This window comes from Nocardia sp. NPDC057440 (assembly GCF_042802915.1).
Lineage (GTDB): Bacteria > Actinomycetota > Actinomycetes > Mycobacteriales > Mycobacteriaceae > Nocardia.
In genome coordinates this window covers 1-57259 of record NZ_JBHVDF010000002.1, presented here as the reverse complement: position 1 = coordinate 57259, position 57259 = coordinate 1, and the positions used below count along the sequence as shown (strand labels likewise).

Genomic DNA, 57259 nt, shown 5'->3' with positions numbered 1-57259 from the left:
CCGCCGTCTACATCGCGTATCCCGCGAACATGGCCAGCTATGAAGATGCCGTCACCACCGGTGTCGCGAATACCGAACAGGTGATGCAGGAGATCACGAGGGCCTGCCCCGACACCAAGTTCTCGATCGTCGGATACAGCGAGGGCGCCGACGTCGTCCGTCGCGTCGCGATGCAGATCGGACACCAGGAGGCCGACAAGGACGGTGGCTACGGAATCGTCGATCCGGCCGACGTGGTCGGTGTCGTCATCCTCGCCGACGCGGGCCGCTCGGCGGGCGACGGACCGTTCCCCGGCGCGAAGGACCCGTTCGGCAATCCCGACGGCTTCGACCAGCAATATCAGAACGGCACGAAGCCGGCGCCGGGCAGCGGTGCGCTGCCGGGCACCAGCGGTGACTTCGGTGCACTGAACGGCAGAATCGCCTCGTTCTGCTCCGAAGGCGACCTCACCTGTGCGGCGCCGGAGAACATTTCCCTGCTGCAGCTGGTGGTCAATGTGGGCAGGCAGTTGAATGTCGACGCACTCGAGCGAGAAGGGCTGACGCCCGCGACAGGACAGGATGTCGCTGTCGTCCTCGGCCAGATCGCGCTTGCGGCGTTGGCCGACATTCAGTCGCAGCCGAACTGGATGCAGAGCGACGAGACGTTTCTCCAGGTACTGCTGAAGGTGTCGGATCCGGCGTACAAGCCGGGTGCGCCGAAGGCTCCGGCGAAGGCGGAATCGATCTCGACCAACGAGATGTCGCCGCTGGCCTACCTGCCGCAGAAGGTACTGAACGAGATCATCGGTCTCCTCGTGACCAACCAGAACACGATCCCCGTGGTCATGAGCGACCCGTACCAGCTCACGCTGGGGCCGAACCACACCGGTCACCACTTCGACTACTGGCGTGACGGCAACGCTGCCGACGGCAAGCCGCTGACATCCGCCGAGTATGCGGCCGCCTGGCTCACGAACCTGGCCAAGCAGGCACAGGCGGGTCAGCCGGTCGACACGACCGCCAAGCCGCAAGCGGCGGACGTCGACGCCGTATACAAGGCCGTGGCAGTCACCTCGGCGGCGCCGACGACCGAACCGACCAAGACCCCGTCCCCGTCCACGTCCACGTCGACGTCAGCATCAGCCACGACCACGACTGCTGCGCCCGCGAAGACCGACGTCAGCGGCACCACGACGACTACAGCGCCGACGACTACAGCACCGACAACTACCGTGCCGACAACTACAGCACCGACAACTACAGCACCGACAACTACAGCGCCGCCGTCCGAGACCACGAGCACGACAACCCCACCGGCTCAGACTTCGGTCGCCGCGCCCGTCGGGACCACGAAGCCGACCGTGATACCCGCCGAGACCACGCGGCCGACCACAACAACAGAATCCGCGGCGGCGACCACCACCACCACCACCGTCCCTCCGGCCGCTGGCTAGCGGCTGGCCGAATCCTGGACCCTGCCCGACTCACTACGCGTCGGGCAGGGTCTTTTTTCGATCGTGCGCCGAGCGCCGCGGCCCGAGGTGACTGCGCCGCGAAATCCGGATCAGGTCTGGTCTGCGCGACCGGTGCGTTCTTCTGGACCGATTCGATGCCGTTCTTGGCGGCGGCTTTGTTTTCGTAGGCCTGGCTGGCGGCGATGGTTTCGCTGTTCGCGGCGTTGAGTCGCCAGCGGAACTTCTCGGCCTTGTCCTTGTACAGCTCGAACTTTGCGGCCATCGCGGTTACCTCGTCTCTCGAAACGGGGATAACACCTGGTCGATGCAGAATACCGCCGCCGTCGACTACTGCGGGCGAAGTACGACGATGCCCGGGGTCGACCGCACATAGTCGGCGAAGGAGGAGTCGACGACTTTATTGTCAGCGGCGAGAGAGGACGCGTTGCGGAAAATCGGGCCGTCGGGCGTCATCACGAAGATGCCGACATGGGTGACGTCCAGGCCGGGCAGGTCGGCGTAGGCGCCGATGTAGTCGCCGGTGCGGAGTCGGCCGACGACTTTCTCGTCCACGGCGGCGCTGGGAAGATAGGTGATCGCGCGATCCACCACCGGCAGTCCGGGGAGATAGGTCGCCCCGTCGGCTTTCGCGTTGAGGTGTTTGGTGAGGGTCAGCGCGGCACCGCTCAGGGTCGCGGTGATGTCGGTAGCGGCAATTCTCGGCGTGTGCGCCCAATCGCTGAAGAAGTGTTTGCGCTGCAGGTAGTCGACTCTGCCGTCGGTGTAGCGCGTATCGATCAGATTCGTCACGAACTGACTCTGGTCCGTTGACCTGCTCAGTGCTTCGACATAGTCGAGATAGGTGAAGCAATCCACGCGCCGGAAGTCGATGACGAGCTGCTCGGGTTTGCTCGCCGAGCCGATGAGCATATCCGCGCCGTACGGCGTGCCGAGGAATTGGCGAGACAGCACCTCGATCTGCTCGCCCCTGCTGCGCCCGTCCGCGCGCAACGCCAGCAATTGGCCGATCTTCCCGGCGGTGGCGTCATCGATCTCGGCAGTACTCGGTGCGCCGAGCGCGGTCGGCAGCATCGGCGCGACGCCGCAGACCATGGCCAGGATGACGAGCAGTGCGCGGACGATGGTGCGCAAGACGCCTCCAGAGGTGATCAGATGCACAGAACAGACACTCACGGTAGTCCGCCGTTCCGGCGGCGTAGCCGGTTGCTCACAACCAGGCGCGCGGGCCGAGCTGGTTTGCTCGGTCCGCGCACTGTGATCGTCGCGCGCTATAGGGTTTTCAGGTCGATCGCGGCGGCCATCGCCGCATAGCCTGCGGCATTGGGATGCTTGTGGTCGCCCGAGTCGAAGGCGGGGGCGAGGCGTTCGGGGTCGGCCGGGTCCGCCAGTGCGGCGTTGAAGTCGACGACGGCGTCGTATTCGCCGCTGGTGCGGATCCATTCGTTGAGCAGGCGGATCTTCGCGGCCGATGTGTCGGTGTAGTACTCGGCGCCCCGCATCGGCAGCAGGGTCGCGCCGATCGCCGAGATCCCGGCCTGGTGCGCCTTCGCGATCAGCTCGCGGTAGCCCCTGATCAGTTCGTCGACCGACACCGCCGGATTGGGCTTGTAGGTCGGCAAGTCGATCTCGGAGAAGCCGACGTCGTTGAGACCGGCCAGAATGACCACCGAGGACACGCCGGGCTTGGCGATCACATCACGCTCGAATCGCTTCAGCGCGCTGTCGCCGTACCAGGATGAGTCGTTGCGGACCAGGTTGCCGCCGATGCCGGAGTTGAGGACAGCGCGGGGCGCACCGGCCTGGGTCAGGCGGTCGGCGAGGAGATCCGGGTAGCGGCGGTTGGTGTCGTTGCCCGCGCCGTAACCGTCGGTGATGGAGTCGCCGAAGGCTACGACCGTGCCTACCGGTTTCGTACCGCCGGTGACCTGGAGGTCGGACAGGTAGTACCAGGAGTGAGTGGTCTCGGTGAAGGCCGCGCCGCCGGTGTCGCCGGCGTGGTCGCCGCCCGCGCGGTAACTGGTTGCGTAGCCCTGGGCATGGAAGGTCGCGGGTCCCGTGCGCGCCGGGAGGTACAGCGTCACGGTCGCCGATTCGAAGGGTGCGAGGCGCAGTTCGGCCGCGTCGCTGTTGGCCGCGTCACCGGGCGCGATCGTCACCGATGCCGAACCGCCGAACCGCAGCGGCCGAATCGTCTCCGGCGCCACCGCGGCGGCCTGGCTCGTCCGGGCGATCGTGGCCGCGTTGATCTGCAACGTGTCCGCGCTGTAGCGATTGGACAGCGTGATCCGCGCTTCGGTGCCGCCGCTGGTCACTCTGACCACCTGCCGCACTGTCTGGTCGGCGAAACCGTCGGTGGACCAGTTCGGTTCGAAACCGTCGCTGGGCGACTGCATCGGCACCGCCCACGCGGCGCTCCAGTCAGGTGTTTCGGCAGGGCCGTCCGAGTGCGCGATGCCGACTGCGCCCGCAACGGCGATTCCTGCGGCCGTGGCCGCCAGCAGTTTCTTCCAGTTACGCCGCGCAGCGCTTGTGATCATCATGTCGTACCCCACTATCGGGAATGCCGTTCCGTTAAGACACCTCAGACCGTAGCATGATCCGAGCCATTAACGAAACTCCAGTTCCATTAGATCGGCCTTCGGGGATGCTCGCCCAGGTAGCGACCTGCACCGAAACACGGCGTCAGAAGAAAAACGGGCGTCGCTCCGAGCTGTTCACACAGTTCGGAGCGACGTGGCGGAAAACCCGCGCTGAGCGGGTGTCGGATGATGGGACCTTCCGGATAAGCTCCCCCGCGGGAACGAAAGTGAGCGGAGCATGTCCGAGAACGAAGCGGTCGCACGATGACCAGGCGCGGGTGGGTGCTTTTCCTGGCCATGGGCGTCATCTGGGGCGTGCCCTACGCAATGATCCGCGTCGCGGTGCGGGACCTCGATCCGACCGTGGTCGCCTTCGGACGGACGCTGATCGGGGCGGTGATTCTGTTGCCGATCGCTTTGTACAGCAAGACTCTCGCACCGGTGTTCCGGCGATGGCGACCGTTGCTGTTGTACACGCTCGTCGAGATCACCGGGCCGTGGTTCTTGATCGGATACGCGGAGACCACGTTGAACAGCTCCACCGTCGGTCTGCTGATCGCCGCCGTGCCGCTGATCGCGGTGGTGATCGTGACGAGGCTGGGCCACGATCGCTTCGACGCTCGGCGCACCATCGGACTCGTCATCGGTTTCGCGGGCGTCGCCGCCCTTGTCGGCCTGGACGTCGACCTCTCACAGCCTGCCGCCATCGGCGCGATCGCACTGACCACGCTCGGCTATGCGATCGGTCCGATCATCATCGACCGCGCGCTCGCGGATCTGCCGCCGCTCGGCGTCGTCACCGCATCGCTGATCCTGGCCGCCGTGATCTACGCGCCGTTCGCAAGCCTGCGCTGGCCCGCCCGCATCACCGCCGACGCCGCATGGTCGGTACTCGGGCTCGCCGTGATCTGTACGGCCGCAGCGTTCCTGGTGTTCTTCGCGCTGATCAGCGAGGTCGGTCCAGCACGGGCGACCGTCATCACCTACATCAACCCCGCGGTGGCCATCCTGCTCGGCGTGACCCTGCTCGATGAGCCACTGACCATCGGAATGGCGATCGGCTTCCCCCTCGTCATTCTCGGATCCGTGCTCGGCACCGCACGCACGCGCACCGCGTCGGGCCAGGATCTGGTGCACGCGGCGCCCGCCGCACCTTTACCTGACAAGTAATCGCCAAGGCCGCGGGCACCCGGCAAGGATGGTGGTCGGCACCCGTCGCCGGACGCGGTGCGGATCGGAGGACACCTGTCATGACCACTCGCGCCGTGGTAGAGGATTTGCTGGGACGCATCGGGTCCGGCGATCCCGAACGAATCGCCGAGCTGTATGCCGACGGCGCGGACTGGAAGCTGGATTGGCCGCAGGATGAGCACGGGCGCACCGCGACCCCGTGGATTCGGCACAAATCGACCCGCACCGAGGCCGCCGCGCATTTCCGTGCGATCGCCGAGCATCATGTGCCCGAGCAGGCGGACACCCGGATCGAACAGATCCTGATCGACGGTCCACACGCGGTGGTACTGGGCGAGATCCGGCAAACCGCCAAAGCGACCGGGCGCGCGTACCGCTCGCGGTTCGCGCTGCACCTCACCGTCGAGCACGGCCTCATCACCCGCCATCATGTTTACGAAGACAGTCTCGCGGTTGCAAGGGCTTTCGACTCGGCCTAGGTACTGTGCACAGGGTGTTGGATTCGACAGCCGATACGGCCGCCACCCGAGCCGCCTACGACGACATCGCGGAGCTCTACGCGGATCTCTTCAAAGATCACCTCGCCGCGAGCACATTCGATCGCGCCATGCTCGCCGCGTTCGCGGAACGGGTGCAGGGCATGGGTTCCGGCGTAGTTGCCGATATCGGATGCGGACCCGGCCGGGTGACAGCGCATCTGACCGATCTCGGGTTGGATATCTTCGGGATCGATCTGTCGCCCGAGATGATCCGGCTGGCGCGGCAGAATTATCCCCAGCTGCGGTTCGACGAGGGATCGATGGAGCGGCTCACACTGGGCGCGGGCACCCTCGCGGGCATCGTGGCCTGGTATTCGATCATCCATCTGCCGCCGGAGCGGGTCCCCGAGGTGTTGACCGAGTTTCATCGGGTACTCGCTGTCGGAGGGCACGCGCTGCTGGCATTTCAGGCGTCGGACGCGCCCGATGTGGCGGAACCTTTCGACCACAAGGTGATTCGCGCCTACCGCTGGTCACCGCGACGAATTACCGGACTGCTGCAGGCGGCCGGGTTCGTGACCGTCGCGCAGCTGGTTCGGGAACCCGAGCCCGGTGAGCGTTCTTTCCAGCACGCTTATCTGCTGGTAGTCAAGGATCGATGATTCGGCGAACGCGAACCACTCGGGACGGGTAAGTTCGAGGCGTCGCGCAGGGGATTCATGGCCGCGCGGACCCGTACGACAACGTGGTCGATTCACCGAACACACCGCACTGCTGTCGTCAGGGGGCGACCCACCATGGAGCTCATTTCACCGATCGATGCCGTCTTCCTGCTCGCCGAATCGCGTGAGCACCCTATGCATGTCGGCTCTTTGCAATTGTTCGAGGCGCCCGAGGACGCCGGTCCGGATTTCGCGCAGCTGACCTACGAGAAGCTGTTGGCGGACAGGGAATTCCACCCGACCTTCCGCAAACGCCCCGCGACGTGGCTCGGCGCACCACAACTGGGCTGGACCCAGGAAGGCGACGTCGAGCTCGAATACCACCTCCGACGAGCCGCCCTGCCGGCGCCGGGACGATTCGACCAGCTGCTCGACCTGGCCTCCCGCCTGCACAGCACATTGCTCGACCGTCATCGCCCGCTGTGGGAGATCCATCTGGTGGAGGGCCTCGGCGACGGCCGCTTCGCGATCTATTCGAAGATGCACCACGCGCTGATCGACGGTGTCGCCGCCCAGCGCGTGCTGGCGCGGACGCTGACCACCGACCCGAACTCCGCCGAGACCCGGGTGCCGTGGCACCTGCCGCGCTCGAAGCGCCCACCCAAGGCCGCGACTTCGGGGTCCGGGCTGGGAAATGCGGCACGAAATCTGTTGTCGGCGGCCGGTTCCGCGCCCGCGGCAGTGCGGGTCGCCCGTGCCGCGCTTGTGCAGCAGCAGTTGACGCTGCCGTTCGATGCGCCGCGCTCGATGTTCAATGTGCCCATCGGCGGCGCCCGCCGGTGTGCGGTCCGATCGTGGCCGCTGGAGCGGGTCAAGCAGGTCAAGAAGGCGACCGGCTCGACCATCAACGATGTCGTGCTCACCATGTCCTCCGGCGCTCTTCGCTCCTACCTGATCGAGCGAAATGCCCTGCCGGACAAACCGTTGATCGCGATGGTCCCGATGTCGCTGCGGGCGGCCGACGAGGACGAGGACACCAACGGCAACAAGATCGGCGCGATCCTGTGCAACCTGGCCACCGATGTGGAAGACCCGATCGAACGACTCCGGGTGGTGAGCGAGTCGATGCGGCGCAGCAAAGAGGTCTACAACTCGCTGTCGAGTATCCAGGCCATGGCGCTGTCCGCGGTGATGCTCAGCCCGCTCGCGCTGACCCTGCTGCCGGGCGTCGTCTCCTGGACCAATCCCCCGTTCAATATCGTCATCTCCAATGTCCCCGGCGCGCGCGAACCGCAGTACTGGAACGGCGCCCGCCTCGATGCCACCTATCCGATGTCGATTCCGATGGACGGCCAGGCGGTGAACATCACCCTCACCACCAATGCAGGCAATCTCGACTTCGGCCTGGTCGGCTGCCGCCGCAGTGTGCCGCAGTTGCACCGCCTGCTCGACCACTTGGAGGACGCGTTGACCGACCTGGAGCAGGCGGCCCGATAGCAGGTCTATCCCAGCAAAACTAGAACGTGTTACTGTCGAATTATGGTGCACTCGCCAGTCGACGGGGCCGCTGCCGCGCCATGGCGATACTCGCGGTATGCGGCCCATTCGGCCGGTTCAGGGAATCACCTGCCCTGCCGGACTGGAACACGGCAGAGCAACTATGCAACCCGTTCTAGATCCACTAGGGAGACCAGCACGCCATGCGTACCGAAATCTGCGATCGGCTGGGGATCGAGTTCCCCATCTTCGCCTTCACCCATTGCCGCGACGTGGCGGCCGCGGTCAGCAATGCGGGCGGGCTCGGCGTGCTCGGCGCGGTGGGCTTCACCGCCGAGGAACTGGAAGTAGAACTGGCGTGGCTCGATGAACACGTGAACGGCGTCTACGGCGTCGACCTGGTCATCCCCTCGAAGTACGAGGGCAAGGGCATCGACGGGCTGAGCCCCGAGGAGCTGGAAGCCAAACTGGCGGAGCTGGTTCCGCAGGGACACCGCGACTTCGCCGAGAAGATCCTTGCCGACCACAATGTTCCGCATCTGCCCGACAGCGAGCACCACAATCAGCTGCTCGGCTGGACCGCGACCACGGTGGCGCCGCAGATCGAAGTGATCCTGCGCCACCCCAAGGCCAAGCTGGTGGCCAACGCGCTCGGCACGCCGCCGCCGGAGGTCGTGCGGCAGATCCAGGACTCGGGCCGCCTGATCGGCGCGCTCTGCGGCTCGGTGAAGCACGCGCTCAACCACAAGAAGGCCGGCCTGGATTTCGTGGTCTGCCAGGGCACCGAGGGCGGCGGGCACTGCGGCGAGATCGCGTCGATGGTGCTGTGGCCGCAGGTCGTCGACGCTATCGGCGATATGCCGATGCTGGCCGCTGGCGGCATCGGCAACGGCCGTCAGGTCGCGGCGGCCATGGCGATGGGCGCGGCGGGCGCGTGGACCGGCTCGCTGTGGCTGACCGTCGAGGAGGCCAATGTGCCGCCCGCGCAGATGCAGACCTACATCGACGCCACCAGCCACGACACCGTGCGCTCGCGGTCGTGGACCGGTAAGCCCTGCCGCATGCTGAAGAACGACTGGACCGAAGCATGGGAGCAGGCCGACAATCCCGACCCCCTGCCCATGCCGCTGCAGATGATGGTGGCGCTGGATGGCGTCAAGCGCGGGCACCGCTACCCCGAGGCCGCCAAGGACGTGAACTTCAACCCGGTCGGCCAGGTGGTCGGCCTGATGAACAAGGTGGAGCGCTCCGCGGATGTGGTCAACCGCCTGATCCAGGAGTACGTGGAGGCGTGCGACCGCCTCAACAAGCTCAACGGCGCGCTCTGACATTCACCGCAGGACCATCACTCCGGCCATTCCGGCCATGAGCGCTTCGACTCGAGCACCGGGTCGGTGATGCCGCCCCAGCAGGCCAGCTGGGCGGCATCCCATCCGGCGAGTTCGGATCCGGCCGCGTAGACGGACTGGAAGAACTCGAGCGCGGCGCCGACCGGATCCGGGGACTGGCGGGCTTTGTCGTAGGGGTAGTACGCGGCGTGCCCCGAACCGGACGGCACCCACTGTGCGCCCGCGGGCAGCAGGCGATCGGTGAGCCCGGCGGGCTCGGGTGCGGTGTAGGAATAGAACGTCGGTTGGGGCATCTTGTCGTCACCGAACCAGAATCCAGCGCTGATGACCTCGCGCGAGTACGCCTCGCGCGTCACCGAGTCGACCGTCGCAGGCATATCGATCTGCCGCTCGGAGAATCGCTGCACCGCGAGATCGAAAGTGTGCCAGAACAATTGCACCGGACTGATCTTGCCGGAAAAGGTGGCGCTGAACTCCTCGAGTATCCGCCCGACCTGGCTGTGCACCCGAAATGCCCGCTGCGCCAACTCCGGGTCGTAATCGGCGTGGTCGGTGTCGTCCTCGAACGGGCGCGCCGCGTCCGGCAGATCGAAGGGATGCGGGTGCGGCAGCACGACATCGATACCGAGATCGCGCAGACCATTCATGACGTCGCCGTAGAAGGTGGCGACCGACTGCATCGGCAACTCGATCTCGACCTCGATGCCACGATCGGTCGCTATCCGCAGCACATGATCGAAAAAGTCGAAGGTGCAGGCGAATACCGGCCCGTTGCGGGCAGAACCGAGCGGGACTGTGGTCCAGCCGCGCGCAGTGAGCCGGTAGGTCATATGCCACCAGTGGTTGCGCCGGATGCCCTTGGCGAGTGCGACCTTGCCGACGATCTGGGCGAACCTGTGCAGCGTCTCCTTGGTGGGGCGCCAGGATTCCAATGGCAGTGCGGGCAGCGGCTCGACAACGTCCATATCGAAAACGGTACGACCGATCGAGTGGCGATGCCAGAAGATTGCCATTTATCCCAGATCACCCGGGTGATTGCCACTGATCTGCCGAAATGCCGCATCCAGATCTTTGCCGAATCGCTGTGAATTGCTCCGCGGGGCGAAGCCGTCCGGAGCGACCCGGTTGTGCGCCCTGCCGCTTGCCAACGATCGCGTCGGTCACGGCGGCGCGGGCCTCGGTCCGCTACCGCGCGCTCGGCCGCCACCCGCCAGAGCGACCCCGATGGGCCGACGGTCCGTCACCGGCACCGGTCAGGGCCGGTGGCGGGACAGCCTGACTGCTGCGCCTGCCGCAATGATCCCCATACTGGAAGCCGCCGTCCTGCATGCCGGGTGGCGAGTGATCGAGACTGAAAATCGTTGAGAGGTCGGTATGTCTTTGTGCACCAATCCCGATTGCGCAGGCGCAAGCCATGATTCGCACGACTGCCCGCACCGGGACAGCACAGTCGCGCCGCGCGGCAGAAATCTGGCGATACTGGGCGTTCTCGCCCTGATGATCATCACCGCGCTCGTGCTGGCCGCGGGCGCGGTGGCGGACCGGTGAACACCGGCGGCGCTGCGATCGCGCACTAGCGCCGCGTTATTCGACTGCCCCCCGCGCGGCCGAATCCCAGTCGTAGTGCACGCCGGTCAGCTTTTCACTCAGTCGCCACATCCTGCGCGCCGCCGAGCGGCTGTATGCCATCGGGTGTCGCAGTGCACGCCGTGGATACCCCGCGAATTCGAATCTCGGTCCCACATAGGCGTTTCCGGGCAGATCCGGGGTGGTGGCCGCGTACAGCTGCGGCAGCGCACCCATCCGGTCGGACTGGGCGATTGCGAACAGAACGGCCTGCGGGATGGCGGCGAACATGCCCGCAGCGCCCTTTTCGCCGTTCAGGTCGTAGAGATGGGTCGCCGAGAGGCCCGGGTGCGCGGCCACGGCGCGCAACCCGGTCCCCGCGACGCGGGCCCGGCGATCGAGTTCGGCGGTGAACAGCAGGTTGGCCAGCTTCGACTGGCTATAGGCGGGCCAGCGCAGGTAGAACCACCGCCAGTTCGGGTCCAGCCAGTTGATCAGACCGCCCCAGGCGGCCACCGACGATACGGTCACCACCCGAGGTCGCCGCGCCCGCAGCAGCGCGGGCAGTACGGCGGCCGTGAGCGCGAAGTGACCGAGATGATTGGTGCCGAACTGGGCATCGAAGCCGTCGGCCGTCTGCCCGCGCGGCGTCGCCATCACCCCCGCGTTGTTCACCAGCAGATCCAGCCGTTCGACCGTGTCGCCGAGCCGCGCGCCCGCGCGCCGCACCGAGGCGAGATCGGCCAGATCCAGCGGCAGCACTTCGGGTTTCGGCCCGGTGGCCACCGCGGTCACTTCGTCCAACGCCGCCGCGGCCTTCTGCTGGTTGCGACAGGCCAGCAGGACTCGGGCGCCCTTGCTCGCCAATGCTTCCGCGGTGCGCAGGCCCAGACCGCTGTTGGCGCCGGTGACCACGGCGGTCTTTCCCGACTGGTCGGGGATATCGGCGACGGTCCAGCGGCGCGGGAGAATGGTGTTGTACGCCGACATATCAGGTGATCAATCCTGACTCAGACAGTTGACCGGACGGTTCTCGCCGTGCCGGGGCGTCAAGCCGTCGCCGCGTGCGCGTCGTCCGCATGCCCTGCGTCCGCCCCGTCGAGCAGTTCCTCGAACTTGGCGGTCACCTTTTCGTGGTACATCCCGAACAGATCCTCGAACAGCGCGAGCTGCGCTTCCGACGGTCCCGAACCGGAATCCCACACCGCGACGAGTGCCCGCCAGACCAGCACGTGCAGGTCCGCGGCACCCGCGAAGTAGGCCTCGATCGCCTCGGGCACCTCGAGCACCATCTCGCCGATGGAGTTCAGAATGGCCCGCTGCATGCTCAACCCGAGCGCCGTCAGCAACTTGCGCACCAGTGCGACCTCGATCGCAAGAATCTGGCGGAAATCCGGAACCTCCAGCCGGGCAAGCGCTTCCAGCCGGTCGATATCGGCCTTCAATTCGGCCGGCTCGATCTCCTGTTCGCTGCCGGTGTAGGCGAGCAGCGCCTCCATCACGATCCCGCGCTCCACCTCGACGATGTCGCGGAACATTTCGATCGCGGTATCGGGCATCGGGATGGAGAAGCGGAACAAGTGCCGGTACACATCTATGCCGCCCGCCTCCCGGACGTCACGGATGGTGAACCCCTTGCCACGCCGCGCTTCGACGAATCCGTACGACTCCAGCCGACCCAGCGTCAGCTGCGCGGTCGCGCGATTCATGTCGAATTCCTCCGCGACCTGACGGACCGACGGCATCAAATCCCCTGGCTGATATTCCCCCGCGGCAACCCGGCGTGCCAGCTCATCGGCAACGTCGGCGACTACCGTCTGGGATCCCATCGAATGCCACCTTTCGACTCGGTTCCAATACGTCCCAGACAGTCTAAGCCCTCCTATGCCGGACTGCACGTGTGTCAGACTGATCTGCGCACAGTGTGAGGTGAGTCATGACCATTCGACGAGGCAACGGTCCGCAGGACGGCGAATCCGCCGGTAGGCGTACACGACTCTTCGCGGCAGGGTCGAATGGCAAACCCCCAGTTCGCAAGGCGGTCCGCAGCGCGAAGCTCGCGACGCTGCCGGTGGCCTTCGCGGGTAGGCAGGCCGCGGGCGTCGGCAAGCGCGCGCTCGGCAGGCCGGCGAGTGAAGTGAACCGGGACATCCAGTTACGCACGGCCCAGCACATTTTCGAAGTGCTCGGCGAGCTGAAGGGTTGCGCCGCCAAACTCGGCCAGCTGCTGGCGATCTACGAGTTGGCCCTGCCGCCGGAGATCGCCGAGCCGTATCGCATCGCCTTGAGCAGGCTGCAGGATTCCGCGCCCGCGATGCTGCCGTCGAGCGTGCACGCGGCGATGGCGGCGAGCATGGGCGACAACTGGCGGTGGTATTTCAGGGAATTCGACGACCGGCGCGCGGCCGCCGCATCGCTCGGCCAGGTTCATCGCGCGGTGTGGCGCGACGGCAGGCCGGTCGCGGTCAAGGTGATGTATCCAGGCGGCAGGCAGGCGATCGAGAACGATCTGGAACAGTTGCGCCGAATCTCCACTCTGGCAAGCGTTTTCCTGCCGGGTGCCGACGTCAAGGCGGTGACCGAGGCGATCTGCGCTTGCGTCCGCGCGGAACTCGACTATGCGGCGGAGGCCGAGAACCAGCGGGTTTTCGCCGCGGAGTACGCCGACGATCCGGACATCTACATTCCGCGGGTGATCGAACAATGCGGCGATGTGCTCATCACCGAATGGCTTGACGGCACTCCGGTTCCGCGCGTCATCGCCTCCGGCGCGCAGGCCGAGCGCGACCGGGTCGGCATGCTGATGGTGCGATTCGTGGCTTCCGGAGCGCTGCGCACCGGCCTGTTATACGGCGATCCCCACCCGGGAAATTTCCGCGTACTGCCCGACGGCCGGCTCGGGGTCGTCGATTTCGGGGCCTGCTCGGCGTGGCCGCCCGACGGCTTCGAGGAACTGGCGTCGGACTACTGCCACGCGCTGTTCAACGGCGGCCCGACAGAGTTGGAGGCGGCGGCCCGACGCCACGGATTCGTCCAGGCCGACCGCGAATTCGACGTCGAGGCCCTCTATGCCCTCGTCGTGCCGTGCACCGAACCGTTCAAACACTCGACCTATCGAATGACCACCCCGTGGCTGCGCAAGCAGGTGCTGCGGGTGACGAATCCCCGGCTGTCCAACAGCGTTCGGCAAACGACCATGCCGCCGTATTTCACGCCGTTCGCGCGTTCGGCGCTCACGTTGATCGGCGTGCTGTGCCAGCTCGGGACCGAGGGGCCCTTCCGCGACGAGGTCGGACGCTGGATGCCTGGGTTGCTGGCAGCGTTCGTCCCGCCCGCGCCCGACGACGAGCTGCCGGTGGACCTGGCCACGGTGCGCAGGCAGCGCGCTGGCACGTCTGTTCCGCGTCGGTCCGTCGGCTGACTCGGCACCTCCAGGCTCGATCGGCTACCGCCGGAGAACCCTCACCACGCAACGTCTCAGACAGCGGGGTTGTCATCGTGGTACCGCGGCGCCGGTCGATTCGTCATAGCCCGCGCACCCGCCCGACCATGGCGAACCGGCCGGCCCGTATCGAGACCGGCCGACGGATCATTCAGCGGGACAACCACTCCCGCCACTGCGGAGCAACCGATGCGGCCAGCTCGTCATAGCCTGCCGCCCCCGGGTGCGCGCCGTCGCCCTCCCGGACTTCACGCATCCATACCGCGTTCTCGCGCAGCTGCTGATGGATCCGGACATACGGGATCCCCTCGGCCGCACAGATTTCCGCGAATCGCTCGTCGAGCGCGGCGGTGCGGGCATTGTGTTCGGCATCGTCGATCGGCGGCGGCGCGACCATCAGCACCGGCCAGCCGTGCTCGGCGGCCTGCCGTAGGAGGGCGTCGAGGTTGGCGGCGGACTGGTCCGACCGCACTCTGCACTGCCCGTCCACCTGCATGGTGTCGTTGACGCCGAAGGACAGCACGATCCTGGCGTCGGCGCCCTCCGGCAATCGCTGGACGCACTCGGCCAGAAAGCGGGCACGGACATCCGTGGATGTCTGCCCGCGGACGCCCAGGTTGTAGCTGACGATCGGGATCCCGTCGGTGTAGGCCTGCGTCGCGAGACGGCCCGCCCACCCCAGACACCGTGGATCGCCGACCCCGGCGACGAACGAATCACCCACGAAACACACACGAAGGTCACGACGCACGGTGCGATCCTCCCAACGCCCGGCCGACCAGCGCGCACCGGGGCACGGGCAGGCAATAGGATCGCGGGTGGTTCATCAGGGAGGGATTGATGTCGACAGGGGAAGCTCTGCGCGCTGCGCCCACGGCGCCGCCATGGTTCGTGGAGCTGTTCGCTCACCGGCGCTGGATTCGCCGCGCCGGACCGTTTCCGCACGTGTACGCGCGGGATGTGTTCGTCCCCGAGTTCTTCCAGCGGCTGACCGAGGAATTCCAGCGGGTGCTTCGGCAGCAGCCGGAGGCGTTCGCGCAGGTCACCGACGGATACAGCGCGAGCGGAGTGCCGCTGACAACACTGCGCGATGGACCGCTCGCGCTGTTCCTTTCGCGAGAGTGGCACGACCTGATCGCCGGGGTCGCGGGCGTCGCGACGACCGGAGACGTGGAGGGGTCGCTGCACCATCACCCGGCAGGCAGTCCCTCGGGGTGGCCGCACAACGACCTGAATCCGGCCTGGTTCGCGGGCCCGGCGCCGGGACCCGGCGAAATACGGACACCCGACAGCACAGTCGACCTGAAGACCGGAGCCAGGGCTGCGTCGATCACCGCCCGGGAAACCGTGCGCGCGGTGGCGGTGCTGTTCTACCTCGGCAATCCGGGGTGGGTAGCGGGCGACGGCGGCGAGACGGCGTTGTACGAGCACATCGCGGGCAGCAGCCCGGTGCCCGCGCTGACCGTCGCGCCGCTGGACAATTCCATGGTGCTTTTCGAATGCACGCCGCGGTCGTGGCATACGTTCGCCGGCAACAATGCCGCCGCCCGCAACAGCGTGGTGATGTGGCTGCATCAGCCGAAGAGCGATGCCGTGCGACGGTGGGGAGGAGACCGCATTGCGCAGTGGTGATTTCGCACGCGAGGAACGCAGGGTCTGCCTGCTCACCGGCGCGGGCGGCAGGCTCGGCGATGCCTTCTGCCGAGCGGCCTACACCGAGTACGACATCGTCGCGGTGTGCCGCAACCGGATTCCGGCCGCGCCCTCGCAGCACGAATGGTTCGTCGACCCGTTCGCGCCGGACCTTCCGGTGCCGGAGAATGATTCGCGGATCTTCATGATCCGGGCCGATCTCACCGAGAAGGGTGAGGTCGAGCGGGTCGTCGACCTCGCGCTCGCGCGGTTCGGGCGGGTGGATCTGCTTGTCAACAATGCGGCCCACAGTAGCTGGCAGCCGCGCGGCGTCGTCGACGGCGAGACCGCGCTGGATGAATTCGAGCCGCATTTCGCGGTCAATGTCGGGGTGCCGCTCCGTTTGTCGGCACGATTGGCGCAGCGGTCCTGGGTGCACGCCGGGGATGAGAACCGTAGGCGCAACCGCAATATCGTCAATGTATCCAGCATCGCCGGATCCGAGGTGTTCCCAGGCGGGCAGGCGCTCTACGCGGCATCCAAGGCCGCGCTCAATCAGCTGACTCGCCACCTCGCCGCCGAGTTCGACGAGTTCGGCGTCCGGGCGAATGCGATCGCGCCCAACAGCTTTCCCTCGACCGTGCCGACGGAGCAGGTCGTGCAATCGATCGTCGAGCTCGACAGGGGCGCCATGACCGGCGGCGTGTTCGCGGTCGGCGGCGGGCCCGAGAGCTCGGCCGGCGGCAGGCACTCGCGTGCAGGCGACCGGCCGAGCTGAGGCCCGATTCGACTGTTACTCGGTCGAGTTCGACGCCAGGCCGGTGATCTGCTCCGACATCGTCCACAGCCGCTGCGCGAAGTCCAGGTCCACCGCCTGCTTGTTGCTCGGCGCTTCCTCTTTGAAGCGATGGAAGTACTTGCCGTTGATCGACTCGGCGTCGGCGACCGTCGCCAAGCGCACCAGGGGATCCGCGCCCTTGTCCGGCCGGATGAAGAAGGGCCGCGACAGCGGGGAACGGATCAGCGCGCCGAGACCGAACGGCGCGTTGTCGTACACGTGGGTCGCCACCACACCGGGATGGAAGGCGGCGGTGACCAGGCCGGTGCCCTCACTGCGGCGGGCGAGTTCCCTGGTGAACAGGATGTTCGCGAGCTTCGACGCGGCGTAGGCGCTCAATTGGTTGAAGGAGCCGGTCGCGGCGTTGACGGTGTCGAGGTTCAGCTTCGCCATCCGGTAGGTCGTGCTCGCGGTGTTGATCACCCGGGCCCGCGATTGCACGAGGCGCTCGCGCAGCAGAGCGGTCAGCAGGAACGGTGACAGATGGTTGACCTGGAAGGTCAGCTCGTTGCCGTCGTCGGTCACAATCCGCTTCGCCCAGGCACCGCCGGCATTGTTGGCGAGTACATCGATGCGTTCGTAGCGGTCGAGCAGTTGCTCGGCGAGCTTGCGCACCTCGTCGAACCTGGCGAAGTCGGCGAGGAACGCTTCCGCGCCGACCCGCTGCGCCACTTCGGCGGTCCGCTCCGGTGAGCGACCGACGACCGCGACGGTGGCGCCGCGCGCCACCAGCTTCGCGGCCGCCTCGGCGCCGATGCCGGAGCTCGCGCCCGTCACCACCACGGTCTTACCTGCTAGATCCTGTTCCTGCCCTGCCATCGCTGCCCTCCGAGCGTCGGGTGCGGCGCCCGGACGAGCGTCCGGCTGCCGTCTAACCGACCTGATCGTCTTCGGATCGCGCGGATTCGGCAAGACCCGACGCGCTCGAATAGTGCGCGGCGATCTCATCGCTGGTGGTCAGCCACACCCCAGGATGGTTCACCACGTACTCGAGCGCCTGATCCAGGTACTTGCTGCGGAACGCCTGGCCGATGACGAACGGATGCAACGCCAACGCCATCACCCGGCCGCTGTTCGCCGAGTCGGCGTAGAGCTGGTCGAGCTGATCGGTGACGATCTGCACGAAATCGGGCCCCGTCGTGCTCTTGCCGACGAACAGATTGATGTCGTTGAGTTCCACCGAATACGGCACGTTCACCAAGCCGGGCACCTTCGTTCGGTACGGCTGGTCGTCATTGGTCCAGTCCAGCGCGTAGCTCAGCCCGAGTTCGGTGAGCAGCTGCGGAGTGCGGAAGGTCTGGGTCAGCGCGGGCCCCATCCAGCCCTGCGGCCTGCGGCCCGTGGCCTTTTCGATGGTCTGCACGACATCGGTCAGGTAGGCGCGCTCCTCGTCGACCGACATGTCGGCCTGGAAGATCGAATTATTCTTACCGTGTGCGAGCCACGCCCAATCCCTGGCCCGTCCAGCCTCGATGATCTGCGGATTATGTTCGGCGACATCGGAATTGAGTAGCACGCTGGCGCGGATTCGATGGCGGTCGAGGATCTCGAGCACACGCCAGAACCCCACACGCGGCCCATAGTCGCGCCATCCGTAGTTCAGCGGGTCGGGCGCCAGCCCGGCAGTCCCGGCGAAGATGCTGGTCGAAGGCCGATCGACCTGGTAGTGCTCGACATTCAGGCCGACGTAGAAGGCGACGCGCGCATCGTCGGGCCAGTGGATCGGCGCACGATCGACGATCGGGCTGTAGTCGAAGAGTTCGTTGTCCATGCGCCCATACTCGAACTTCACACCAATGTGAGATTCAACCGGAAATGAAGTGAGCTCGCCCACACGATGTGGTGGCAGCCCCGGACAAGCTCGAAAACCGGAATGCACTGGTGTGTATCGTGCGGCGAGCGCAACAGCTGATCTCGTAAGTTAATCGGTAACTCACCGGGTACGCCCAGAACTCGGCTTGCCGTTAACCGCCGGCCCGCAACGGTACGTTGAGCGCACCCCACGACCGGCACAAGACGCGGAGAGGCGGACCAGCGGAGCATGCGAGTCGACGGGCGGGATATCCCGGTCACGGGCAGCTTGCTGCAACCGCTGATCCGGCGCACCAGTGACATCATCCGGGTCGTACTCGCGACACTGTGGGTCGGTGTTGTCGTCGCCGCCTCGGTGATCACCCGGCCGGAATGGCTGGCCCTGGAACGTTCGGTGTCGAATATCGTCGGGTTCCTCAACCCCGACCAGTCGAATCTGGTGTACCTGGTCTATGGCATGGCCATCCTGGCACTGCCGTTCGCGATCCTCATCGAGTTGATCATCGGCAGGCAGTGGAAGCTGTTGGCAGGCTATGCCGCAGCGGGCCTCGTCGCCGGACTGCTGCTCTCGATCACCGGTACCGGCCTGTCGGCGCCGAGATGGCATCTCCAGGTGTCCGACCGGCTCGACACCTTCCTCTCCCAGTTCCTGGACGACCCGCGCTGGATCGCCATGCTGGCAGCGGTACTCACCGTATCCAGTCCCTGGCTGCCGACCCGGCCGCGGCGCTGGTTGTGGTTCCTACTGCTGGCCTTCGCGCCGATCCATCTCGTGGTCAGCACCGTGGTGCCCGCACGGGCGATGTTCGGGCTTGCGGTCGGCTGGCTGGTCGGCGCGGTGATCGTGCTTGTGGTCGGCACCCCCGCGCTGGAAGTTCCGCTCGAGGCCGCGGCACGGGTACTGGCCAGGCGTGGGCACACGGTCACCGCGTTCACCGTGGTGCACCCGGCCGGCCAGGGTCCGCTGGTGCTCGCCGCCGCAGTCGAGGGCCCAGAGCGCGAACTGATCGTCGAGATGTACGGCAAAAACCAGCGCAGCTTCGGGGCGTTGCGCCAGCTGTGGCGCTGGCTCACCTTCCGCACCAGCGAAACCGCGGCATTGCACGGATCGATGCACCGGGCCGTCGAACATAGCGCACTGATGGCGATCGCGGCGGGGGACCTCGAATTGTCCTCCGTCACGCCGGTGGCTGTGACCGCACTCGACCGTGGCTGGATGTTGTACTCGCACACCGTTCCTCGCGGCACACCGATCGCCGAACTCTCCGTCGATGTGCTCACGCCGGTGTGGAATTCGCTCGCCGCGCTGCATCGCGGCCAGATCTCGCACGGCGACCTGCGGCCCGCCGAGATCCGCATCGACAACGACGGCGCGCTGTTCAGCGGATTCGCCAACGCCGAATATGGCGCCTCCGAGAAACAGCGGCAATCCGATGTCGCGCAACTGCTGGTATCGACGACAGCGGTCTTCGGCAGAGAACCCGCGGTGCGGGCGGCCATCGACACCCTCGGCGAACACGAGGTTGTGACCGCTGCCAGCCGATTGACCAAGTCCGCCATGCCATCCGGGATCAAGAAGTCGGTCCCGGACTGGAAGGCGGCCTTGTCCTCGGCGCGCGACGAGGTGCGCAAGCAAACCGGGCACGACAAGATCGAGGCCGAGCAGATCACCCGGTTCAGCCGCAACCAGATCATCCAACTCGCGCTGCTGATCGCGCTGGTGTACGTCGCCTACCCGTTCATCAGTGCGGTACCCACGTTCTTCACGCAGCTGACGACGGCTAATTGGTGGTGGGCGCTGCTCGGGTTGGCCACCTCGACCCTGACCTACCTCGGTGCCGCGGGAGCCCTGTGGGCCTGCGCCTCCCGGCTGGTCAGCTTCCGCAACCTGGTGATCATGCAGATCGCCAACACCTTTGCCGCGACGACAACGCCCGCCAGGGTGGGCGGTCTCGCGCTCAGCGTGCGGTTCCTGCAGAAGGGCGGACTCGGCACCGTACGTGCCACCGCCGCGGTCGCTTTGCAGCAGGCGGTGCAGGTGATCACCCACATCAGCCTGCTCACTGTTTTCAGTATCGCGGCCGGGACCTCGGCGAACCTCTCCCATTTCGTGCCGAGTGCCACGGTGCTGTATCTGATCGCCGGCGTCGCTATCGGCATCGCGGGCACCTTCATGTTCGTGCCGAAACTACGTCACTGGCTCAATACTTCGGCGCGCCCGCAAGTGCTGGAGGTGCTCGACGAGCTCGCTGCCCTGGCTCGCGACCCGAAGCGGTTCTCGGTGATCATTCTCGGCTCCGCCGCGATCACGCTCGGTCAGGCGGGAGCGCTGTGGGCCAGCGTCGAGGCCTTCGGCGGCGGCGCCAGCTTCGTGGCAGTCACCATCGTGACGATGATCGGCGGCACGCTCGCCTCTGCCGCGCCGACTCCCGGTGGCGTCGGCGCGGTGGAGGCCGCGCTGATCGTCGGCCTCCAGGCATTCGGCCTGCCCGCGAGCATCGCGGTTCCCTCTGTGCTGCTCTACCGCGTCCTGACCTGCTGGCTTCCGGTGTTCTGCGGCTGGCCTACCATGCGCTGGCTGGCCGCGAAAGACATGATCTGAATCATGGATCCGCACTGCCAAAAAGATGGCAGTCGGTGGACAGCTTCCGGCGATCCTGCCTAGCCTGATCAGCGTATTGCACTGCACGACAGCATGTCTCACAGTTCATCTCGAAGAGGGGGAATAAATGCTCCGCAATCTCGTAATCGGCGCTACCGCTGCCGCAGGTCTGATGATCGGACTCGCACCAGGCGCGAATGCCTCGCCGATCGAAAATTACAGACCGTCAATTAATTCCGGTTTCCAAGCGGTCGACCTGCCATGCGGACAATCCGAGTACAACTACAGTGGATATAACTTCACCAGGTGGAACAACTGCACCGGTGGCGGCCAGAAATTGCTGGTACACGTCAGGCAGTTCCCGGATATCGAACGGTGCATCCCCGCCGGTACCGCCGAAGACATCGGTGGAGCGGGAGACGGAGCGGGCACTGTTTCGGGCGTCGAAATAATCGGGGGCTGCTGAGCCGGCATTGCACCCGGCAGCAGACCGATCTCAGCATCCAGGAAACCCGAGGGGATGAGCGGGCGCTGCGCGGTCGGCGTCGTCACCAGCGGCCAATGACTTAATGGTCGCTGGTGACGGCTTTCCGTAACGCGGACCGGAAGGAGAATCGGACCCGCTGCCACCTTGGCCACGTACCGGGGATCCGGGCTAGGCTGAGCCCGTGGTGGACGCAGAACCCGACGCTAGACCGGAGTCCCCGCGGCGACGGGGGTACTCGAGATGGATAAAGTGGCTGCTCGGCACCGCGCTTGTAGCGATCTTGGTCGCCGAGGGCGTCATTCTTTGGCCCAGCCTGCATGACTCGTGGCAGCAGCTCATCGGCGTGAAATGGTATTGGGTAGCGTCGGCGATCTGGGCAGAAGCTGTGTCTTTCAGCGGATTCGCCCGGGTCCAGAAGCAACTACTCCACTCTGCCGGCGTCGAGGTCAGCCAGCGCAAATCTTTGGCCGTCACCTACACGGCGAATTCTATATCGGCGACACTTCCCGCCGGTCCGATCTTCTCGATGGCCTTCATCTACCGGAACACTCGGCGCTGGGGCGCGAGTCCATTGGTGGCGTCATGGCAGCTGGCAATTTCGGGCGTAGTCGCTGCGGCCGGCCTAGGCCTACTCGGACTCGGCGGCGCCCTACTCGGTTTCGGTTCCATCAGTCTCGTCACTTTGACCTTCTCGCTTGCGAGTGTGGTCGCTCTGGTCTGGGCTGGGCATTATGCCGCCACCCATACCGATGCACTCGAAAACACGCTCAGGCGAATTGTCCGGAAAATCAACAAAATACGCAAAAAGCCCGAGGACAGGAGCATGGCGAGAGTCCGTGAGATTCTCGGCCAGCTGGAATCGGTAGACCTGAATCGACGAGACGGGCTGCTGACGCTGACCTGGGCCATACTCCATCGCACCGGTGATGTCGTTTGTCTGGCCTTCTGCTGCTATGCCGTCGGCGCAAATCCGAACTGGGCCGGACTGATGGTCGCTTTTGCGGCGGGCAAAGCCGTCGGCACCGTTCCATTCATACCGGCAGGCATCGGATACGTTGAGGCAACCTTGATTTGGGCCCTGACCGCCGCGGGTATGCCGCTATCCCAAGCGGTGCCAGCGGCAATTATCTACCGGATGATCAGCTTGATTCTGGCGGCGGTTCTCGGCTGGATCATCTTCCTCGTATCGTTCCGCACGCTTCATGAACAAGTCGGCCTCGATACCGAGATCGACGCGGAGTTGGGTGTCGGCACCCCAGCCCCGCGTGATCGCGAATGACCTCCAGTGTGTGCTGGAAATAGCTTCCAGCGATGACTCACACGTCTTTGACCGCGAGCAGTGCAGCGGTCGCTGGTTTGACCTCGGCGAAATCGGCCGTCCGGAATCCGGCCGCCAGCAGAGTTTCCCGGTAGCGCCGAATATCAATGGCCGCCAATGGATCTGCGTGACGCCCGACCGCGGCGTCGTCGTGGGTGCGGTGCCCGGCATACCGCGACATGCCCTTGACCACCGCGCGCAACATACGGCCGTTGGTGTCCGTATCGGCAAGTAGCAGTCGGCCGCCGGGCCGCAAGACGCGGAACATGTGCGCGATCGCGGCGTCGCGTTGCCCCTCCGGGATGTGGTGCATGACGAAGGTGCAGGTCACCACATCGACCGAGGCGTCAGCCAGCCGTAGCGACTGGGCAGGGCCGAGTTCGAATCGACAGTTCGAATCTCCGCGGGTGCGTCCGGTCGCGTAAGCGATCATCTGCGGCGACGGGTCGACGCCGATCACTCGGCCGCCGTCGCCGACCCGTGCCGCGAGCGCGCGCGCGAGATCACCTGGCCCGCTACCGATATCGAGCGCGACCTCACCGGGAACAGCGCCGGTCAGCGCGACGAGGCGGGCGTTGAGCGTCCTGTTCCTGCCGAGCGTGAATGCGGTCTTGAAGGCACGGTAGCTACGCGGCCTGGTCAGCAGGACGCCGACTTCGATGTCGTCGCGAGAATGGGTAATGGCAGACTGTTGTTCGTTTCGGGTCATGTGTTCATGATCTGAAGAAACTGCCAGATCGACCAGAAGCAAAACGGCGGAATCTGTTCCGTTCGGGACGGATTCCTGCCTTCTGTTCGGAAGGCGACGCCATTGGGAGGCCCTATGCACGGAACGAAGCTATGAGCGACAGTAAGGATCGCCGCGTCATGCGTACCAAGAGCCAGCTACATCGCGCTCTGATCGAGCTGATGCTGGAACACGGCTACGACCGGATCTCCGTGCGGGACATCTTGCAGCGCGCCGACGTCGGGCGATCCACGTTCTATGCCCACTTCCGCGATAAAGACGATCTACTGCTGGTGAGCAGCACTGAATACCTGCGTGCGGCGGTGGCAGCGTGTCGCACCGGACGCGACACCGCGCCACTGGCGCCGGTCTTCACGCTTTTCCGTCTCGCTGCCGAGAATCCCGAGGTATACGAAGCGATGCTCGGGCGCAAGAGCAGCGCGGTGCTGCTGCATGCGACCCGGCGCATGGTCGCGGCCATTCTCACCGAGCAGCTGTCCAAACGGCTGGATATGGACGACAGAGAGCTCGTCACCACCGTGACATTCATGTCGTGGGGCGTTGTCGGCCTCCTCGGCGCGATCGCCGACACCGAGTCACCACTTTCGGCGACCGAGGCCTACCAGCGCTTCGAGCAATTGATCGGTCCCGGCCTCGTCGGCCGAGTGCGGGTGGTGCCGCCCGTCGACGACTCGAAGGTCACCGACCTGGAGTCAGTTGCCGTACTGCGCAGTCTCGGGGCGCTCGATCAATAGCGTGTGCGCGACCCCGTCGGCCACCGGGCGGTGCCGGATGCCTTTGGGCACGACGAACATTTCACCCGCATGCAGCGTCACGGGCTCCCGTCCCGCCAACTCGATGCGGAAAGACCCGTCCCAGCACAGGAAGAGTTCGTCCTCGTCGTGGTGGTGCCACGGGAACTCGCCCGCCAACTGAGCGACCCGGACCACGGTGTCGTTGACGACGGCCAACTCGCGCTGTTGAAACGGCCCGGGCAGGCCCGCGATGGCCGCCGTGATCGAGACGGGTCCGGTGGTGCTTGCTGCTGTCATGAGGACCATCGTCGAGCCATCCGGCAACCTGATCCAGCGCCAATCCGGCATAATTGGTTTGCCTATGGATCCAATCAGTGTGACGGAGCGGCTAGGCCGCTGGTCGGCGGGCCGAGGGCCGTTGTACGCCCTGCTCGCCGCGAGACTGCGCCGTCTGATTGATGACGGCGAGCTGTCCCCCGGCTCGCCCTTGCCGCCGGACCGGGCCCTCGCCGCCGCACTGGCGGTCGGGCGTAGCACCGTGGTCGCGGCCTACGACCTGCTGCACGACGAAGGACGGATCGTGCGACGGCAGGGCAGCGGCACCCGGGTAGCCGGGACACCACGGGTGAGCCCGCCGGGAACCACGAGCGAGCCGATGTTCCTCGACCTGCTCGAGCCACGATCGGACGTCATCTCGCTTGCCTGCGCGGCACCGGATCGGCCACCCGCCGAGCTGACCGAGTCCTACGCGGCAATGCTGCCCGCACTGGCCGCGACCACCGAAGACATCGGCTACTACCCCGCCGGTCATCCCGTGCTGCGCCGCGCGGTCGCCGAGTACTACCGTGCGCGTGGCGTGCCGACCGAGCCCGCACACATCCTCGTCACCACCGGTGGCCAGCAGGCGCTTTCGCTGCTCGCGCGGGCGTATCTGCGCCCGGGCGATCGAGCGCTCGTGGAAGCACCCACCTATCCCGGCGCATTGGAAGCCTTCCGAGAGCAAGCGGCCGTCCTGTCCGGGTTGCCGCCCGGGCTGGACGGTTTCGCGGCGGCAGTGCGCGAGCACCGTCCAGCAATCGCCTATGTGATCCCCTCTTTTCACAACCCGACCGGCTCGGTGCTGTCCGCGCTCACACGGCGCCGACTCGCGGAAACCGCTGCCGCCGCGGGAATTCCGCTGATCGATGACGAAGTCCTCGCTGAACTCGGCTTCCCCGGTCACCCGACACCCCCACCGCTCGCCGCCTTCGCGGACACCGTGATCACCATCGGCTCATTGAGCAAAAGCGTGTGGGGCGGACTGCGTGTCGGATGGATACGCGCGACCGCACCCGTTATCACCACACTGGCCAGGATCCGTGCGGTGCACGACCTCGGCGGCAACCTGCCCGCCCAGCTCGCCGCCGCCGAACTGCTGCCGCGCCTCGATGACCTGCTGCGCAGGCAGGCGCCCGAGCGCAAGATGCGCCACGACCATCTGCGCGCCGAGCTGACCCGCCGCCTCCCCGACTGGGCGGCGCCCCCGGTCGAGGGTGGCCAGACCCTCTGGATCCGCCTGCCCTACGGCGACGGCGCCTCGTTCGCGCAAGCAGCACTGCGCCATCGTGTTTCGATCCTGGCCGGCAGCGGACTCGACACGTCCGGTGGTTCCGGGAGCTCGCTGCGCATCCACTTCCTGCACCCACCGGAAACCCTCAGCACCGCCGTCGATCGCCTGGCCGAGGCCTGGCGCACCTACCGGCCGCCCGCCCGGCCCGCCACCGCGCCACCCACGCTCGCGATGTAGCGAGATCGGCAGGCCATCCGCGTCAGTTCGCGCGCAGCCCGATGACCAGGCCGTCCTTCGAACAGATCGAGGGCGTCGCCGCGTCGGGCTGGACATTGCACTGCCGGACGTCGACGGTCATGACATCCGAATCACCGGCGGTGGTCACGTATCTCGTCGCGACGGTGGCCGCCTCGGTGCACCCGGCTTGCCGTGGATCCCACGGCAATAAGAATATGGCCGCACTGTCGCCAGCGTCATATGACCAAAGCAGCGACCGCTCGTTCGTCGTGCGAGGGAGAGACCGGGGCGAATCAGCGTGGATCTATCAGTGCCAGCGCCCGGTCCGCGGTGAGGCAGCCTGCCGTGGTCAGTTCGAGATTCGCCAGTGAGGCCGCGCCTGCTTCGACGGTCGGCGCGGCGACACAGTCCGCGATCGGATGGACGGTGAAGCCCAGATCGGTACCGTGGCGCGCGGTTTGCTCGACCGTGAGGTTGGTGGCGACGCCGGTGATGAACAGGGTGTCGATCCCTTGATCGGCGAGCCAGTCGGCCAGCTTGTTGCCCGCGAGGCCGGAGAGCTTCTGGTTGTCGAAGACGGCGGTCGGCTGGTCGATCATCTCCGGAATGAGCTGGGTACCCGGCGAATCCGGGCGAAAGTCGGTCTGCGCCGCGCCGACCGAGCGCATGAAACCGGTATTGCGCACCAGCTCGCCCTCCCCGATCGGAATGGTGAACCGGGTGAAGATCACCTGCAGCCCGCGCTCGGCGGCCGCCTCATGGAAGCCCCTCGCACGCGGCACGACGCCACTGGCAGCGACCGGACCGGACAGCATCGGTCCGAAAAAGCCTTCGGGCCGAATCACATTCACTTGCCAGTGCAGCGCGAGAACGGCCGCGCGGATTCGTGGGATAGCCATCACCGATCCTTACGCATCCGCGCCGCCGATGTCCACCGAACAGAGGACCTCAATTCATCCGGGTCTCAGGACGAATAGTCCTTACGCAGTTGAACTTTCACCACCTTGCCGCTGGCATTGCGGGGCAGCTCGGCCACGACGACCAGATCCTTCGGATGCTTGTAACGCGCCAGATTCTCGTTGAGGAAGGGCGCCAACTCCGCCAGCGTGAGCTCGGTGTCGGCATCGACAAGGGCGACGATGGCGACCGGGACCTCGCCCCACTTCTCGTGTGCCCGCCCGACCACCGCGGCCTCGCGGATCTTGGGGTGCGCGAAGAGCACGTTCTCCACCTCCGCGCAATAGATGTTCTCACCGCCGGAGATGATCATGTCCTTCTTGCGGTCCACGACGTAGAGGAAGCCCTCCTCGTCGGCGCGAACCAGGTCACCGGAGTGGAACCAGCCGCCCGCGAAGGCATCCGCCGTCGCCTCCGGCTTGTTCCAGTAGCCGGACATGAGAGTCGGCCCGCGGTAGACGATTTCACCGACCTCGCCGGGGGCGACATCGTTCATCTCGTCGTCGACGATGCGCGCCTGGATGGTGGGGATGGGCTTGCCGACCGAGCCGAGCTTGCGGATGGCGTCCTTGCCCTCGAGCACGCAGGTGATCGGCGACATCTCGGTCTGGCCGAAAACCGCGACATTGGCGGCGTTCGGGAAGCAGTCGGCCATCGCCCGCAGCACCGTGTCGGAGGCGGGGGCCGCGCCCCAGCTGAGCATCGTCAGCGCGAGCGTGCGGTCCTTGACCGTCGGCTCCGCACAGATCATCTGCCACTGCGCGGGCACGCAGAACGCCGAGGTGGCCTGCTCCCGTTCGACCGCGTCGAGAAAGTCGGTCGCGTCGAAGGCGCCGAGCGGGTGCAGGACGGTCTTGCCGCCGAGGAGGAAATACGGCGCGAGACTACCGATTCCGGCGATGTGGAACAACGGCGAAGTACAGAAGCCGACGGAATCGGGACCGAGGTCCATGGCTCGGATACAGGTCAGCGACTGGGCATTCATATTCGCGTGCGAGAGCACCGCGCCCTTGGGACTGCCTGTGGTGCCCGAGGTGTACATGATCAGCGCCGGAGTGTCCTCCGGGATGTCGAGCGGAGTGTGCGGCGCACCCCCCTCGGCGAGCACGTCGTCGTAGCCGAACACGCCGTCGACGGTCGTGCCGCCGATCACGATGCAGCTCTCCAGTGCGGGCGCTTGCCCCCGCACGGCGGCAGCCAGCGGCTGCAACATGGTGTCGGTGACGATCGCCTTGGCCCCGCTGTCGCCGACGATGTAGGCGACCTCGGGCGGGGTGAGGCGGAAGTTCACCGGCACCGCGATGGCGCCGAGGGCGGTGATACCGAAGATCGCTTCGAGGTATTCGGGGTAATTCAGCGCGAGGATGAGCACCCGATCGCCGAACCCGACGCCACGCCTGGCGAGGGCGTCGGCGAATTTCAGCGAACGCTCGTTGAGCTGCTGCCACGTGGTGTCCACCCCACGGAACCGAATCGCGACCGCGTCCGGGCGCATCTGCGCGTGCGACGCGATCTGGTTGTTCCAGTGGTTACGCCGCGACCTGATCGGCTCGTCGAGCGGCTTCACACCAGTGGTCATGCCACGAACTCCTCTCGGACCGTCGCGTGTCCGCCGGGGAGTCCGGTAGCGCTGACGGTCTGAACTGAGGCCAGAATAACAACTAACTTACCGGTCTATCAAGAGACCAAGATATGAATCATCGTTAATCGACTCAGCGCAGGCCTTGGCGCGAGGAAACAGCTCTTAACTGCATATACATCGGGAACATTGACGTGACAACAGGGTTGTCGATCGCACAAACCACGAATGAATATGCGAACCTCGGCTCACTTAGAAGTTGAATACGAGGCGATTCTCGTGTCACCATCAGTGCCGAAGGCGGATGGTATGCAGCTGTCCACCCCGGACGACGGCGTCCACCCGTTCCAGGCGAGCACCACGCCCGCGCAAGGCATAGGAGAAACGCAATGCTGCGTACCAGGTTCACCGAGACCTTCGGCGTCGAGCACCCGATCGTGCAGGGCGGCATGATGTGGGTCGGCAGGGCCGAACTCGTCGCGGCCGTCGCCAACGCGGGCGGACTCGGCTTCATCACCGCGCTCACCCAGCCGACTCCGGAGGACTTGCGCCGCGAGATCGCGCGCACCAGGGAGCTCACCGACAAGCCGTTCGGTGTGAACGTCACGATCCTGCCGTCGATCAACCCACCGCCGTACGCGGAATACGTGCAGGCCATCATCGACAGCGGCATCAAGATCGTCGAAACCGCCGGCAGCAACCCCGAGCCGTTCCTGCCGTACTACAAGGACGCGGGCATCAAGGTGCTGCACAAGTGCACCAGCGTGCGGCACGCGCTCAAGGCCGAGCGCATCGGCGTCGATGGTGTCAGCATCGACGGCTTCGAGTGCGCGGGCCACCCCGGCGAAGACGACATCCCCGGCCTGGTCCTGATCCCCGCCGCGGCCCGCGAACTGCGCATTCCGATGATCGCCTCGGGCGGCATCGCCGACGCACGCGGCCTGGTCGCGGCACTGGCACTGGGCGCGGACGGCGTGAACATGGGCACCCGATTCCTGTGCACCCAGGAATCCTCGATCGCGCAGAAAGTGAAGGAGCAGATCGTCGCCAACTCCGAGCGCGACACCCAGCTCATCTTCCGCACCATGCACAACACCGCCAGGGTCGCCGACAACGAGATCAGCCGCAAGGTCGTCGAAATCGAAAAGGCCGGTGGCACTTTCGATGATGTCCGCGACCTCGTTTCCGGCGCGCGCGGCCGCCGCGTCTTCGAAGAGGGCGACCTCGACGCGGGCATCTGGTCGGCGGGCCTGTGCCAGGGCCTGATCCACGACATCCCGACCTGCGCGGAGCTCATCTCGCGCATGGTCACCGAAGCCGAAGAGCTCATCACCGCTCGCCTGGCGGAAACCGTCGTCGTCGGCTGACCCGACGCGGAAAACCCTTCGACCGCCGAGCTTCCCGGAACATAGGCTCGGCGGACGAAGAAGGGGGTTTCCTATGTCGACATTGCAGGTCACCGCGGAGCGGCTGGTCGTCCATCCACATCCGAATGCCGATCGGCTCGAGCTCGCTCAGGTCGGGCTCTATCGCGCGGTAGTCGCCAAGGGGCAGTTCACCACAGGAGATTACGCGCTGTACATCCCTGAGCAGGCGATTCTGCCCGATGGGCTGATCGAGGAACTCGGACTGACCGGAAAGCTGGCAGGCAGCGCCCGCAATCGGGTGAAGACGGTGCGGTTGCGCGGCGAGGTTTCGCAGGGGATCGTCTGCCTTCCCGGTCTGATCGGCGCGGTGGATCTCGCACAGGCCGAGGCCGCGCGCACCGATTTCGCCGAGCTGCTCGGGGTGACCAAGTGGGTTCCCCCGGTGCCTGTTTCGATGTCGGGACAGGTGGAATCCGCACCGGATCTGATTCGGTGGATCGATGTCGAGAACATCAAGCGGTACCCGGACATTTTCGTGGCAGGCGAATCGGTGGTCGCGACCGAGAAGATCCACGGCAGCGCGTGCCTGATGACCTATGTCCGGGACGACGACCGGATCCATGTGTCGTCCAAGGGAATCGGCGGGCAGTCCCTCGCGCTGACCGCCGCTGACGGCAACCTGTACTGGCGGGCGGTGCGGCGGTTCGGGCTGATCGAGGCGGCGCGGAAGATCTCGGAGGCGCTCGAGCTTTCGCGGATCGGCCTGTTCGGCGAGGTGTTCGGCGCCGGGGTGCAGGACTTGCACTACGGTGCTGCCGCGAGCCGGGACGAGACGCTGGGATACGCGGTGTTCGACATCGCGGTCGAGCCGGTGGGTTCCCCGCTGCGCTGGCTCGGGCATCACGAGATCGGTGTGTTGCTCGAGGAACTCGGTATCACTCTGCCGCGTGTCCCGGTGCTGTATGACGGGCCTTACGACATCGATCTGCTGCTCGAGCTCGCGGAGGGCACCGAGACCGTTACCGGCTGCGGAACCAATATTCGCGAGGGCCTCGTGGTTCGGCCTGCGGTGGAACGCTATTCGACGGTGCTCGGTGGGCGCGCCATCGGCAAGGTCGTGTCGAACGCGTATCTGCTGCGCGATGGGGGCACCGAGTACGAGTAAGCGGTGGCCTCGCCTTCGCTAGGGACTCGACAGGTCGACGCGGGCCGGCTCAGTCGAGGTTGAGGCGGACGAGCTCGACGCGGCTGGCCACGCCGAGCTTGGGAAAGGCGCGATACAGGTGGTGCCCAACGGTTTTCGGACTCAGAAACAGTTGCGCGGCGATCTCTTTGTTCGTCGAACCGGCGGCCGCCAGTCGGACCACCTGGAACTCCTGCGGTGTGAGGACCGCGGCCAGATCGGTCTCCGGCTCCGGCACCGCGCCTTCGCCCGCCGCACGCAGTTCGGTGCGGGCACGTTCGGCCCACGGGGCCGCGCCGAGGCGGTCGAAGATCTCCAGCGCCTTGCGCAGGTGAGTACGGGCCTCCCCCGCACGCCGTTCCCGGCGCAACCATTCGCCGTAGAGCAGGCCGGTGCGCGCGTAGTCATACCAACGCTCCACTGCGGCATGCAGTTTCATCGCCTGCGCGAACAGCTCGCCGTCGCCGTTGAGCTGCGCCTGGCAGCGCAGCGTCAACGCCTCGGCCCAGGGCGAGTCGATAGCGCTCGACCACTCTTCGATATCGGTCAACGCCTCGACGCCGCGCTCCGGACTCCGCGTCCGCGCGGCGGCTTCCACCAGGTCCGATAGCAGATCGATCCACTGGCCCCGCGCCCGATTCGGCGAATGGTACTGCGCCTCCAGCCGATCGAGTGCGAGCTCGTTGCGGCCGAGACCGAGGTCGAGCAATGCGAGCGCCCAGTGGAAGTGCGCGATATCAATGGCGTTGTAGTCGGCGGGCGCCTCGCGCAAATTGCGTTCGGCGAGTTCGCGGCAGCGCTGCTCGTCACCGCGGACAGCCGCGATGATCGCCAGATTGCCCTCGGCATGGGAGACCCGGTTGGGCTGGCCGATATCGGCGGCGATCCGGCCGTACTGCGTCGAGGAAAGCTCGGCTTCGCGGAAACGACCGAGAATCATCTCCGTCGTCGCGAGCGTGCAGCCCACGGCGGGCAACCAGCCGATCATGCCGCGATCACGCAGCAACTCGGCCAACTCCGCCAACATGTCCCGCGCGTCGGGCATATCGCCGATCAGCGCTGCCTGCAGCGCGTAGGCGAGCCGAATGGAGATCATTTCGAGCGGAATGGCGCGGCTGAAGGCCACACTGGCGCGGATCTGCGCGACTCCGGCCGCGCGCTCGCCGGAATGCAGCATCAGTGGCCCGTTCACCGACGAAACCAGCAGCGCTCCCTGCTCACCGAGTGGCAGCGCCGCCATCCGGTCACGGGCCCGGATGACTCCGGTGAGGTCACCGGCGGTCCACGACGCGCGCCCCGCTTCGATCAAGGTCCACGCGGCACGCTCGGGATCAACAGATGCGAGGTGCTCGGCAGCCTCCATGAACAGGTTGTGCGCCTTGCGCAGTGAGCCGTGCTCGAATTCGATCAACCCCCGCACCCCGCCGATCCGGCCGCGTTGGCTCGGGTCGAGGTCCAATCGCTCGGCCTGCTCGGCGAGACGAAGAGCACGGTCGGTCCGGCCGGCCTCTGCGGCGATTTCGACCGCGGACATCAGCCGCCGGGCCCGCACGGCCGGGTCCGGCGTGAGCGATGCGGCACGTTCGAGCGCCGCGGCGGCCGAGGCGTGACCGGTCCGTTCGCGGGCCCTATCGGCGGCGACTTCCAACGCCGCGGCGACGGTCTCGTCCGGGCCCGTCGCGGCCGCGGCACGGTGCCACGCACTGCGGTCGGGATCATCGGCCAGCGCCGCGGCAATGGCGGCGTGCACCGCGAGACGCTGGGTGAACGACGCGCTGTGGTAGGCGGCCGCACGCTTGAGCGGGTGCCGAAACGACACGGACGGTCCGGTGACGCACACCATGCCGGAGCGTTCGGCCTCCGCGAGCGCGTCCGCGGTGAGCCCCATTTCGGTGAGCACCCGCAACACCAGACCGAGGTCACCGGTTTCCTCCGCGGCGACCACCAGCATGGCGGTGCGTGCGGACTCGGACTGATCGGCGATGAACTGCGCATAACCGCTCTGCAGACGCGACGGCAGCGGCAGCGGTCCGAGCTGCGGCGAATCGAGATCCATCCGCGGCAGTTCGAGCAGCGCCAAAGGATTGCCCGATGCCTCGGCGAGCACCCGCCGACGCACCGCGGGCTCCAGGTCCGGCCAGAAGTCCGCGAGCAGGGCGGCGGCGGCTTCGCCATCCAGCGGCGCAGGCCGCAATTCCGGCAAACCGGGCGCGGTGAATTCGGTGCGGCCCGCGAACAGCATCACGATGCCTTCGGCACCGAGCCGTCGGGCCGCGAACAGCAGTGCGTCGGCCGACGGTCGATCCAGCCATTGCGCATCGTCGATCAGACACAGCACCGGCCCCTCGACGGACAACTCGGCCAGCAGCGACAAGGTGGCGACTCCGACGAGGAACCTGTCGGCCTGCTCGGCCGGGCACAACCCCAGCGCGCCACGCAGCGCGTCCCGCTGCGGACCCGGCACCGCGTCGATCCGGTCCAGCGTCGGGTTGAGCAACAGGTGCAGGCCGGCGAAGGGCAGTTCGGATTCGCTCTCGATGCCCGTGCAGCGCAGCACCCGCCAGCCAGCCCCGGACAGTTCCTCGGCATGATGCAGCAACGCGGACTTGCCCTCGCCCGCCTCCGCGATGACCGCCAGCGCGCCGCTACGGGAGTGGCGTGCCCCGTCCAGCAAACTTCCGATCTGCTGTATATCTCCAGCGCGACCGTAAAGCATGTACGCCAACCTAAGCGGCGCGTGGAAAATCAGCAAACGATTCGGTCGCCGAAGTGGTCCACACCCTATTTCGCGGCTAGCTCGGCGACGGCGGTGTAGTCGTGGGCCGCGACGATATCGATGCCGTTGGGCAGCGCGTGCAACCGATGGATGGTGGCGAACGCGGCGTCGCGGTCGGCGTCGAACAGTTGACCGGGCATCGGCGCCTTCTCCCGAATCAGCTCTACCTGCAGCTTGTTCCACACCGCGTCACCGGCCAGCAGCACTCGGCTGCCGTCGTCGACCGCGAGCAGTACGCCGATGCTGCCCGGCGTGTGCCCGGCCAGATCGACGAGCAGCACCGAGCCGTCGCCGAACAGGTCTTTGCTGCGTAAGAAGGTCGCGACCGGTGGCCCGTCGAGCTCGAAGGTATCGAAGGTGCGGGCGCGCAGCGGACCGCGGGCGACGCCGACCGGGGCGTGCTCACCACCGAGAGCCCAGGCGTGCTCGGCGGCGGGCAGCCGAATGGCGACGGAATCGGGCAGCTCGAGCAGACCCGATACATGGTCCCAGTGCAGGTGGGTCGGGATCACGAAGTCGATCGTGGCGACGGCGATATCGCGGGCGGCGAGGGCATCGGAGAGCCCGAGCACAGGCTTGTGCGGGGCAACCAGCAGCGGGATCGGGAACGGGAGTTCGGGCAGCACCCGATCGTGCACGCCGGAGCACAGCGCCGGATCCACCAGGAAGCGCGCGCTCGGGTGCTCGATGAGGTAGGTCGACATCGTCATCGGCAGCTGACCGAAGCTCCGCACACCCTCGGCGACGATGGTCGTCGGGGCCGACATGCTGCCCTGCATCAGCACCGTCAGTCCGACGGTGACCTTCGCGGGCGGCAGCGGTTGCGGGTTCAGGCTCGCGAGCAACGCGGCATCGGGGCGCCGCGGGCGCAGCAACCGCCCTGGCGTCGCCGCTACCGCAGCGCAACAGCGTAAGACAGTGGGAAGGGTGGGTGTCCGCTCGCTGCTGTCGGCCATCGTGCCACCGTAGGCGATCGCGGCATTCGGTGAAAGAGGCGGGAGGCCAGGCAATTTCCGGCCTTGCCCACGACGATTTCTGCGGCATAATTTCTGGGGTACCGACCGCGACGGTCAGCAGCCCGCGGGCGGCGACTTCCGTGCGGCAACTTTGCGGTCGAGGGGGGAGGGAGACCGATGGCGTCCAGGCTTCCGAACCCACCTGGTCGGCGCACCGCACTCACCACCGCGGCCGTCGCCGCGATCGCGGATCTGCTCGGTGTCGAGGCCGCCGCGGTGTCCACCAGCGTCCCGTTCAGCGAACTCGGACTCGGCTCGCTCCAGCTCGCCCGGCTCACGGCGCGCCTGGAAGATGCCATGGGCGTCGAGGTTTCACTCACCGCGCTCTACGACAACCCGGATATCGAGCAGCTTGTCGAGTTTCTCGCGATGCGATGACAACCACCACCACCCCCGACCGGCCATATCCGCCGGTATCAATCGTCGGTATCGGCTGCCGGGTACCCGGCGCCGCGGGCGTTGCCGACTTCTGGCAGCTGCTGTTGGAGGGCAGGGACGCCACCGGCGAACCACCGGCCGGACGGCTCGGTGCGCGCCGCGGCGGGTACCTCGACGATGTCGAATCCTTCGACAACGATTGGTTCGCCATCTCCCGCCGGGAAACCGCGCTGATGGATCCGCAGCAGCGGCTTGCGCTGGAAGTCGCGGTCGAGGCCATCGATGACGCCGGCATCGGCTACCGCACCCGAGGTTCCGGTGCGGCCGTCGTCTTCGGCGCCTCCTCCTACGACCACGGCATCGCGGTGCTCGGTCACGGCGGACACGATGCGCCCTACGCGGTGACCGGCGCCGCGCTCAGCATCATCGCCAACCGGCTGTCCTACGTGCTCGACCTGCACGGACCGAGCCTGGTGGTGGACAGCGCCTGCTCGTCCTCGCTGGCCGCGGTGGACCTCGCGTTGCGCATGCTCGCCGACGACGCGGTGCCGTTCGCCATCGTGGGCGGGGTCAATCTCACGCTGCTGCCGCATACCTCCGACTACCTGGCCGAGGGCGGATTCCTGGCGCCCGACGGCCGCTGCAAACCGTTCGACGCCGCGGCGGACGGCTACGCCCGTGGCGACGGCTGCGGCGTGGTCGTCCTGCAACGCACCGCCGACGCCCTGCGCGACGGCAACCGGGCGTACGCCGAGATCGTCGGCTCGGCGGTCGGCTCGGACGGCCGCTCCAATGGTCTGTACGCGCCGAGCGGCCGCGCCCAACAGGAAACCCTGCGCACCGCATGGGCGCAGGCCGGGCTCGACCCGGGCACCGCGGGCTATCTCGAATGTCACGGCACCGGCACGCCATTGGGTGACGCGGTCGAGGTCGGCGCCATCGCGGCGGTGCTGCGGGGCGGCCATCCCGGCGCGACCTGGATCGGCTCGATCAAATCCACTATCGGTCACCTGGAGGCGGCGGCGGGCATCACCGGCCTGATCAAAACGGCGCTGTCCATTCGGCACGGCGTGATCGCACCGACCGTCCACTTCCACACCGAGAACCCACTGCTGAAACTCGCCGAGCACGGACTGCGCGTCCCGACCGAACCCATCGACTGGAGCGACACCGAGCTGACCGAACGCCGAGCCGGGGTGAGCTCGTTCGGATTCGGCGGCACCAATGCCCATGTGGTCTTGCGTGGCATTGCCACGCAACGCCCGCACCGCGGCGGCGAGCCGCCTGTGCTGATCGCGGTCGGCGGGCGCGATGCCGCCGACCTGCGGACACGGGCAGCCGGTTGGGCCGACCTGCTCGAGCGGGCTGACGGGCCCGGCGCCGACTCCAGTTCATTGCGGCAATTCGGTTCAGCCACAGTGCGCTTGATTCCGGAGGGCACCCGCGCCACCGTCGTCGCCCGGGATACCGGCGAGGCTATCGAGCGGCTGCGGGCCCTGGCCGCCGGAGATGAGGGCGCCGGCGTGCTCGGCCCGAGTTCGGTGCGACAGCGCGGCGGAGTCCTTTTCCTGTTCTCCGGCCAGGGCAGCCAGCACTCGAAGATGGGGCGGGCGCTCGCGGCTCGCTACCCGGTGTTCGCCGCAGCCGTCACCGAGGCTGCCGACGCGATCGCCGAGGCGGGTGGTCCGCGAATCTGGACTCCGCGCAAGGGGTTTGCCCTGGTATCCCCGGTGGCGAACAACGGCGGTGCGGCCACCGAACTCGTGCAGCCTGCGCTGTTCGCCTTCCAGGTGGGGATGGCGACATTGCTGGCATCGTGGGGTGTCACGCCCCAAGCGGTCGTCGGCCACAGCCTTGGTGAGGTAGCGGGAGCGGCCGTGAGTGGAGCGCTGTCGCTGCCGGACGCCGCCCGAGTCATCGTGCAGCGCAGCAGAATTCTGGCGCGGCTGGACGGTCACGGTGCGATGGCTGTGGTGGAGGCAGCGCCGGACGAGGTGGCGAACCTGGTCGAACCGCTGCGCGCGATGGTGGGAATCGCGGCGATCAACGGACCGCGTTCGGTTGTTGTCTCCGGTGCGCCCCGATACGTGGACACGGTGGTGCGCCGGGCCAAGCGGCGCAAGCTGTTCGCGCAGCGGATCGCCGTGGACTTCGCCGCGCACAGCCCGCAGGTCGCAGCCGTGCTGCCCGAATTCGTCGACGCACTCGACGATCTCGACCCGCTGGTACCCCACACGCTGGTCTATTCCACCGCGCACCAGGGCAAAACCATCAGCACGGCCGAGATGGACGCCAACTACTGGGCCGACAACGCTTCGGGCACTGTCGAACTCGCCGCGGCCATCGAGCGCGCCGCTGCCGACGGGCTCACCACCGTGCTGGAGATCGCGCCCCATCCCGTGCTGACACCGGCCGTTCGCGAGCAGGCCGACTTCCAGGATTCGACTCACCCCGTCGCAGGCCGCGACGACGAGGCCGCGACCTATCTCGCTTGCCTCGGGCGGCTCTACACCGAGGGACGGTCCGTCGACTGGTCCGCGCACGGGCCGTTCACCGCTGCGCCGCCACCCCGGCATTGGATCAAACAACGATTCCCATTGGTCAGCGCGCTCGATCCCGCCTCTGTCGCGCCGAGCCCTCCCCTCGGCGCGGGTGGCGACAATCCACCCCTGGCCCCGACTACCCACACAAGTCGCGACGGCGCAACGGCCGGTGCCGCCATCGCCGAATCGGCCTTTCCAGCAGACGATCTCGCCGACCACACGGTGCAGGGCGTGCCGACCGTGCCCGCCGTGTTCTGGCTGCGCCGATTGCTGCACCTGGCGCGCGGAGCGGCAGCCACGACGGTTGCCGACTTCGCGGTCCACGAGCGAACCGATCTGACCGCACTGCCTGCGGTGTCCTATCGGCGCGACACCGACGACGCCAGCGTGCGGGCGGAGGTCACAGGTGCCGGGACGCTGGCATCGGCTCGGCTCTCCGGTGACCCCACACCCGCGGATATCGTCGCATGGATGCGGGTGGTCGATGCGAATCGAGCTGCCCGCCGCCATATGCGCAGGATTGATCCCGATGGTTTCTACGAGGCTCTGCACGGCAGGCAGCTGACATACGGACCCGCGTTCCGCCCGCTGCGCGGTATCGAGGCGGGCCACGATTGTGCGCTGGGCGCCTTCGATGCCGCACCGCTACAACGCGCCGCGACACTCGATGGCTGCCTGCATCTGCTCGCCGCGGCGAGCTACGACGCCCTTCCCCCTGATGCGGTCCCCCTGCCGATCGGCATCGAATCGGCTTGGCTGTCCACAGAATCGGACCGCGTGGTGCTCGAGGCCCACGCCTTCGTCCGTGAACGCACAGACACCGGCCTGACCGGCGACATCGTCGGCACCGACCAGCACGGCGTCCCGGTGCTGGCCATGTCCGGTGTCATGGTCCGGTTCGCGGCGCTCGGCGCGTATCCGCCACCGATCCAGTCCGGTTCGGCCACCGGACCTTTCCGCCGTCAGATATGGCGGCCGATCCAGCTCGGGTTGTCGGCCGACACGTCGACGAGCAGTCCCGCACGTGGATCCGGGCACGCGCAACGAGCTCTCGTGATCGGCGAATCGGAGTTGGCCATGCGGCTGACCAGGGAACTCGACCGGACGCTGCCCACCGAAAGGGTCGCCCGCCAGCCCGACGCCGCAGGCCCGATCGTTTCCGCCGTGCTCGCGAGCCGGACCACCACCATCGCGCGCATCGCGGTCGTGCTGGTGTGGCCGTCCGGACACGATGCGACGCAACAGAGGGAATTCACGGGCACGGTCCCCGCGGTGGGACGGATACTGGATGTGATCCAGCGCGTCCAGTCCGACGACGCCACTGCCTCATTGACGATCGTGCTCCCCGACCACGGCCTGCCCGCCGGGACGACAGCACCGCCCGAGCCGGGCTCCGGCGGTGACAGCTCGGTGCCGATGGCGGTCGCCGGGTTGGTGCGCTCCCTGCAGCTCGAGTCGGGTCACGATGTCCGACTGGTGTGGAGTGATTCGGCCGCGGAGAGCACCGCGATGCTGCGCGGCATCATTGTCGAGACATCCGCCGCGCGGACCGATCGGATACCTGAGGAACTGCGCATCACGCGCGGCGTCACAACCACCCGCCGGTTCATCACCGCGCGCCGACGATCCACGTCGCCCGCGCCCATCGACGCCAACGGGACCTACGTGGTCACCGGCGGGCTCGGTGCGCTCGGCGCTGTCGCAGTGCGCTGGCTGCTCGACGCGGGGGCCCACGACGTGGTGGTGCTGACGCGCGCGCCCCGGCCGGTGCCCGAGCTGCTGGAGGGTCTGGAGGACCGAATCGTCGTCGTTCGGTGCGACGCCGCCGATCGAAACGATCTGTGCAACGCGCTCAACGACATTCGTGAATGCGGTTCCACCATCCGCGGCATCGTGCACGCGGCAGGCACTCTGGAGGACGCGGCATTCGAGGCCGTCAGCGGTCGGCAGCTCGCACGCATGTTCGCGCCGAAGCACGGTGCCGCAAGCAATCTGATCGAACTCACCGCCGCCGACGCCACCGATTTCGTCCTGCTGTGCTCTTCTGCCACCGGTGCGCTCGGCGCACCCGGCCAGGCCGCCTATGCCGCTGCCAATGCCGCCATGGACGCACTCGCTCTCGCCTATCCGGATCGTCGAATACTGAGCATCGGCTGGGGCGTCTGGTCATCGGGGCTTGCCGAAGTCGCGGGCGGGGCGGCGCATATGGGGCGCGCGGGTATCTCCGCGTTTACCGCCGCGCGGGGTGCGGAGCTGCTGGCGCAGGCGTTGCAGTACGACGACGCCTACCTCCTCGCACTGGACTACGCACCGACTTCGGATACATCGCAGGTCGCCCTTCGCCTCAGAGACTTACTCACCGCATCCGACGACGCCGCGACGACGCCGGCACTCCCCGACCGATCGAATATCGATGCCGCGATCGGCCCGGCCCCGCCGCAGGACCCTGCCGAACCACTGACCGCGACCATCCGCGCCGTGCTGAGCGCCACCCTCGACCTGCCCGCCGAACACCTCGATCCCACAGCCGACTTCAATGAACTCGGCCTCAGCTCCTTGCTCGGTATCGAGATGCGACGCAGGCTCGAAGCCCGGCTCGATGTCCGAATCTCGACCGCCGAACTCTTCGAGCACCCGACCATCACCGCGCTCGGGGCGGCCCTTGCCGGGCGGGTGGCCGCGGCGAATTCCCGCAAGGCCCTGTGATGCCGTCGAAAACTGCTTCCCCGCAGAATGTCCTGGCCGCTCGGCTCGCCGAGTGGGCGAGGACCAAACCTGGTGCCGACGCCTATACCGAATTGCGTTACCACGGTGCCGAATGCGTACCGATCACCCTGAACTACGCCCAATTGCACGGCGCGGCACTGATGCTCGCCCACCAGCTCAGGGCTTCGACTGATCCCGGCGACCGAGTGGCGATCCTGTGCGCCCACGGCATCGACTATGTCGTCGCGTTCTTGTCCTGTCTCTACAGCAACCGTGTTGCCGTCCCGCTCTTTCCGGCCACCGGCACCCGCAATCACGCTCGAATCGAGGGCGTGCTGGCGGATGCCCGGCCGGCGCTGAGCCTGATCTCGGCGACAGACCGGACGACCTCCGCGCTCTTCGGCCCCGCCCTCGGCCACGTGCTCACGCTCCCGGCGGATATCGCCGCCGCGGCCGTGACAGATCCGGTGATCGACACGGTTCGCGCCGACCTCGCCTACCTGCAGTACACGTCCGGCTCCACCCGAGCCCCGGCCGGGGTGGAGGTCACGCACGCCAATTTCGCGGCAGCACTGGATCAGGTGTGGTCCGCCGTGCCTGCGGTGCGGCACAAACCCATCGTGACCTGGCTGCCGTTCTTCCACGATATGGGCCTGGTCCTCGCTCTCTCGCTGCCGCTGTACTCGGGGGTGCACGGGGTGACGATGGCGCCCGCGGAATTCGTGAAGCGACCCATCCGATGGTTGCGCGCCTGCAGCGAATACGGAGCGGGAACCACCGGTGGCCCCAATTTCGGCCTCGCCCTCGCCGTCTCGGCGACCACACCGCGAGAGCGGGCCGGACTCGACCTATCCCGGCTGGACGCACTGCTCAACGGCGCCGAACCGATCCGCCCCGACGTACTCGCGGACTTCACCGCGACCTACGCCGCACACGGCTTCCGCAACCACGCGCACACCCCCGGGTACGGCTTGGCCGAGGCGACGCTGCCGGTGACAATCTGCCGGTCCGAGGACGACCCCGTCGCGCTCCGATTCGATCGCACGGCCTTGGCACGCGGGATGGCGGTCGCCGCCGCCGATGGCGTCCCCCTGGTCGGCTGCGGCGGCGCGGCGGGCCAGCAGGTCGCGGTGGTGCACGCGGGCGAGCGGATCGAGGTCGCGGACGGCACCGTCGGTGAAATCTGGGTCGCGGGGCCGAATGTCTGCGCGGGCTACTACGGCAACCCCGTCGCCACTGCGGAGCGTTTCGGCGCGGCCTTGCCCGGCAGTGCCGAATCCTGGTTGCGGACCGGCGATCTCGGCTTCTGGTATGAGGGACAGCTCTACATCGCGGGCAGGCTCAAGGACCTCATCGTCATCGATGGGCGCAATCACTTTCCCGCCGATATCGAAACAACGGTGGCCGCCTGCGCGCCCGAGGTGCGTCCCGGTCATGTGACCGCGTTCGGCCACGACGACGGCCACCGCGAAGAAGTGGTGGTGGTCGCCGAGCTGGTGACAGCGGAGACCACCGCGGCCGACGAACTGGCCGCGCTCGCCCACCGGATCCGGATCACCATCGCCACTGTGCACGAGGTGCCGCCCGGCGCTGTCGTGCTGGTCGAGCCAGGCCGCATTCCGAAGACCTCCAGCGGCAAGCTGCGCCGCGGCGAATGCCGGGCACTGTACGGGTCGGGCAGGCTGCCGCAGCTGGCCGCTATCGGCGGCGAGCTGCCACAGCGGTAGTCACGGCGGCGCGTAGCGACACGGAAGGCGCGCGCATCCCCGTTATCGCGAGCCGCGGCCGCGATGATGAGCCCATGGCGACCGAAATCATCTCCGTGACCTGGAAAGACCACCCCGACGAACACGACTATCCCGCCGCTGCGGACTACCTGGAGTTACTGGCCGAACCAGGGATCGTCGACGCCGTCGTCGCGGACCTGCGTGACGCCCCGATCGTGCACAAGAAGGCCAAGGACATCCTGCGGGCCGCCGGGCTGGACCTGGTCGGCGCCGAGAATCCCTATGTCCGACGAGATCTCATCAAGATCAACAACGGCAAGACGCTCTCGCCGATCCTGCTGGTGCGCGGCGACTTCCGGACCGGTGTGCCGATGGTGATCGCGGACGGCTATCACCGGGTATGCGCGGTCCACTGGGCCGACGAAAACATCGCGATACCCGCGAAAATCGCCGCCCTGCCGTGACGTTCTCCACCCTGGCCCTTGTCGTCGCACTCGGTCTGTGCGGACCGATCCTCGCCCTGCGCCGGTCGTGGCGCGTTCCGGTGATCCTGGGCGAGCTGATCGCGGGAATCCTGTTCGGCAGCACGGGTTTCGGAGTCCTGAATACCTCTGATCCGATTTTCGCCTTTCTGGCGGACATGGGTTTCGCGGTGGTGATGTTCGTCGCGGGAACCCATGTCCCGGTGCGAGATCCGGCCGTCCGCTCCGCGCTGGGGGTGGGCGCGATTCGTGCGGGTACGGTCGGTTTGCTCGCCATGGCGGCGGGTTTCGGTGTGGCCCGGTGGTTCGGCACCGGGCACGGCGCGATCTATGCGGTACTCATGGCGTCCTCGTCGGCCGCGCTGGTGCTGCCGATCATCGACTCGCTCGGCATGCGGGGAAAGCCGGTGCTGGCTTTGACAGCCCAGGTCGCCATCGCCGATACGGCGTGCGTGGTTGCGTTGCCGCTTGTCATCGCCCCAGCCGAGGCCGGGCGCGCGGCACTCGGCGCCATCGCGGTGGCCGTGGCCGCCACCATCCTGTTCCTGATTTCGCGGCAGCTCGAGCTCTCCGGTGCGCGCCGTCGCGTGCACCGCCTGTCCGAGGACCGCGCCTTCGCCCTCGAGCTGCGCGTGAGTCTCGCCGTGCTGTTCGCACTGTGCGCGCTGGCGACCCAGACGCACGTATCGATCATGTTGGCGGGCTTCGCCGCCGGGCTCGCGGTCGCCGGGATCGGGGAGCCACGCCGGGTCGCCCGCCAGCTCTTCGCCATCAACGACGGTTTTCTCGGTCCACTGTTCTTCGTCTGGCTCGGCGCCCGGCTCAATCTGCGCGAATTCGGCGAGCATCCGAAGCTCATCGGGCTCGGCCTGCTCCTCGGCGGCGGCGCGATCCTTGTGCATCTGGCGACTCGAGCCGTCGGACAGCCGCTGGCCTTCGGCGCGCTCGCCGCCGCACAGATCGGCGTGCCGGTCGCCGCGGTGACCGTGGGCACCCAACTGCATGTTCTGGTGCCGGGAGAATCCTCGGCCCTGATGCTCGGGGCACTGTGCACGATCGCCGGGGCCGCGTTGGCGGCAAGCCGGACAGCGGGAAGCACAAGGGCCGGCGGCTAGCGCGGCGTGGTCAACTGTCTTCGCGGCCGAGCAGCCGATCGGTTTCCCGGCGTTCACGTTTGGTCGGCCGACCCGAGCCCCGGTCGCGGCGCGGCATCGTCGCGAGGATCTCGCGCGACGGCGGCGGCGGGCTGCGGTCGATCAGGCATTGCGCGGCAATCGGAGGTCCGACACGTTTGGTGACGATTCGCTCCACGATCACGATGCGCTCGATGCCACCGGCGCGGATTCGCACCTCATCGCCGGGGCGTACGGGTTGGGCAGGTTTGGCCGCGGCGCCATTGACGCGGACGTGCCCTCCGCGGCAAGCCTCAGCCGCCGCAGTCCTTGTTTTGAACAGACGCACCGCCCACGTCCACGAGTCGACTCGCGCCTGTGTCGCGGTGTTCTGGTTGCCGGGTACGGCTGGTGCCACCCGTTAGACGATACGGCGTGCCGTAACGACCATGTCGGGGCGCAGCGTGGTGTAGGAGACCGGGTCGCCCGACTGGACCGCATTCAGCAGCTTGCCGTCGCCTGCATACATACCGACGTGACTGCCGCCGTTGGTTATGACGATGTCACCGGGCTGCAACTCTTGAAACGCCACCGGCGCGCCGACATGCGACTGTTCGAAGCTGGTGCGGGGCAGCTCGACTCCGGCCTGCCGGTAGGCCCACTGGACCAGACCCGAGCAGTCGAAGCTGTAGGGACCCGCGGCACCCCAGGAGTACTGGGCGCCGACCTTGGTCTTGGCCGCGTCGAGTGCGATGTTCGCGGGGGTGGATTGGAACATGCCCTGCAGGTTGGGCGCACCAAAGCTGGGCAGCTGCAACTGCGGGGCGGCCATCGGAGCCTGCGGCGCCACCGGCATCGCGGTCAAGGCCTGCTGGATCTGCTGATTGAGCTGCTGAACCGGCTGCTCGAACTCCGGCGGGACGTCGAAGTCACCGATGCCGGGGATGTTGATGGTGGCGGCCATCGCCGGGATCGCGGGCATCGCACCTGTCGATGCGGCCACCGCGCCCATGACGAGGGCACCCTTGACGGAATTCGGTAGCCGCGAATCCCGCTGCAAACTGTGTTTACCCACCGAGCTGAGTCTCCGATCTTGCTACTCTCCCGCCGACCGGGTTAGCTGACGGGCTCGGACCAGGAGATCGGCCCTACCTCACCAACCGAATTGGCTTGTGAGGATTCACCCCAGAGAAACCTGCGGTTCCCCGGCACGACAGCCGGGAGCCGGTGGCTCCGACAGTCGATTAGGCGGTGACTCCCTGGCGCCGTTTCTCTTACGAAGCGACAGACTCCATGAAGTCACGAAGAGATTACGATGCGGGCGCGGTGTTGTCCAGCGCACAGCGCAATACGTTCCGCGGTCTCGGCGAATTGCCTGCACGAGCGGCCGCAAGAGCAACACGCCCGGGTGATCACGACACGATATCGACGGAATCGGTTCCGTTATCCAATCGAAAGTCGCAGCCGGATCCGGTAGTGCGCGATCAGAATTCGGACGACTGCCCAGAATCGTCGCCGAGACGTTCGGCCAACGCTCGCTCGAGCTGACCGATGCGATGCCGCGCCTCGGCGAGGTCGACCTCGAGTTGGCCGAGCGCCATGACCAGCGGTCCGACCGCAAGATCGGCGACGAGCTGCGGATCGTCGTAGCCGCGCTCGATGGCGACCAGGATGTTGGAGCGGATGCGTCCGGCCACCGTCGCTCCGGCGGGCACGTTCCAGGATTCGACCACCTCGGCGGTGGTGACGGGAGTGGATTCCTCGGACATGCCCCTCCGTTCCTGTGCTGGACCGTTCAGCGAACGGCCACCAGCGTAGAGATTTCCGTGGCGATAGCAATAGCGCAATAACAACAAGGTAATTCGCGCCGCTAGCAGTATCTAGGACGCGCCGTAGACATCCGCAGATTTATCGGAGATGACGGGCTACGGTGTGTGGGCATGGACCCCGTGCGGAATCCGTATGCGCCAGGAGCCGGACAGCGCCCACCCGAACTGGCCGGACGCGACAAGCAACTCACCGCCTTCGACATCGTGCTGGAACGCATCGCACGCGGCAGGCCGGAGCGCAGCGTGATGCTCACCGGACTGCGCGGCGTCGGAAAGACGGTGCTGCTCAATCAGCTTCGCTCGGCCGCCGTCTCGCGCGAATGGGGTACCGGCAAAATCGAGGCGCGTCCGGATCAGGAACTGCGCCGCCCGCTGTCCTCGGCACTGCACATGGCGGTCCGCGCGGTCGCCATGGCGCACCGGAATCCGGAGCGGGTCGACGACTTCCTCGGCATCCTCAAGGCTTTCGCACTGCGCTCCACCGCGGACAAGGGCATGCGGGAGCGCTGGCAGCCCGGCATCGACGTGCCCGCGGTAACCGGTCGCGCCGACTCCGGCGACATCGAAATCGACCTCATCGAACTGCTCAAAGAGGCGGCGGCGCTGGCCAGTGATATCGGCGTCGGCATCGCGATCTTCATCGATGAGATGCAGGACCTCGGCCCCGCGGACATCTCCGCCATCTGCGGCGCGTGCCACGAATTGAGCCAGGACGCAGCGCCGCTCATCGTTGTCGGCGCCGGCCTCCCCCATCTGCCCGCAGTGCTGTCGGCGTCGAAAAGTTACTCAGAGCGACTGTTCAGCTATCACCGCATCGATCGGCTCGATCGCGCATCGGCCGACCAGGCGCTCATCGCACCGGCCGAACGTGAGGCGGTGAAGTTCACCGATGAAGCGCTGGACGCCCTGTACCAAAGGGCCGACGGCTATCCATATTTCGTGCAGGCTTACGGCAAGGCCGCATGGGATCAAGCCCCGGAGAGCCCGATCGGCATCGAGGATGTCGAAGTGGCCGCACCGACCGCCGAGGAGGAATTGGCCGTTGGCTTCTTCGGCTCCCGCTATGAGCGAGCGACACCGGCGGAGCGCGAATACATGCGCGCCATGGCAGACCTGGCGGGGGACGACGGCCCGGTGGCGACCGCGGCTGTCGCCACCGAGCTCGGCCGCAAACCCGCCTCGCTGTCGCCGGCCCGCGACGGGTTGATCAAGAAAGGGCTGATCTACTCGGCCGAGCGCGGCACCATCGGGTTTACGGTGCCGCATTTCGGCCGCTATCTACGCAGCGTCTGATTGCTACCCATTTGCCTCCCTATCAAGATCATTAGAGATCCGTAGAAATCTCTTTCCCGACAGACCTACCGGCGAGTAACTAAAGTTCTACACTCGAATGTGATCCTGATCACGTCCGAGGAGGACATCATGGCGACCACCGCGAAAGTCGACGCGACCGAAGAACAGGCCCGGGCACTTGTCGAGGAGTCTCGCGAAACCAGCTGGGTCAAACCGTCGTTCGCAAAGGAGATGTTTCTCGGACGGTTCCGGCTCGATCTGATCCACCCCTACCCGCAACCCAGCGCCGAAGACGCCGCGCGCACCGAGGCCTACCTGGCCCGGCTGCGGCCGTTCTGCGAAACGATCGACGGCGCCGTGATCGAAGCGGAGTCCCGGATCCCGGACGAGTACGTGAAGGGCCTCGCCGAGCTCGGCTGCTTCGGCCTGAAGATCTCGGAAGAGTACGGCGGCCAAGGTCTCTCCCAGGTCGGCTACAACAGGGCGTTGATGCTGGTCGGCTCGGCGCACCCCGCGCTCGGCGTGCTGCTGTCGGCGCATCAGTCCATCGGCGTCCCCGAGCCGCTGAAGCTGGCGGGCACCGCCGAACAGAAGGCCGAGTTCCTGCCCCGCTGCGCCGCGGGCGCGGTCAGCGCCTTCCTGCTCACCGAACCCGACGTCGGCTCCGACCCCGCTCGGATGGCGAGCAGCGCGACGCCGACCGAGGACGGCGAAGCCTACGAGCTCAACGGCGTCAAACTGTGGACTACCAATGGCGTCGTCGCCGAACTGCTGGTGGTGATGGCGCGGGTGCCCAAGAGCGAAGGGCATCGAGGTGGCATCTCGGCGTTCATCGTCGAGGCCGATTCGCCGGGAATCACGGTGGAGCGGCGCAATTCGTTCATGGGCCTGCACGGCATCGAGAACGGCGTGACCAGGATGCACAACGTCCGCGTCCCCAAGCGCAACCTCGTCGGCCGCGAGGGCGACGGCCTGAAGATCGCGCTCACCACGCTCAACGCCGGTCGCCTCGCCATTCCGGCGCTGTGCACCGCGGCGTCGAAGTGGTCGCTGAAGATCGCGCGGGAGTGGAGCACGCAGCGGGTCCAGTGGGGAAGGCCGGTCGGCGAGCACGCGGCCGTCGGCGAGAAGATCTCCTTCATCGCGGCCACCACCTACGCGTTGGAAGCGGCACTCGACCTCTCCGCGACGATGTGCGACGAGGGCCGCAACGACATCCGGATCGAGGCCGCGCTCGCCAAACTCTGGGCCAGCGAAATGAGCTGCCGGATCGCCGACGAGCTCGTGCAGATCCGCGGCGGCCGCGGCTATGAGACGGCGGCTTCGCTGCAAGCGCGCGGCGAACGCGCGGTGAGCGCCGAGCAATTGGTCCGCGATCTGCGGATCAACCGCATCTTCGAAGGCTCGAGCGAAATCATGCGGCTGCTGATCGCCAGGGAGATGGCCGACGCGCACATGTCCGCCGCGGGCGCGCTCGTCGATCGCAACGCCGAGTTCAAGGCCAAGGCCAAGGCCGCTGTCGGCGCGACCGGCTTCTATGCCAAGTGGTTCCCGCAGCTCGCGGTCGGCGCGGGCACCGTGCCCGCGACCTATGGCGAGTTCGGTGCGTTGGCCGGGCACCTGCGGTTCGTCGAGCGCAATGCGCGCAAGCAGGCCAGATCGTTGATGTACGCGATGGGCCGCTGGCAGGCAGGCCTGGAGTACCGGCAGAACTTCCTCGGCCGGATCGTCGACATCGGCGCCGAGCTGTTCGCGATGTCGGCGGCCTGTGTGCGGGCTCAGTCACAGCGGGCCGCGGGCGCCGAGGAGGCCGCCGCCGCCGAGGAGCTCGCCGATGTGTTCTGCAGGCAGTCGCGGGTGCGGGTGCGCGCGCTCTTCGACGCGCTGTGGGATAACACCGACGACGAAGACCGCACCCTCACCAGGGGCGTCCTCGACGGTCGCTACCGCTGGCTGGAGGAGGGCGTGCTTGATCCGAGCGAGGGCACCGGGCCGTGGATCGCCGAGTGGCAGGTCGGTCCGTCGACCGAGGCGAACCTGCTGCGCCCGTTCCTGCCCTCCACGAGGACCCGTCTGTAGTCGTCGACGCCGATCGGCCGCACCTCGCGGCGTCGCGGCGGCGGCCCTGGCCGCCAACGCCACGCTCGGTGCGGCCGATCGGCCTGTCTTCATCGGTATAGGAAAGCCGCTAGGTACACGCAGGCTCCGGATGCGGGCGCGTGGGTGACCGTTGGATAACGAAATCTAGTGGACTCTAGGGAATCTGGTCGATTCACCGATAGTCGGCGGCCGAAGTGGTTGATCATGGGTTTCTATCAAAATCTAGCGTTTGACCTACTGTTTCGTAGATTCTCCTATCGAGATCGGCCGGGCCGGCGGCGATGTCGATCACCGGCGTCGGTTCGGCATCGTGTCCATAACGGAGGGTATGGGCGGCTAACGCCAAGGAAATGACTACCGACAACCAGGCAAGACGCTCCGCTCGAGGTGACCCGACAGTCACAGGAGAACCCTCATGTCCACGACCATCGCCCGCTTCGCCGCCGACCATGACGGCCACCGGATCACGGTGTCGGCCGACGACGGCGTCCCGATCGCGGTTCGCACCTTCGGCGCCGACGACGCCGCGCTCACCGTAGTTTTCGTGCACGGTCATTGCCTGCGCACCGAATCCTGGTCGTTCCTGCGCGATCAGCTCTCGCGCCAGTGGGGACCAGGCACCCGGATGGTCTTCTACGACCATCGCGGCCACGGCGAATCGGGCGTGGCCGATCCGGCCAGCTACACCATCGACCAGCTCGCGCACGACCTCGACGCCGTGCTGCGGGTGGTGGTGCCGACCGGCCCGGTCATCCTGGTCGGCCATTCCATGGGCGCCATGGTCACCCTCGCCTACTCCCGCCTGTTCCCCGCGGCGATCGGCACCCGCGTCGTCGGCGTCGGCCTGATCGCGGGCGCCGCCAACGGCATCACCGAGGTGGGCCTCGGCCGCTTCCTGCATCGGCGGGCAGTGAATTCACTGCAGGTGGCGGTGCTGCGCGCACCTCGAGTCATGCAGGCATCCAAGCGGCTGACCCGGCGGATCTTCGAGCCGATCCTGCGCGAGGCGACCTTCGGCACCAGGAAGGTGAATCCCAGGATGATCGCCGTCGCGACGGCGATGCTGAACGAGACCCCGCTGCTGACCATGTCGAGTTTCCTTGCCTCGCTGATCACGTTCGACGAGACCGCGACGCTGCACCGGCTCGGCACCATCCCGGCCCTCGTGCTCGCCGGTTCCGCGGACATCGTGGTGCCCTTCGCGCATTCGGTGGTGCTCGCATCGCAACTGGCCGGATCCGAGCTGGTCCGACTGGAGGGCGCGGGCCACAGCGTGATCCTCGAGCGCGCGGAGGAAGTGGCACTGTCCATCGCGGGGCTGGTCGATCGAGTCTTCGCCGACATGCACGGACAGGGACCGGAGTACGCGGCCGTCAGCTGAGCGAAGGCCGACCATCGACTTTGGCAACATTTCGGCGAACCGCCGGAATTGGATGCCGACGAGCCAAAACACGATTCCTCACGTACTGTGTTGGAGATCACGTTGTGTGGTGAGTCACATGACTTGGTGCAGCACGCTCCGAGGCAGACCACGGAAACACCGCTGTGACCGAGTTCGTATGTTCACCAAGGAACACAGGAGGTAACGATGACACGCAGCGATATCGCGGAACTTCGCTACGCGGTCGGCCAGCTCCGGCAATCTATCGGCGCACTGCGCTCCCACTATGGCGACGCAAACACCGTGCGACGACTGGAGAACGACCTCGAGCGGCTCGTCATCGACGCCGATGAGCTCGAGCAATCGCCGCCGCCGGAGGTCACCCACCGACCCCAGGACACCATCTACGTCCCGGACAGCAAGTCGGACGAGGCAGCCTGGATGGGCGCGCAGGACGAAGGCCTGGGCTTCCACTCCCGCCCGCGCACGAAGTAGCACATGCCGGTCACCGCCTGGAGCACCTGCACCGGGCGGTGTTCACGCATGTCTCAGGCCCGGTGCCTGCCGAATCGACGGGGTCGAGAGCCGTGAAAGCGGGCCCCGAGTGGTGCGGTCGCGACCGGGGTCGTCGCCGCTGATTCGAACAGGGCCGCGATGCCGTGGTCGTGGCCGAGCGCGATCGCTTCGAGCCCGTAGCGACCCTCGGTGCGAGCCAGTTCGTGCAGCATCGTGGTCATGATGCGCAGGCCGGTGGCGCCGACCGGGTGGCCGAGAGCAATCGCCGAGCCATTGACGTTGAGACGGTCGCGGGTGTCGAAATCCCACTCCTTGGCCAGCGCGAGCACTTCCACGGCAAAGCCCTCGTTGACCTCCACCAGATCGACATCGTCGAGGGTGAAGCCGGTGCGGCCGAGCACCTTGGCGACAGCCGGCGCCGCACCGAGAGTCGCTGTGCCGGAATCACATCCGGCCGCGGCCCAACCCACGAGATAGGCCATGGGGGACAGATCGAGTTCGTCGAGCCGGTCCTCGGCGACGACCAGGCAAGCGGCGGCGCCGTGCCGGTGCGCGCTCATATTTCCGGTGGTGACGACGCCCTCGGAAAGCAACGGACGCAGCGCGGCGAGGGTGTGCGTCGAGACATCGTCACGCACGCCCTCGTCCCGCAGTATCTGATGCCGCGATGCGGTGTCGTCGCGGGAATCGGACCAGTCGTGCCCCTCCGGCACCACGCCGACCGGGATCACCTCGGCGGCGAAGTGACCCTGCCGCCACGCGCGAGCGGCTTTGCGATGGCTCGCCACGGCGAACTCGTCGGCTTCGGCCCTGCTGATTCCGTAATAGCGGGCCAGGTCTTCGGCATTCGCGAGATCGCCGGGCCGGACCTGGCAACCGTGGCCGGTCACCGCGTCCGCGGCACACTCCACACCACCCGCGACCACCACGTCGGCGGCACCGGTTTGCACCATCATCGCCGCGGTGATCACCGCCTGCAGGCCGCTGCCACAGCGGCGATCGGTGAGAAACCCCGGCACGGCGAAGGGCAGCCCGGCACCGCGGGCCGCGAGCCTGCTCAGCTCCGGCGCACTGGTTGCGCCACCGTCGACGCGGGCCATCGCGACATCCTCGACGCGCATCGGGTCGATACCCGATCGATCGATGACCGCCGAGAGGACAGTCGAGGCAAGCCATTCCGGCGGCATTCCCGATAGCGCTCCCCCCTCGACTCCACTCGGAGTTCGGACCGGCGCCACGATCGCGGCTCTTCTCATGCTGATGACTCCTTCCCCGGCCTGCCCGTCCGGTGCGACACAAGCATCAGCCCATGTCAGCGGGTAATTCCCGAGAGAAAAGGTCACCACAATTTTATTGCCGCCGTGTGACGATCGAACCGCCGATTATTCGACCTGGAGTCTTCTTTGTTCCACACCCGCTCGAATCACGTTCTGTTTACGCCGCGTTCGATGCGTTTGCGGTCCGTTCACTGCCGCGCGCCGACTACCCGACAGCCGACAATGTGGCGCAAATCACCGGCGTCGCAGCGGGTCCGTCTTGCCGGGACCACACTCGAGCAATAGCGGGGGTGTCGTATGGTGCTCAGCATCACATTCGATTGCGGAGGTAACGATGACCACCCGCACAGCAGATCAGCGAGGCATCCACCTGTGAGTGCCGCACCGACCGCCGGCCCGGAAACGGGCACAGGCGTCTTCAGTAAGACCCGGGCTCGAATCTCGGAGCGCACGCTACGCACCGATCGATGGTGGGTGCCGCCGCTCGTCACCGTGCTCGGCCTGGGCGCCTTCATCCTCTACGCGACGATCAGATCATATGTGCGAACGGCGTATTGGGTTCCGGACTACCACTACTTGACGCCGTTCTATTCACCGTGCCTGAGCACCTCGTGCGTGGCGGGTTCGAGCCATTTCGGGACGCCGTTCGGCGAGCTGCCCGTGATCCTGCCGCTCGGCTTCGTGGTGCTGCCGTTCCTGCTCGGCTTCCGGCTCACCTGCTACTACTACCGCAAGGCCTACTACCGCGCGGTGTGGTTCTCCCCGCCTGCCTGCGCCGTCGCCGAGCCGCACGCCAAGTACACCGGCGAGACCAGGCTGCCGCTGATCGTCCAGAACGCGCATCGCTACTTCTTCTATGTGGCCATTGTGGTTTCGCTGATCAACACCTATGACGCGATCGTCGCATTCCACGGCAAGACCGGCGGTTTCGGATTCGGTCTCGGCAATATCGTGCTGCTGGCCAACGTGATCCTGCTGTGGGCGTACACGCTCTCATGCCACTCATGCAGGCACATTGCCGGCGGACGGCTCAAGAACTTTTCCGCGCATCCGGTGCGGTACTGGTTCTGGACCCAGGTCTCCAAGCTGAACACCCGCCATATGGCGCTGGCCTGGACAACTCTCGGCACCCTGGTGCTGACCGACTTCTACGTGATGTTGGTTGCCAGCGAGACGATTTCGGACCTGCGGTTCATCAACTGAAGGAGTATTCGCGGCCATGCCAGAAGTGGAACGGCACAAGTACGACGTCGTCGTTATCGGTGCCGGTGGCGCCGGACTGCGCGCGGTAATCGAAGCAAGGGAACGCGGCCTTTCCGTTGCGGTGGTGTGCAAGTCGTTGTTCGGCAAGGCACACACCGTGATGGCCGAGGGCGGCTGCGCCGCGTCGATGGGCAATGCCAACGAAAAGGACAACTGGCAAACCCATTTCAAGGACACCATGCGCGGTGGCAAGTTCCTCAACAACTGGCGCATGGCCGAACTGCACGCCCAGGAAGCACCCGACCGGGTGTGGGAGCTGGAAACCTACGGGGCGCTGTTCGACCGCACCGCGGACGGCCGAATCAGCCAGCGCAACTTCGGCGGCCACACCTACCCGAGGCTCGCGCACGTCGGCGACCGCACCGGGCTCGAGATCATCCGCACCATGCAGCAGAAGATCGTCTCGCTGCAGCAGGAGGACTTCGCGGAAACCGGCGACTACGAGTCGCGCATCAGGGTCTTTCACGAATGCACCATCACCGAGCTGCTCAAGGACGGCGATCGGATCGCGGGCGCGTTCGGCTACTGGCGCGAATCGGGCCGTTTCGTGCTGTTCGAAGCGCCCGCCGTGGTGCTCGCCACCGGCGGAATCGGCAAGTCCTACAAGGTGACCTCCAATTCCTGGGAGTACACCGGGGACGGGCACGCGCTCGCGCTTCGAGCGGGCGCGACGCTGATCAATATGGAATTCCTGCAGTTCCACCCGACCGGCATGGTCTGGCCGCCGAGCGTGAAGGGCATCCTGGTCACCGAGGGTGTGCGCGGCGACGGTGGAGTGCTGAAGAACTCCGAGGGCGAGCGGTTCATGTTCGACTACATCCCGCCGGTCTTCAAAGGGCAGTATGCCGAAACCGAGGAGGAGGCCGATCAGTGGCTGCGCGACAACGATTCCGCGCGCCGCACGCCGGATCTGCTGCCCCGTGACGAAGTGGCCCGCGCCATCAACTCGGAGGTGAAGGCGGGGCGCGGCACCGAACACGGTGGCGTGTACCTGGATATCGCCTCCCGGCTGCCCGCCGACGAGATCCGGCGACGGCTGCCCTCGATGCATCATCAGTTCAAAGAGCTTGCCGACGTTGATATTACGAAGGAGCCGATGGAAGTCGGCCCGACCTGTCACTACGTCATGGGCGGCATCGAGGTCGATCCGGACACCGGCGCGGCGACCGTGCCCGGGCTGTTCGCGGCGGGCGAGTGTTCGGGCGGCATGCACGGCTCGAACCGGCTCGGTGGCAATTCCCTGTCGGATCTGCTGGTCTTCGGCAGGCGCGCGGGCATGGGCGCGTCGGACTACGTCGAGCAGCTGACCGAGCGGCCGGTCGTCGCGGACACCGACTTGGCATCGGCGGCGAAAGCGGCCGTGGCCCCGTTCGATCCGCCGCCCGCAGGCACCGGAGAGAACCCCTACACGCTGCACACCGATCTGCAGCAGGCCATGAACGACCTGGTCGGCATCATCCGCAAGGAACACGAGCTGGAGCAGGCCATCGAGCGGCTCGCCGAGCTGCGCGAGCGCTTCGCGGGCGTGGTGGTGGAAGGGCACCGGCAGTTCAACCCCGGCTGGCATCTCGCGCTCGACCTGCGCAACATGCTGCTGGTCAGCGATTGCGTGGCACAGGCGGCGTTGTTGCGCACCGAAAGTCGCGGTGGGCACACGCGCGACGATCACCCGGCGATGGACGCCGACTGGCGCAACAAACTGCTGGTCTGTTCGATCGACCCCGCCGACGCGGGCGAGGCCGTCCCGCCGGTGCGCGTCACGCCGGAGCAACAGGTGCCGATGCGCGCGGAACTGCTCGCGCTCTTCGACCTGACCGAACTCGAAAAGTATTACAACTCGGACGATCTCGCCGCTCATCCGGCCGGGTCGACCACTGCTGCGAAAGCTGAGGCGTAGCAATGGGTTACGACGCCAATTTCCGCGTATGGCGCGGCGACAACGACGGCGGTGAGCTGCAGGATTTCACCGTGCAGGTGAACGAGGGCGAGGTGGTGCTCGACATCATCCACCGGTTGCAGGCCACCCAGGCGCCCGATCTCGCGGTGCGCTGGAACTGCAAGGCGGGCAAGTGCGGTTCGTGCTCGGCCGAGGTCAACGGGCGACCGCGGCTGCTGTGCATGACGCGGTTGTCGACATTCCAGCCGGAGGAACTCATCACCGTCACCCCGATGCGCACCTTCCCGGTGATCAGGGACCTGGTGACCGACGTGTCCTTCAACTACCAGAAGGCCAGGGAGATACCGTCGTTCACACCGCCCAACGATCTGAAGCCCGGTGACTACCGGATGAAGCAGGTCGATGTCGAGCGCTCGCAGGAATTCCGCAAGTGCATCGAATGCTTCCTGTGCCAGGACACCTGTCACGTGGTGCGCGACCACGAGGAGAACAAGGACGCCTTCGCGGGGCCGCGCTTCCTGATGCGAATCGCCGAACTGGAGATGCATCCGCTCGACGTCGCCGATCGCCGTGACCTCGCGCAGGACGAACAGGGCCTCGGCCTCTGCAATATCACCAAGTGCTGCACCGAAGTCTGCCCGGAACACATCAAGATCACCGACAATGCGCTGATCCCGATGAAGGAGCGCGTGGCCGACACGAAGTACGACCCGCTGGTCTGGTTGGGCAACAAGCTCTTCCGACGCTGAGCGCGAGGTGACCACCGGCCGGGTCGACACCCGGCCGGTCGGCGCACCCTTACAACATTGCCACTACTCCGACAGCGACGACCCACACCAGCACGCCGACGAACAGCGCCGACAAGAACGAGCTGGTGAGGACGAACACCCCTACCGCTGACACCGCGAACAGCAGCGCAACGATCAACCATTCCACCCAATCGCCCGGCCGCAATTTCTTGTACCGGGGGTGGGAATTCTTGAGCCCACGGTCCACAAATTCTTGTCTACCCGGTATTTAGCCCAGGCAAACACAATTTGTTGCCGAACCTCCGCCGTTTCGTGATCAACACCGTCCGCCCCTCAGGTCACACACCCTGCGTCAGGCGGTAAGCGGCCACCCCCTCGGCACGATGACAGCCTCCGAACGCAGCCAGACAGCACCAGTGTTCGCGCCCCATCTTGTCCCAAACGATGAATGGCGCACCCACCAAAGCCGCGAGATCCCCACCCACGCGCCCACTCGGCACGATGATGTCTTCCGAGCGAACCGAGACCGAGCACTAGAGTTCGCGACCCCAACGCACGTCCGAATACCCCGAAGCGCAGACAACAAGTCGCAAGATCCCCACAGACACACCCGCTGGGCACGATGACACCTTCCGAGTGCAGCGAGCCCGAGCCCTAGAGTTCACGGCCCGCCCCGCCTCCACAGCCGCCGAAGCGCATCGACCGAAGTCGCACGCTCAGCTACCAGCGCCTCCACTAGGCACGATGACACCTACCGAGCGAAGCGAAACCCCAGCACCAGAGTTCACGGCCCGCCCCGCCTCCACAGCCACCGAAGCGCATCGACCGAAGTAACAAGCTCAGCCACTGACGCCCCCACTCGGCACGATGATGTCTTCCGAGCGAACCGAGACCGAGCACTAGAGTTCGCGACCCCAACGCACGTCCGAATACCCCGAAGCGCAGACAA

Annotated in this window: 49 protein-coding genes, 1 pseudogene and 1 riboswitch (1 of these 51 cut by a window edge); of the genes and pseudogenes, 29 read left to right on the top strand and 21 right to left on the bottom strand. The window is 66.7% G+C overall.

Translation table 11 applies throughout. The annotated features are described in order from the left end of the window. Positions 1-1436 carry the 3' portion of a cutinase family protein gene (locus ACFU4Z_RS03325; RefSeq protein ID WP_379059384.1) on the top strand. Its footprint begins 337 nt before the window's first position, so only the last 1436 of its 1773 coding nucleotides appear in the window; its start codon lies off the left edge, out of view; it ends in the stop codon at positions 1434-1436. Between the two features lie 130 nt (positions 1437-1566). Here ACFU4Z_RS03325 and ACFU4Z_RS03320 read toward each other — a convergent pair. The 3 genes and pseudogenes from ACFU4Z_RS03320 to ACFU4Z_RS03310 all read right to left on the bottom strand — a co-directional run. Continuing rightward, positions 1567-1719, bottom strand: a pseudogene (locus tag ACFU4Z_RS03320) (YegP family protein); the annotation flags it as partial. A gap of 65 nt (positions 1720-1784) precedes the next feature. Further along, on the bottom strand, positions 1785-2549 hold the full coding sequence (locus ACFU4Z_RS03315; protein ID WP_379060306.1) for a DUF1460 domain-containing protein: 765 nt from the start codon (positions 2547-2549) through the stop codon (positions 1785-1787). A 176-nt stretch (positions 2550-2725) separates the two neighbouring features. Further along, positions 2726-3997: an SGNH/GDSL hydrolase family protein gene (locus ACFU4Z_RS03310; RefSeq protein ID WP_379059382.1), complete on the bottom strand. Its 1272-nt coding sequence runs from the start codon at positions 3995-3997 to the stop codon at positions 2726-2728. Between the two features lie 303 nt (positions 3998-4300). On the opposite strand from ACFU4Z_RS03310, the gene ACFU4Z_RS03305 reads away from it, so the two are divergent. From ACFU4Z_RS03305 to ACFU4Z_RS03285, 5 genes are all read left to right on the top strand, one after another. Then, a complete protein-coding gene (locus ACFU4Z_RS03305; protein WP_379059380.1) occupies positions 4301-5206 on the top strand; it encodes a DMT family transporter in 906 nt (301 codons plus the stop codon). Between the two features lie 80 nt (positions 5207-5286). Continuing rightward, positions 5287-5706, top strand: a complete 420-nt coding sequence (locus tag ACFU4Z_RS03300) for a nuclear transport factor 2 family protein (RefSeq protein ID WP_379059379.1) — start codon at positions 5287-5289, stop codon at positions 5704-5706. A gap of 14 nt (positions 5707-5720) precedes the next feature. Further along, positions 5721-6368, top strand: coding sequence for a class I SAM-dependent methyltransferase (locus tag ACFU4Z_RS03295; protein WP_379059378.1), 648 nt, complete (start codon positions 5721-5723; stop codon positions 6366-6368). A gap of 135 nt (positions 6369-6503) precedes the next feature. Next, positions 6504-7865, top strand: coding sequence for a wax ester/triacylglycerol synthase family O-acyltransferase (locus ACFU4Z_RS03290; protein ID WP_379059377.1), 1362 nt, complete (start codon positions 6504-6506; stop codon positions 7863-7865). Between the two features lie 203 nt (positions 7866-8068). Beyond that, complete coding sequence (locus ACFU4Z_RS03285; RefSeq protein ID WP_379059376.1) at positions 8069-9193, top strand: NAD(P)H-dependent flavin oxidoreductase; 1125 nt, start codon at positions 8069-8071, stop codon at positions 9191-9193. Between the two features lie 17 nt (positions 9194-9210). Here the strand turns inward: ACFU4Z_RS03285 and ACFU4Z_RS03280 are convergent, their stop codons facing one another. Beyond that, positions 9211-10179, bottom strand: a complete 969-nt coding sequence (locus ACFU4Z_RS03280) for a DUF5996 family protein (RefSeq protein WP_379059375.1) — start codon at positions 10177-10179, stop codon at positions 9211-9213. A 409-nt stretch (positions 10180-10588) separates the two neighbouring features. Here ACFU4Z_RS03280 and ACFU4Z_RS03275 point away from each other — a divergent pair, with 409 nt between their 5' ends. Beyond that, a complete protein-coding gene (locus ACFU4Z_RS03275) occupies positions 10589-10762 on the top strand; it encodes a hypothetical protein (RefSeq protein WP_379059374.1) in 174 nt (57 codons plus the stop codon). 36 nt (positions 10763-10798) lie between these two features. On the opposite strand, the gene ACFU4Z_RS03270 is transcribed toward ACFU4Z_RS03275, so the two are convergent. Then, positions 10799-11770 (bottom strand): oxidoreductase, encoded by a 972-nt coding sequence (locus ACFU4Z_RS03270; RefSeq protein WP_379059373.1) that lies wholly within the window; start codon positions 11768-11770, stop codon positions 10799-10801. A gap of 59 nt (positions 11771-11829) precedes the next feature. Further along, positions 11830-12609: a FadR/GntR family transcriptional regulator gene (locus ACFU4Z_RS03265; RefSeq protein WP_379059372.1), complete on the bottom strand. Its 780-nt coding sequence runs from the start codon at positions 12607-12609 to the stop codon at positions 11830-11832. Positions 12610-12716: 107 nt separating this feature from the next. Between ACFU4Z_RS03265 and ACFU4Z_RS03260 the strand changes: the two genes are divergently transcribed. After that, positions 12717-14201, top strand: a complete 1485-nt coding sequence (locus ACFU4Z_RS03260) for an ABC1 kinase family protein (protein WP_379059370.1) — start codon at positions 12717-12719, stop codon at positions 14199-14201. Between the two features lie 172 nt (positions 14202-14373). On the opposite strand, the gene ACFU4Z_RS03255 is transcribed toward ACFU4Z_RS03260, so the two are convergent. Continuing rightward, complete coding sequence (locus ACFU4Z_RS03255) at positions 14374-14946, bottom strand: GDSL-type esterase/lipase family protein (protein WP_379059368.1); 573 nt, start codon at positions 14944-14946, stop codon at positions 14374-14376. A 116-nt stretch (positions 14947-15062) separates the two neighbouring features. Here ACFU4Z_RS03255 and ACFU4Z_RS03250 point away from each other — a divergent pair, with 116 nt between their 5' ends. After that, complete coding sequence (locus tag ACFU4Z_RS03250) at positions 15063-15854, top strand: 2OG-Fe(II) oxygenase (RefSeq protein WP_379059366.1); 792 nt, start codon at positions 15063-15065, stop codon at positions 15852-15854. Beyond that, complete coding sequence (locus tag ACFU4Z_RS03245; protein ID WP_379059365.1) at positions 15841-16632, top strand: SDR family NAD(P)-dependent oxidoreductase; 792 nt, start codon at positions 15841-15843, stop codon at positions 16630-16632. Before ACFU4Z_RS03250 ends, ACFU4Z_RS03245 begins: the two co-directional genes overlap by 14 nt. Before the next feature lie 15 nt (positions 16633-16647). Here ACFU4Z_RS03245 and ACFU4Z_RS03240 read toward each other — a convergent pair whose 3' ends face one another. Then, positions 16648-17511, bottom strand: coding sequence for an SDR family NAD(P)-dependent oxidoreductase (locus ACFU4Z_RS03240; protein ID WP_379059364.1), 864 nt, complete (start codon positions 17509-17511; stop codon positions 16648-16650). A gap of 52 nt (positions 17512-17563) precedes the next feature. Next, complete coding sequence (locus ACFU4Z_RS03235; RefSeq protein ID WP_379059362.1) at positions 17564-18463, bottom strand: polysaccharide deacetylase family protein; 900 nt, start codon at positions 18461-18463, stop codon at positions 17564-17566. A gap of 270 nt (positions 18464-18733) precedes the next feature. On the opposite strand from ACFU4Z_RS03235, the gene ACFU4Z_RS03230 reads away from it, so the two are divergent. The 3 genes from ACFU4Z_RS03230 to ACFU4Z_RS03220 all read left to right on the top strand — a co-directional run bounded on the left by ACFU4Z_RS03230 (position 18734) and on the right by ACFU4Z_RS03220 (position 22872). Next, the gene (locus tag ACFU4Z_RS03230) at positions 18734-21106 is read left to right on the top strand and encodes a flippase-like domain-containing protein (protein ID WP_379059361.1); all 2373 of its coding nucleotides are present in this window, start codon (positions 18734-18736) and stop codon (positions 21104-21106) included. Positions 21107-21233: 127 nt separating this feature from the next. Then, a complete protein-coding gene (locus tag ACFU4Z_RS03225) occupies positions 21234-21572 on the top strand; it encodes a hypothetical protein (RefSeq protein WP_379059360.1) in 339 nt (112 codons plus the stop codon). 202 nt (positions 21573-21774) lie between these two features. Next, entirely contained in the window at positions 21775-22872 is a 1098-nt protein-coding gene (locus ACFU4Z_RS03220; RefSeq protein ID WP_379059359.1) for a YbhN family protein, read from the top strand. A gap of 37 nt (positions 22873-22909) precedes the next feature. On the opposite strand, the gene ACFU4Z_RS03215 is transcribed toward ACFU4Z_RS03220, so the two are convergent. Beyond that, positions 22910-23620: a methyltransferase domain-containing protein gene (locus ACFU4Z_RS03215; protein ID WP_379059357.1), complete on the bottom strand. Its 711-nt coding sequence runs from the start codon at positions 23618-23620 to the stop codon at positions 22910-22912. Positions 23621-23751: 131 nt separating this feature from the next. On the opposite strand from ACFU4Z_RS03215, the gene ACFU4Z_RS03210 reads away from it, so the two are divergent. After that, the gene (locus tag ACFU4Z_RS03210; protein WP_379059355.1) at positions 23752-24393 is read left to right on the top strand and encodes a TetR/AcrR family transcriptional regulator; all 642 of its coding nucleotides are present in this window, start codon (positions 23752-23754) and stop codon (positions 24391-24393) included. Here ACFU4Z_RS03210 and ACFU4Z_RS03205 read toward each other — a convergent pair. Then, positions 24352-24690 carry a cupin domain-containing protein gene (locus ACFU4Z_RS03205; RefSeq protein ID WP_379059354.1) on the bottom strand — a complete coding sequence of 113 codons (339 nt, stop codon included), beginning with the start codon at positions 24688-24690 and terminating at the stop codon, positions 24352-24354. The genes ACFU4Z_RS03210 and ACFU4Z_RS03205 overlap by 42 nt on opposite strands. A 79-nt stretch (positions 24691-24769) precedes the next feature. On the opposite strand from ACFU4Z_RS03205, the gene ACFU4Z_RS03200 reads away from it, so the two are divergent. After that, a complete protein-coding gene (locus ACFU4Z_RS03200) occupies positions 24770-26179 on the top strand; it encodes a PLP-dependent aminotransferase family protein (protein WP_379059353.1) in 1410 nt (469 codons plus the stop codon). Positions 26180-26201: 22 nt separating this feature from the next. On the opposite strand, the gene ACFU4Z_RS03195 is transcribed toward ACFU4Z_RS03200, so the two are convergent. The 3 genes from ACFU4Z_RS03195 to fadD5 form a co-directional block, all read right to left on the bottom strand. After that, positions 26202-26327 carry a hypothetical protein gene (locus ACFU4Z_RS03195; RefSeq protein ID WP_379059352.1) on the bottom strand — a complete coding sequence of 42 codons (126 nt, stop codon included), beginning with the start codon at positions 26325-26327 and terminating at the stop codon, positions 26202-26204. Between the two features lie 145 nt (positions 26328-26472). After that, the gene (locus ACFU4Z_RS03190) at positions 26473-27078 is read right to left on the bottom strand and encodes a cysteine hydrolase (protein ID WP_379059351.1); all 606 of its coding nucleotides are present in this window, start codon (positions 27076-27078) and stop codon (positions 26473-26475) included. A 65-nt stretch (positions 27079-27143) separates the two neighbouring features. Continuing rightward, entirely contained in the window at positions 27144-28715 is a 1572-nt protein-coding gene (gene fadD5 / locus ACFU4Z_RS03185) for a fatty-acid--CoA ligase FadD5 (protein WP_379059350.1), read from the bottom strand. A gap of 389 nt (positions 28716-29104) precedes the next feature. On the opposite strand from fadD5, the gene ACFU4Z_RS03180 reads away from it, so the two are divergent. Both ACFU4Z_RS03180 and ACFU4Z_RS03175 read left to right on the top strand, forming a co-directional pair. After that, positions 29105-30082 (top strand): NAD(P)H-dependent flavin oxidoreductase, encoded by a 978-nt coding sequence (locus ACFU4Z_RS03180; RefSeq protein WP_379059349.1) that lies wholly within the window; start codon positions 29105-29107, stop codon positions 30080-30082. A gap of 73 nt (positions 30083-30155) precedes the next feature. Then, a complete protein-coding gene (locus ACFU4Z_RS03175; protein WP_379059348.1) occupies positions 30156-31247 on the top strand; it encodes an RNA ligase (ATP) in 1092 nt (363 codons plus the stop codon). A gap of 49 nt (positions 31248-31296) precedes the next feature. On the opposite strand, the gene ACFU4Z_RS03170 is transcribed toward ACFU4Z_RS03175, so the two are convergent. Both ACFU4Z_RS03170 and ACFU4Z_RS03165 read right to left on the bottom strand, forming a co-directional pair. Continuing rightward, entirely contained in the window at positions 31297-34017 is a 2721-nt protein-coding gene (locus ACFU4Z_RS03170; RefSeq protein WP_379059347.1) for a LuxR C-terminal-related transcriptional regulator, read from the bottom strand. A gap of 29 nt (positions 34018-34046) precedes the next feature. Next, a complete protein-coding gene (locus tag ACFU4Z_RS03165) occupies positions 34047-34997 on the bottom strand; it encodes an MBL fold metallo-hydrolase (RefSeq protein ID WP_379059345.1) in 951 nt (316 codons plus the stop codon). Positions 34998-35174: 177 nt separating this feature from the next. On the opposite strand from ACFU4Z_RS03165, the gene ACFU4Z_RS03160 reads away from it, so the two are divergent. The 5 genes from ACFU4Z_RS03160 to ACFU4Z_RS03140 all read left to right on the top strand — a co-directional run bounded on the left by ACFU4Z_RS03160 (position 35175) and on the right by ACFU4Z_RS03140 (position 44008). Then, positions 35175-35435 carry an acyl carrier protein gene (locus ACFU4Z_RS03160; RefSeq protein WP_379059344.1) on the top strand — a complete coding sequence of 87 codons (261 nt, stop codon included), beginning with the start codon at positions 35175-35177 and terminating at the stop codon, positions 35433-35435. Beyond that, positions 35432-40684 carry an SDR family NAD(P)-dependent oxidoreductase gene (locus ACFU4Z_RS03155; RefSeq protein WP_379059342.1) on the top strand — a complete coding sequence of 1751 codons (5253 nt, stop codon included), beginning with the start codon at positions 35432-35434 and terminating at the stop codon, positions 40682-40684. Before ACFU4Z_RS03160 ends, ACFU4Z_RS03155 begins: the two co-directional genes overlap by 4 nt. Next, positions 40684-42411 carry a fatty acyl-AMP ligase gene (locus ACFU4Z_RS03150; protein WP_379059341.1) on the top strand — a complete coding sequence of 576 codons (1728 nt, stop codon included), beginning with the start codon at positions 40684-40686 and terminating at the stop codon, positions 42409-42411. Before ACFU4Z_RS03155 ends, ACFU4Z_RS03150 begins: the two co-directional genes overlap by 1 nt. A gap of 86 nt (positions 42412-42497) precedes the next feature. Further along, positions 42498-42875: a hypothetical protein gene (locus ACFU4Z_RS03145; protein ID WP_379060305.1), complete on the top strand. Its 378-nt coding sequence runs from the start codon at positions 42498-42500 to the stop codon at positions 42873-42875. Beyond that, the gene (locus ACFU4Z_RS03140) at positions 42872-44008 is read left to right on the top strand and encodes a cation:proton antiporter (protein ID WP_379059339.1); all 1137 of its coding nucleotides are present in this window, start codon (positions 42872-42874) and stop codon (positions 44006-44008) included. The genes ACFU4Z_RS03145 and ACFU4Z_RS03140 overlap by 4 nt, the downstream gene beginning before the upstream one ends. 10 nt (positions 44009-44018) lie before the next feature. Here the strand turns inward: ACFU4Z_RS03140 and ACFU4Z_RS03135 are convergent, their stop codons facing one another. From ACFU4Z_RS03135 to ACFU4Z_RS03125, 3 genes are all read right to left on the bottom strand, one after another. After that, entirely contained in the window at positions 44019-44423 is a 405-nt protein-coding gene (locus tag ACFU4Z_RS03135; protein WP_366528525.1) for an RNA-binding S4 domain-containing protein, read from the bottom strand. A gap of 3 nt (positions 44424-44426) precedes the next feature. Next, positions 44427-45017, bottom strand: coding sequence for a C40 family peptidase (locus ACFU4Z_RS03130; protein ID WP_379060303.1), 591 nt, complete (start codon positions 45015-45017; stop codon positions 44427-44429). 82 nt (positions 45018-45099) lie between these two features. Next, a riboswitch (cyclic di-AMP (ydaO/yuaA leader) is annotated at positions 45100-45266 on the bottom strand. A 223-nt stretch (positions 45267-45489) separates the two neighbouring features. Then, complete coding sequence (locus tag ACFU4Z_RS03125) at positions 45490-45774, bottom strand: hypothetical protein (protein ID WP_379059338.1); 285 nt, start codon at positions 45772-45774, stop codon at positions 45490-45492. Between the two features lie 171 nt (positions 45775-45945). Between ACFU4Z_RS03125 and ACFU4Z_RS03120 the strand changes: the two genes are divergently transcribed. The 4 genes from ACFU4Z_RS03120 (at position 45946) to ACFU4Z_RS03105 (ending at position 51103) form a co-directional block, all read left to right on the top strand. Further along, positions 45946-47127 (top strand): AAA family ATPase, encoded by a 1182-nt coding sequence (locus tag ACFU4Z_RS03120; RefSeq protein WP_379059337.1) that lies wholly within the window; start codon positions 45946-45948, stop codon positions 47125-47127. A 129-nt stretch (positions 47128-47256) separates the two neighbouring features. Continuing rightward, entirely contained in the window at positions 47257-49206 is a 1950-nt protein-coding gene (locus ACFU4Z_RS03115) for an acyl-CoA dehydrogenase family protein (protein WP_379060300.1), read from the top strand. A gap of 436 nt (positions 49207-49642) precedes the next feature. Then, positions 49643-50608 (top strand): alpha/beta fold hydrolase, encoded by a 966-nt coding sequence (locus ACFU4Z_RS03110; protein WP_379059336.1) that lies wholly within the window; start codon positions 49643-49645, stop codon positions 50606-50608. 207 nt (positions 50609-50815) lie between these two features. Next, positions 50816-51103, top strand: a complete 288-nt coding sequence (locus tag ACFU4Z_RS03105) for a hypothetical protein (RefSeq protein WP_379059335.1) — start codon at positions 50816-50818, stop codon at positions 51101-51103. A gap of 53 nt (positions 51104-51156) precedes the next feature. Here ACFU4Z_RS03105 and ACFU4Z_RS03100 read toward each other — a convergent pair whose 3' ends face one another. Next, the gene (locus ACFU4Z_RS03100; protein WP_379059334.1) at positions 51157-52380 is read right to left on the bottom strand and encodes an acetyl-CoA C-acyltransferase; all 1224 of its coding nucleotides are present in this window, start codon (positions 52378-52380) and stop codon (positions 51157-51159) included. A gap of 393 nt (positions 52381-52773) precedes the next feature. Between ACFU4Z_RS03100 and ACFU4Z_RS03095 the strand changes: the two genes are divergently transcribed. Genes ACFU4Z_RS03095 through ACFU4Z_RS03085 form a run of 3 tightly spaced genes read left to right on the top strand, consistent with a single transcriptional unit; the run spans position 52774 to position 56310 of the window. Next, positions 52774-53604 carry a hypothetical protein gene (locus tag ACFU4Z_RS03095; RefSeq protein ID WP_379059333.1) on the top strand — a complete coding sequence of 277 codons (831 nt, stop codon included), beginning with the start codon at positions 52774-52776 and terminating at the stop codon, positions 53602-53604. Positions 53605-53620: 16 nt separating this feature from the next. After that, the gene (locus ACFU4Z_RS03090; RefSeq protein ID WP_379059331.1) at positions 53621-55561 is read left to right on the top strand and encodes a fumarate reductase/succinate dehydrogenase flavoprotein subunit; all 1941 of its coding nucleotides are present in this window, start codon (positions 53621-53623) and stop codon (positions 55559-55561) included. Positions 55562-55563: 2 nt separating this feature from the next. Then, positions 55564-56310 carry a succinate dehydrogenase/fumarate reductase iron-sulfur subunit gene (locus ACFU4Z_RS03085; RefSeq protein ID WP_379059329.1) on the top strand — a complete coding sequence of 249 codons (747 nt, stop codon included), beginning with the start codon at positions 55564-55566 and terminating at the stop codon, positions 56308-56310. A 49-nt stretch (positions 56311-56359) separates the two neighbouring features. Here the strand turns inward: ACFU4Z_RS03085 and ACFU4Z_RS03080 are convergent, their stop codons facing one another. After that, positions 56360-56557: a hypothetical protein gene (locus ACFU4Z_RS03080; RefSeq protein WP_328407623.1), complete on the bottom strand. Its 198-nt coding sequence runs from the start codon at positions 56555-56557 to the stop codon at positions 56360-56362. Positions 56558-57259: the final 702 nt, after the last annotated feature.

Coding starts and splice junctions, on each gene's coding strand:
- ACFU4Z_RS03315 (WP_379060306.1), bottom strand. CDS start 2,549: ATGGTCTGCGGCGTCGCGCCGATGCTGCCGACCGCGCTCGGCGCACCG.
- ACFU4Z_RS03310 (WP_379059382.1), bottom strand. CDS start 3,997: ATGATGATCACAAGCGCTGCGCGGCGTAACTGGAAGAAACTGCTGGCG.
- ACFU4Z_RS03305 (WP_379059380.1), top strand. CDS start 4,301: ATGACCAGGCGCGGGTGGGTGCTTTTCCTGGCCATGGGCGTCATCTGG.
- ACFU4Z_RS03300 (WP_379059379.1), top strand. CDS start 5,287: ATGACCACTCGCGCCGTGGTAGAGGATTTGCTGGGACGCATCGGGTCC.
- ACFU4Z_RS03290 (WP_379059377.1), top strand. CDS start 6,504: ATGGAGCTCATTTCACCGATCGATGCCGTCTTCCTGCTCGCCGAATCG.
- ACFU4Z_RS03285 (WP_379059376.1), top strand. CDS start 8,069: ATGCGTACCGAAATCTGCGATCGGCTGGGGATCGAGTTCCCCATCTTC.
- ACFU4Z_RS03280 (WP_379059375.1), bottom strand. CDS start 10,179: ATGGACGTTGTCGAGCCGCTGCCCGCACTGCCATTGGAATCCTGGCGC.
- ACFU4Z_RS03275 (WP_379059374.1), top strand. CDS start 10,589: ATGTCTTTGTGCACCAATCCCGATTGCGCAGGCGCAAGCCATGATTCG.
- ACFU4Z_RS03270 (WP_379059373.1), bottom strand. CDS start 11,770: ATGTCGGCGTACAACACCATTCTCCCGCGCCGCTGGACCGTCGCCGAT.
- ACFU4Z_RS03265 (WP_379059372.1), bottom strand. CDS start 12,609: ATGGGATCCCAGACGGTAGTCGCCGACGTTGCCGATGAGCTGGCACGC.
- ACFU4Z_RS03260 (WP_379059370.1), top strand. CDS start 12,717: ATGACCATTCGACGAGGCAACGGTCCGCAGGACGGCGAATCCGCCGGT.
- ACFU4Z_RS03250 (WP_379059366.1), top strand. CDS start 15,063: ATGTCGACAGGGGAAGCTCTGCGCGCTGCGCCCACGGCGCCGCCATGG.
- ACFU4Z_RS03240 (WP_379059364.1), bottom strand. CDS start 17,511: ATGGCAGGGCAGGAACAGGATCTAGCAGGTAAGACCGTGGTGGTGACG.
- ACFU4Z_RS03235 (WP_379059362.1), bottom strand. CDS start 18,463: ATGGACAACGAACTCTTCGACTACAGCCCGATCGTCGATCGTGCGCCG.
- ACFU4Z_RS03230 (WP_379059361.1), top strand. CDS start 18,734: ATGCGAGTCGACGGGCGGGATATCCCGGTCACGGGCAGCTTGCTGCAA.
- ACFU4Z_RS03225 (WP_379059360.1), top strand. CDS start 21,234: ATGCTCCGCAATCTCGTAATCGGCGCTACCGCTGCCGCAGGTCTGATG.
- ACFU4Z_RS03215 (WP_379059357.1), bottom strand. CDS start 23,620: ATGACCCGAAACGAACAACAGTCTGCCATTACCCATTCTCGCGACGAC.
- ACFU4Z_RS03210 (WP_379059355.1), top strand. CDS start 23,752: ATGAGCGACAGTAAGGATCGCCGCGTCATGCGTACCAAGAGCCAGCTA.
- ACFU4Z_RS03205 (WP_379059354.1), bottom strand. CDS start 24,690: ATGACAGCAGCAAGCACCACCGGACCCGTCTCGATCACGGCGGCCATC.
- ACFU4Z_RS03190 (WP_379059351.1), bottom strand. CDS start 27,078: ATGGCTATCCCACGAATCCGCGCGGCCGTTCTCGCGCTGCACTGGCAA.
- fadD5 (WP_379059350.1), bottom strand. CDS start 28,715: ATGACCACTGGTGTGAAGCCGCTCGACGAGCCGATCAGGTCGCGGCGT.
- ACFU4Z_RS03180 (WP_379059349.1), top strand. CDS start 29,105: ATGCTGCGTACCAGGTTCACCGAGACCTTCGGCGTCGAGCACCCGATC.
- ACFU4Z_RS03175 (WP_379059348.1), top strand. CDS start 30,156: ATGTCGACATTGCAGGTCACCGCGGAGCGGCTGGTCGTCCATCCACAT.
- ACFU4Z_RS03165 (WP_379059345.1), bottom strand. CDS start 34,997: ATGGCCGACAGCAGCGAGCGGACACCCACCCTTCCCACTGTCTTACGC.
- ACFU4Z_RS03160 (WP_379059344.1), top strand. CDS start 35,175: ATGGCGTCCAGGCTTCCGAACCCACCTGGTCGGCGCACCGCACTCACC.
- ACFU4Z_RS03155 (WP_379059342.1), top strand. CDS start 35,432: ATGACAACCACCACCACCCCCGACCGGCCATATCCGCCGGTATCAATC.
- ACFU4Z_RS03150 (WP_379059341.1), top strand. CDS start 40,684: ATGCCGTCGAAAACTGCTTCCCCGCAGAATGTCCTGGCCGCTCGGCTC.
- ACFU4Z_RS03130 (WP_379060303.1), bottom strand. CDS start 45,017: ATGGGCGCGGTGGCCGCATCGACAGGTGCGATGCCCGCGATCCCGGCG.
- ACFU4Z_RS03125 (WP_379059338.1), bottom strand. CDS start 45,774: ATGTCCGAGGAATCCACTCCCGTCACCACCGCCGAGGTGGTCGAATCC.
- ACFU4Z_RS03120 (WP_379059337.1), top strand. CDS start 45,946: ATGGACCCCGTGCGGAATCCGTATGCGCCAGGAGCCGGACAGCGCCCA.
- ACFU4Z_RS03115 (WP_379060300.1), top strand. CDS start 47,257: ATGGCGACCACCGCGAAAGTCGACGCGACCGAAGAACAGGCCCGGGCA.
- ACFU4Z_RS03110 (WP_379059336.1), top strand. CDS start 49,643: ATGTCCACGACCATCGCCCGCTTCGCCGCCGACCATGACGGCCACCGG.
- ACFU4Z_RS03105 (WP_379059335.1), top strand. CDS start 50,816: ATGACACGCAGCGATATCGCGGAACTTCGCTACGCGGTCGGCCAGCTC.
- ACFU4Z_RS03100 (WP_379059334.1), bottom strand. CDS start 52,380: ATGAGAAGAGCCGCGATCGTGGCGCCGGTCCGAACTCCGAGTGGAGTC.
- ACFU4Z_RS03090 (WP_379059331.1), top strand. CDS start 53,621: ATGCCAGAAGTGGAACGGCACAAGTACGACGTCGTCGTTATCGGTGCC.
- ACFU4Z_RS03085 (WP_379059329.1), top strand. CDS start 55,564: ATGGGTTACGACGCCAATTTCCGCGTATGGCGCGGCGACAACGACGGC.